Annotated in this window: 45 protein-coding genes, 1 tRNA gene and 1 pseudogene; 28 read left to right on the top strand and 19 right to left on the bottom strand. The window is 61.1% G+C overall.

Annotation, left to right across the window (positions count from 1 at the left end):
* Positions 1-497 (bottom strand): annotated as a pseudogene (locus tag NW808_RS07860) (hypothetical protein); the annotation flags it as partial.
* 169 nt (positions 498-666) lie between these two features.
* Between NW808_RS07860 and NW808_RS07855 the strand changes: the two are divergent.
* The 5 genes from NW808_RS07855 to NW808_RS07835 all read left to right on the top strand — a co-directional run bounded on the left by NW808_RS07855 (position 667) and on the right by NW808_RS07835 (position 5751).
* The gene (locus NW808_RS07855; protein WP_414420832.1) at positions 667-1377 is read left to right on the top strand and encodes a HEAT repeat domain-containing protein; all 711 of its coding nucleotides are present in this window, start codon (positions 667-669) and stop codon (positions 1375-1377) included.
* Positions 1378-1465: 88 nt separating this feature from the next.
* Entirely contained in the window at positions 1466-2569 is a 1104-nt protein-coding gene (gene mnmA, locus NW808_RS07850) for a tRNA 2-thiouridine(34) synthase MnmA (RefSeq protein WP_414420831.1), read from the top strand.
* A 93-nt stretch (positions 2570-2662) separates the two neighbouring features.
* Positions 2663-4189, top strand: coding sequence for a YcjF family protein (locus tag NW808_RS07845; RefSeq protein ID WP_414420830.1), 1527 nt, complete (start codon positions 2663-2665; stop codon positions 4187-4189).
* 549 nt (positions 4190-4738) lie between these two features.
* Complete coding sequence (rpsN, locus tag NW808_RS07840; RefSeq protein ID WP_414406312.1) at positions 4739-5044, top strand: 30S ribosomal protein S14; 306 nt, start codon at positions 4739-4741, stop codon at positions 5042-5044.
* 74 nt (positions 5045-5118) lie between these two features.
* Positions 5119-5751: a ribonuclease D gene (locus NW808_RS07835; protein WP_414420829.1), complete on the top strand. Its 633-nt coding sequence runs from the start codon at positions 5119-5121 to the stop codon at positions 5749-5751.
* 15 nt (positions 5752-5766) lie between these two features.
* On the opposite strand, the gene ald is transcribed toward NW808_RS07835, so the two are convergent.
* Positions 5767-6858, bottom strand: a complete 1092-nt coding sequence (gene ald, locus NW808_RS07830) for an alanine dehydrogenase (protein WP_414420828.1) — start codon at positions 6856-6858, stop codon at positions 5767-5769.
* Positions 6859-6933: 75 nt separating this feature from the next.
* Between ald and NW808_RS07825 the strand changes: the two genes are divergently transcribed.
* Complete coding sequence (locus NW808_RS07825) at positions 6934-8820, top strand: AMP-dependent synthetase/ligase (RefSeq protein WP_414420827.1); 1887 nt, start codon at positions 6934-6936, stop codon at positions 8818-8820.
* A gap of 10 nt (positions 8821-8830) precedes the next feature.
* On the opposite strand, the gene NW808_RS07820 is transcribed toward NW808_RS07825, so the two are convergent.
* Positions 8831-9151 (bottom strand): hypothetical protein, encoded by a 321-nt coding sequence (locus NW808_RS07820; RefSeq protein WP_414420826.1) that lies wholly within the window; start codon positions 9149-9151, stop codon positions 8831-8833.
* A gap of 192 nt (positions 9152-9343) precedes the next feature.
* Between NW808_RS07820 and NW808_RS07815 the strand changes: the two genes are divergently transcribed.
* Positions 9344-10681, top strand: coding sequence for a (Fe-S)-binding protein (locus tag NW808_RS07815; RefSeq protein ID WP_414420825.1), 1338 nt, complete (start codon positions 9344-9346; stop codon positions 10679-10681).
* Here NW808_RS07815 and NW808_RS07810 read toward each other — a convergent pair whose 3' ends face one another.
* Both NW808_RS07810 and dnaK read right to left on the bottom strand, forming a co-directional pair.
* Positions 10682-11626 (bottom strand): DnaJ C-terminal domain-containing protein, encoded by a 945-nt coding sequence (locus tag NW808_RS07810; RefSeq protein WP_414412439.1) that lies wholly within the window; start codon positions 11624-11626, stop codon positions 10682-10684.
* Between the two features lie 140 nt (positions 11627-11766).
* Positions 11767-13659 (bottom strand): molecular chaperone DnaK, encoded by a 1893-nt coding sequence (dnaK, locus tag NW808_RS07805; RefSeq protein WP_414409726.1) that lies wholly within the window; start codon positions 13657-13659, stop codon positions 11767-11769.
* 630 nt (positions 13660-14289) lie between these two features.
* Here dnaK and speA point away from each other — a divergent pair.
* Positions 14290-16215, top strand: coding sequence for a biosynthetic arginine decarboxylase (gene speA, locus NW808_RS07800; protein ID WP_414395009.1), 1926 nt, complete (start codon positions 14290-14292; stop codon positions 16213-16215).
* A gap of 261 nt (positions 16216-16476) precedes the next feature.
* On the opposite strand, the gene NW808_RS07795 is transcribed toward speA, so the two are convergent.
* The 3 genes from NW808_RS07795 to NW808_RS07785 all read right to left on the bottom strand — a co-directional run bounded on the left by NW808_RS07795 (position 16477) and on the right by NW808_RS07785 (position 18733).
* Positions 16477-16722, bottom strand: a complete 246-nt coding sequence (locus NW808_RS07795; RefSeq protein ID WP_414420824.1) for a GlsB/YeaQ/YmgE family stress response membrane protein — start codon at positions 16720-16722, stop codon at positions 16477-16479.
* A gap of 342 nt (positions 16723-17064) precedes the next feature.
* The gene (locus NW808_RS07790) at positions 17065-18369 is read right to left on the bottom strand and encodes a metallophosphoesterase family protein (protein ID WP_414420823.1); all 1305 of its coding nucleotides are present in this window, start codon (positions 18367-18369) and stop codon (positions 17065-17067) included.
* A gap of 40 nt (positions 18370-18409) precedes the next feature.
* Positions 18410-18733: an RNA recognition motif domain-containing protein gene (locus NW808_RS07785; protein ID WP_414420822.1), complete on the bottom strand. Its 324-nt coding sequence runs from the start codon at positions 18731-18733 to the stop codon at positions 18410-18412.
* 295 nt (positions 18734-19028) lie between these two features.
* Between NW808_RS07785 and NW808_RS07780 the strand changes: the two genes are divergently transcribed.
* The 4 genes from NW808_RS07780 (at position 19029) to def (ending at position 20533) form a co-directional block, all read left to right on the top strand.
* Positions 19029-19205, top strand: a complete 177-nt coding sequence (locus tag NW808_RS07780) for an NblA/ycf18 family protein (protein ID WP_414395003.1) — start codon at positions 19029-19031, stop codon at positions 19203-19205.
* 6 nt (positions 19206-19211) lie between these two features.
* Complete coding sequence (locus NW808_RS07775) at positions 19212-19526, top strand: DUF2499 domain-containing protein (protein ID WP_414395001.1); 315 nt, start codon at positions 19212-19214, stop codon at positions 19524-19526.
* A gap of 3 nt (positions 19527-19529) precedes the next feature.
* Positions 19530-19835, top strand: a complete 306-nt coding sequence (locus NW808_RS07770) for a DUF3593 domain-containing protein (RefSeq protein WP_414395000.1) — start codon at positions 19530-19532, stop codon at positions 19833-19835.
* Between the two features lie 101 nt (positions 19836-19936).
* Positions 19937-20533, top strand: coding sequence for a peptide deformylase (gene def / locus NW808_RS07765; RefSeq protein WP_414420821.1), 597 nt, complete (start codon positions 19937-19939; stop codon positions 20531-20533).
* A gap of 1 nt (position 20534) precedes the next feature.
* On the opposite strand, the gene NW808_RS07760 is transcribed toward def, so the two are convergent.
* Entirely contained in the window at positions 20535-20888 is a 354-nt protein-coding gene (locus tag NW808_RS07760; RefSeq protein ID WP_414394997.1) for a hypothetical protein, read from the bottom strand.
* Positions 20889-20982: 94 nt separating this feature from the next.
* On the opposite strand from NW808_RS07760, the gene cbiD reads away from it, so the two are divergent.
* The 3 genes from cbiD to fmt all read left to right on the top strand — a co-directional run bounded on the left by cbiD (position 20983) and on the right by fmt (position 23902).
* The gene (cbiD, locus tag NW808_RS07755) at positions 20983-22110 is read left to right on the top strand and encodes a cobalt-precorrin-5B (C(1))-methyltransferase CbiD (RefSeq protein ID WP_414420820.1); all 1128 of its coding nucleotides are present in this window, start codon (positions 20983-20985) and stop codon (positions 22108-22110) included.
* Between the two features lie 64 nt (positions 22111-22174).
* The gene (locus NW808_RS07750; RefSeq protein WP_414420819.1) at positions 22175-22885 is read left to right on the top strand and encodes a hypothetical protein; all 711 of its coding nucleotides are present in this window, start codon (positions 22175-22177) and stop codon (positions 22883-22885) included.
* A 24-nt stretch (positions 22886-22909) separates the two neighbouring features.
* On the top strand, positions 22910-23902 hold the full coding sequence (gene fmt, locus NW808_RS07745; RefSeq protein WP_414409732.1) for a methionyl-tRNA formyltransferase: 993 nt from the start codon (positions 22910-22912) through the stop codon (positions 23900-23902).
* A 17-nt stretch (positions 23903-23919) separates the two neighbouring features.
* Here fmt and radC read toward each other — a convergent pair whose 3' ends face one another.
* Positions 23920-24651 (bottom strand): RadC family protein, encoded by a 732-nt coding sequence (gene radC, locus NW808_RS07740; RefSeq protein WP_414420818.1) that lies wholly within the window; start codon positions 24649-24651, stop codon positions 23920-23922.
* Between the two features lie 288 nt (positions 24652-24939).
* Positions 24940-25110 (bottom strand): hypothetical protein, encoded by a 171-nt coding sequence (locus NW808_RS07735; RefSeq protein ID WP_414420817.1) that lies wholly within the window; start codon positions 25108-25110, stop codon positions 24940-24942.
* 72 nt (positions 25111-25182) lie between these two features.
* Between NW808_RS07735 and NW808_RS07730 the strand changes: the two genes are divergently transcribed.
* Positions 25183-25728 carry a pentapeptide repeat-containing protein gene (locus NW808_RS07730; protein WP_414420816.1) on the top strand — a complete coding sequence of 182 codons (546 nt, stop codon included), beginning with the start codon at positions 25183-25185 and terminating at the stop codon, positions 25726-25728.
* A 204-nt stretch (positions 25729-25932) separates the two neighbouring features.
* On the opposite strand, the gene NW808_RS07725 is transcribed toward NW808_RS07730, so the two are convergent.
* Positions 25933-26994, bottom strand: coding sequence for a CIA30 family protein (locus tag NW808_RS07725; RefSeq protein WP_414420815.1), 1062 nt, complete (start codon positions 26992-26994; stop codon positions 25933-25935).
* Positions 26995-27113: 119 nt separating this feature from the next.
* Positions 27114-28283, bottom strand: coding sequence for a lipid-A-disaccharide synthase-related protein (locus NW808_RS07720; RefSeq protein WP_414420814.1), 1170 nt, complete (start codon positions 28281-28283; stop codon positions 27114-27116).
* 95 nt (positions 28284-28378) lie between these two features.
* Between NW808_RS07720 and NW808_RS07715 the strand changes: the two genes are divergently transcribed.
* The 7 genes from NW808_RS07715 (at position 28379) to NW808_RS07685 (ending at position 35481) form a co-directional block, all read left to right on the top strand.
* Positions 28379-28684, top strand: coding sequence for a hypothetical protein (locus NW808_RS07715; protein WP_414409735.1), 306 nt, complete (start codon positions 28379-28381; stop codon positions 28682-28684).
* A 63-nt stretch (positions 28685-28747) separates the two neighbouring features.
* Positions 28748-29794: a thiamine phosphate synthase gene (locus tag NW808_RS07710; protein WP_414420813.1), complete on the top strand. Its 1047-nt coding sequence runs from the start codon at positions 28748-28750 to the stop codon at positions 29792-29794.
* Between the two features lie 109 nt (positions 29795-29903).
* On the top strand, positions 29904-31472 hold the full coding sequence (locus tag NW808_RS07705) for an AAA family ATPase (RefSeq protein ID WP_414420837.1): 1569 nt from the start codon (positions 29904-29906) through the stop codon (positions 31470-31472).
* Between the two features lie 131 nt (positions 31473-31603).
* A complete protein-coding gene (locus NW808_RS07700; protein WP_414420812.1) occupies positions 31604-33676 on the top strand; it encodes an NAD(P)/FAD-dependent oxidoreductase in 2073 nt (690 codons plus the stop codon).
* Between the two features lie 69 nt (positions 33677-33745).
* Entirely contained in the window at positions 33746-34087 is a 342-nt protein-coding gene (locus NW808_RS07695; protein ID WP_414394984.1) for a histidine triad nucleotide-binding protein, read from the top strand.
* A 283-nt stretch (positions 34088-34370) separates the two neighbouring features.
* Complete coding sequence (locus tag NW808_RS07690; RefSeq protein ID WP_414409859.1) at positions 34371-35021, top strand: precorrin-8X methylmutase; 651 nt, start codon at positions 34371-34373, stop codon at positions 35019-35021.
* 148 nt (positions 35022-35169) lie between these two features.
* The gene (locus NW808_RS07685) at positions 35170-35481 is read left to right on the top strand and encodes a hypothetical protein (RefSeq protein WP_414420811.1); all 312 of its coding nucleotides are present in this window, start codon (positions 35170-35172) and stop codon (positions 35479-35481) included.
* Between the two features lie 3 nt (positions 35482-35484).
* On the opposite strand, the gene NW808_RS07680 is transcribed toward NW808_RS07685, so the two are convergent.
* Together NW808_RS07680 and hflX are read right to left on the bottom strand one after the other, a co-directional pair.
* Positions 35485-37215 (bottom strand): diflavin flavoprotein, encoded by a 1731-nt coding sequence (locus NW808_RS07680; protein WP_414420810.1) that lies wholly within the window; start codon positions 37213-37215, stop codon positions 35485-35487.
* Positions 37216-37338: 123 nt separating this feature from the next.
* Positions 37339-39069: a GTPase HflX gene (hflX, locus tag NW808_RS07675; protein ID WP_414420809.1), complete on the bottom strand. Its 1731-nt coding sequence runs from the start codon at positions 39067-39069 to the stop codon at positions 37339-37341.
* Positions 39070-39227: 158 nt separating this feature from the next.
* Here hflX and NW808_RS07670 point away from each other — a divergent pair, with 158 nt between their 5' ends.
* On the top strand, positions 39228-40502 hold the full coding sequence (locus NW808_RS07670; protein ID WP_414405245.1) for an amidohydrolase family protein: 1275 nt from the start codon (positions 39228-39230) through the stop codon (positions 40500-40502).
* A gap of 2 nt (positions 40503-40504) precedes the next feature.
* Here the strand turns inward: NW808_RS07670 and NW808_RS07665 are convergent, their stop codons facing one another.
* The 4 genes from NW808_RS07665 to NW808_RS07650 are packed head-to-tail and all read right to left on the bottom strand — an operon-like array spanning position 40505 to position 42789.
* Positions 40505-40963, bottom strand: coding sequence for an FxLYD domain-containing protein (locus NW808_RS07665; RefSeq protein ID WP_414405246.1), 459 nt, complete (start codon positions 40961-40963; stop codon positions 40505-40507).
* Positions 40964-40988: 25 nt separating this feature from the next.
* Positions 40989-41603, bottom strand: coding sequence for a 5-formyltetrahydrofolate cyclo-ligase (locus NW808_RS07660; RefSeq protein ID WP_414420808.1), 615 nt, complete (start codon positions 41601-41603; stop codon positions 40989-40991).
* A gap of 13 nt (positions 41604-41616) precedes the next feature.
* On the bottom strand, positions 41617-42090 hold the full coding sequence (locus NW808_RS07655; protein WP_414409742.1) for an FKBP-type peptidyl-prolyl cis-trans isomerase: 474 nt from the start codon (positions 42088-42090) through the stop codon (positions 41617-41619).
* Between the two features lie 42 nt (positions 42091-42132).
* Complete coding sequence (locus NW808_RS07650) at positions 42133-42789, bottom strand: hypothetical protein (RefSeq protein WP_414420807.1); 657 nt, start codon at positions 42787-42789, stop codon at positions 42133-42135.
* A gap of 56 nt (positions 42790-42845) precedes the next feature.
* Between NW808_RS07650 and cobJ the strand changes: the two genes are divergently transcribed.
* The 4 genes from cobJ to NW808_RS07630 all read left to right on the top strand — a co-directional run bounded on the left by cobJ (position 42846) and on the right by NW808_RS07630 (position 46978).
* Positions 42846-44717, top strand: coding sequence for a precorrin-3B C(17)-methyltransferase (gene cobJ, locus NW808_RS07645; protein WP_414420806.1), 1872 nt, complete (start codon positions 42846-42848; stop codon positions 44715-44717).
* A 187-nt stretch (positions 44718-44904) separates the two neighbouring features.
* A tRNA-Cys gene (locus NW808_RS07640) sits at positions 44905-44976 on the top strand.
* A 30-nt stretch (positions 44977-45006) separates the two neighbouring features.
* Entirely contained in the window at positions 45007-46167 is a 1161-nt protein-coding gene (locus NW808_RS07635; RefSeq protein WP_414405250.1) for a pyridoxal-phosphate-dependent aminotransferase family protein, read from the top strand.
* 142 nt (positions 46168-46309) lie between these two features.
* Entirely contained in the window at positions 46310-46978 is a 669-nt protein-coding gene (locus NW808_RS07630) for a PHP domain-containing protein (protein WP_414420805.1), read from the top strand.
* Positions 46979-47050: the final 72 nt, after the last annotated feature.

Below are 47050 nucleotides of genomic sequence, written 5' to 3'. Positions count from 1 at the left end.
GGTAGAGGGGGCTCGGGAGCGCGCACGTTCTGGGGCACAAAGGGATCCGCCCGTCCCGCCCTACTCAGAGCCCGCTGGGTTTCCTGCTCCCGATCCACAGGTGGGATCAGGATGGAGGCAGGTTGGGTTGGCAAGGGCCGAGGCTGGTCGGGAGCAGTCTGGCCAAAGCCTTCGGGCAGAGCCGCCGTCTGTTGCCGGGCAAGAGCCTGCAGCTGGCTAGCTCCACGGGCCAGGGTAGCATTCATGTCCTGTTCCCAACGGCCTGAGGGGTTGAGCCGCATGATCACGGGGTTGCTGTTGCCGCGAAATTCTACCCAGACTTCCGCTTCCGTGTTGCTGAGCCGGCGGGAGCGGAGGATGCGGGATCCCGGCGGCAAAAGCGGCTGCAGGGCCAGCTCGGCGTCCCGAACTGCCTGGGCGTTGGCCAAAGCGGGAGCCAGAGACATGCCTCCTGCCAACCCCAGCAGGATCCCAAGCAAAAGCAGTGGGCGAACCATAAAAACCCCTGGGAGAGCGTCTCTGGACTAAAATATCCAAAATCCTCGCAATGGGGCTAACCTCGAGCTGCCTTTTTGTCAAGCCTCTCCCACTAGAACAGCAATTCCTGACCCAAGGCAGCAAAGTTTGCCATAATTAAAACTTGTAAACATTCTGGCTCTCCCCACTTTGGATCCCGCCAACCCTAGCCAATTACAGGAGATTGCCGAGCGGCTGCGCAGCCCACGACCAGCGGATCGGATGCTGGCCTTGGCGCAGTTGCGGGACGTGCCAGCAGAGCAGGCAGTGCCGCTGATTCTGCAGGTCGTTGACGATGAAAACCTGCAAGTGCGCTCTTTTGCCGTCTTTGCGCTCGGGGTCAAGCAAACTGACGCCTGTCTGCCTAAGTTGGTGGAGATCCTCACCCAGGACCCGGACTACAGCATTCGCGCCAATGCAGCAGGCGCTCTGGGATACCTAGAAGACCCCCGGGCTTTCGAGGCGCTGGTGCGTGCCTTCTACGAAGATGTGGAGTGGCTGGTGCGCTTTAGTGCTGCCGTAGCGTTGGGCAACCTGAAGGATCCCCGAGCTTATGACGTACTGCTGCGGGCGTTGGAGGGGCCGGAAGAGTTGCTCCAGCAGGCGGCCATCGCTGCCTTGGGGGAACTGGGGGATCTGCGGGCGCTGGATCACCTCTTGCGCTTTGCCCAATCGGAAGATTGGCTGGTGCGGCAGCGGCTGGCCCAGGCCTTGGGAAATCTGCCCTCGCCTAAGAGCGTTTCCGCCCTCAACTATCTGGCCAAGGATCCTAACGATAGCGTTGCCGCAACCGCTCTGGATTCCCTGCGACGGCTGCGCCAAAGGGGTTTTCCGGAAGCAGGATCCCCAACAGCGGATTAGAAGCAAGCTAAGCTGAAGATCGGGGTTCAGCTTGCTGGAGGGCTCCTTTGAGGAGGAGGCAAGCTTTTCTGTTCTTATCCCCTGCTCTATGGTGGCTACCAAACCCCATCCTGAGATAGCCGGACTTCCCTCTCGGCCCCGCATCGTGGCGGCTCTGTCTGGGGGGGTAGACAGCTCCACAGTGGCAGCTCTCCTCCACGAACAGGGCTACGCTGTGGAAGGGGTTACTTTGTGGCTGATGCGGGGGAAAGGCCAGTGCTGCACCGACGGCCTGGTGGATGCTGCTGCTGTTTGTGAGCAACTGGGGATCCCGCACCACATTGTGGATAGCCGCGAGTTGTTCCAAACCCACATTGTCGAGTACCTGCTAGCCGGCTATGCGGACGGGATCACACCGCTGCCCTGCTCCCGCTGCAACAAGCTGGTCAAGTTCGGTCCCCTGCTGGCCTACGCCCAGGAGCAGCTGGGCATCTCGCAGATTGCCACTGGCCACTACGCGCGGGTACGTTTCAACGCCGAGCTAGGGCGCTACCAACTGCTGCGGGCTGTGGATCGCCAAAAGGATCAGTCTTATTTTCTCTACGACCTCAGCCAGGAGCACTTGGCCCACAGCCTCTTCCCTTTGGGCGAGTACACCAAGGCCCAGACCCGCCAGATGGCTAGGCGCTACGGCTTGGCCACCGCCAACAAGCCAGAGAGCCAGGATCTTTGCCTAATTGAAACCTACGGCTCGATGCGCAACTTCCTGGATCAGCACTTGGGGGAAAGGCCAGGGGAAATTGTCGATACTCAGGGGCGGGTCCTGGGGTACCACCAGGGCATTCACCACTACACCATTGGCCAGCGCAAGGGCTTAGGCATTGCTGCCCCTCGTCCGCTCTATGTGGTGCGCATCGATGCAGCCATGAACCGCGTGGTGGTGGGAGAGCGGGAAGAAGCCACCCAAGCAGAAGCCTGGGTGCGGCAGGTCAACTGGGTGTCGATCCCAGCGCCATCAGAGCCCTTGGAGGTAGAAGTGCAGGTGCGCTACCGTACCCCTGCCGTGCCAGCTACCTTGATCCCGGAATCGCCGGAACGCGTGAAGTTGCAATTTGCCGAGCCCCAGTTTGGCGTCACCCCCGGCCAGGCCGCCGTTTGGTACCAGGGGGATCTGCTGCTGGGAGGTGGCATCCTCGAGCGCCCTCTTTCCTAGCTGGAAGTTTGCCAGAACGCAGCGGCAGGACCTCAAGCTGGCGGGATAGGGGCAGCCGCGGCTAGAGTCAATCGGTTGTGGCTATTGAGGCCCATGCGCTTGGCTTTCTACCTGCGCTTGCTGCTGTTGTTGGCGCTGCTGGCCCTGTTTACAGGCCTAATTGTGTGGCTGATTCAGTCCTTTCTCGAGCTCTACTACGCCACCCGCTACCACCCCCTTTTAGGGGGTCTGTTAGTTGGAGTGCTGACGCTGCTGCTAGTGGTGTTTTTGGCCGCCTCGGTCTATTACTTGTTTCTCTTTGGCCGAGCTTCCTCGTCTCCAACCCAGCGCCTCCCTCGGCTAGCTTCCCCGACAACCCCCGCCGAAAAGTGGGAGGCAGCCCGGCGCAACCTGGCCCAACTGGAGGCTCAAGTAGCCCAGATTCAGGATCAGGTGGCCCGAGCAGCGCTGGCAGAACGGTCAGCCCGCTTAGCCCAGCAGTTGGCCCAGCCTCAACTGAAGGTGGTGGTTTTCGGCACAGGCTCGGCGGGCAAAACCTCGCTGGTGAACGCTCTCCTGGGGCGGCCAGTGGGAGCAGTGGGGGCCACCCTGGGCACCACGCAAGCCGTGGCCGTCTACGACTGGAACCTGCCCGGCATCCTCCACCCCGTGAAGATCGTGGACTGTCCAGGCATTTTGGAAATTGGGCCGGCAGGAGCCATGCGGGAAGAAGAGGCCCAGGCTCAGGCCCAGGCTGCCGAGCTGTTACTGGTAGTGGTGGACGGGGATCTGCGCCAGTCGGAGCTGGAGCCCCTGCGCCGCCTTCTGACCTTGGGCAAACGGGCCCTCCTGGTGCTCAACAAAATTGACCTCTACACTCCCGAGGAACAGCAGCTTCTGCTCCAGCGGCTGCGGGAACGGGTTTACCCCCTTATCCAACCGGAAGACGTGCTGCCAGCTGCTGCAAACCCGGCCCCCGTGCGCCTGGGATCCCAAACCTGGCAGCCGCAACCCGAGGTGGCGGCAGTGCGGGATCGGGTGCAGGCGGTGCTCTATGCCGAGGGGAGATCCCTGGCCTTGGACAATGCCCTCCTGCAATCCCAGCAGTTGGGCGAGGAGGCCAAGCGCATTCTCCAGGCGCAGTTGCGTCGCCAGGCGGAGGAAGTGGTCGATCGCTTTCAGTGGATTGTAACCGGTGTGGTCTTTGCCAACCCCATCCCAGCGCTGGATCTCCTGGCCATTGCCGCCATCAACGCCCAGATGGTGGTGGAGCTGGGATCCCTCTACGGCTGCAAGATGAACCTACAGCAGGGGCGGGAGCTGGCTTTGTCCTTGGCTAAGACCTTGGCTGGCTTGGGTCTGGTGGAAGGGGCAATCCAACTGACCACCGGGATCCTAGCTACAGTGGCTGAGGTCAGCGTTGTTGGCTTTTGGCTGACAGCACCCATCCAGGCAGCCAGCGCTGGCTATCTCACCCGCATTGCCGGCAAAAGCTTTATCGAGTACTTCCAGCGCAACCAGAGTTGGGGAGAGGGAGGCATGCAGGCGGTGGTCAAGGCCCAGGTGGAGAGCGCCCAAAAATCCGGCTGGCTCAGGGAGTTTGTCCGCCAGGCCTGGGAACGGGTTTTCCGCTTTCGCTAGGAACCGCTCTGAAAGACTTACACAACCCCAGGCAAAAGCAGACTTTCACTCGGCGTTGAGGCTTCCTTCCTGCTTCCACGACCCGTAGCTAGTAGTAGAGTTCACCTCTACTACCCCGCCAGAGGGATCTCCACAGGCGCGACTTCCCCGCAAGCTGCAGGTAGTTGCTCCTTGCCCACCTAAGGCACACCGGCTAAAGACGGAGCCAACTTTAGCCTAGGCAAAGTGCCTACCAGAAAAGATGTACTCGCAAGCCTACTCGCTCAGCCCATCTACGTCGAGGCAGAAGGTTGGTTATGCCACAAAGTGGCCAATTGTCCGGTGAATCAAGGACTAGAGGAGAACCCCGCCTGCAGTACCAGCTCCATCCCTGCTAGGTAATGGCGTAGCATCCGCCAGCACTTCGCGGCCAGCAGCAGCGGTGGCTTGCAAGCACCACGCAGGCGGCAATACTAGCGTGCCCCTAACCCATAGGCAGGCTCCCCTTGCTGCCAGTTGCCCCTGCTCGTTATCCTAGTAGAGCTGAAAAATTGGGGAAACAGGTGAGCCGTGGCTAAAAAAAGCATGATCGAGCGGGAGAAAAAGCGCCAGCGCTTGGTTGAAAAATATCGCGAAAAGCGCCAGCAATTGAAGGCAGCGCTGGCTGATCCCAACCTCGACCAGGCCACCCGCATGGAGCTGCATGCCCAACTGCAAAAGCTGCCGCGCTCCAGCTCGCCCACCCGCCTGCGTAACCGCTGCTGGAAAACGGGCCGTCCCCGCGGTTACTTCCGGGATTTTGGCCTCTGCCGCAACAGCCTGAGGGAGATGGCTCACCGCGGCCTGCTACCTGGCGTGGTCAAAGCCAGCTGGTAGCCCAGATGGGCTGGAGGCTGCTGGCAACTGCTCTGGAAAAGCAAGCACCTTCTCTGCCCTGAGGGGAGCTCCCCGTGGCCCTGAAGCCCTTCCAGATTTGCGACGACGATCTCACCCCCGACCTGGTCAAAGCCCTGGCCGGAGAAGCCTACCTGGCGGTGGACACAGAGACGATGGGCTTGATCCCGCAGCGGGATCGACTCTGTGTTGTGCAGATTGCCAACGCTGCCGGTGAGGTGGTGCTGCTGCGGTTTAGCCGCGGCGTCAGGCAGGCCCCTCTCTTGGCCAAGCTGCTAACGGATCCCGGCATCGAGAAGATTTTCCACTATGCCCGTTTTGACCTGGCCATGCTGCGCTACCACCTGGGGATCCAAGTCTGGCCAGTCTTCTGCACCAAGATTGCTAGCAAACTGGCTCGCACCTACACCAGCAAGCACAGCCTCAAAGATGTGGTGAGCGAGCTGTGCGGGGTCGAGTTGAACAAGGCAGCCCAGAGCTCCGACTGGGGAGCTGTCCATGCCCTCTCGGCGGAGCAGTTGGAGTACGCAGCCAACGACGTCCGCTACTTGATCCCGGTGCGCCACAAGTTGGCCCAGATGCTGCAGCGAGAGGAGCGCTGGGAACTGGCGCAGCGTTGCTTCCAGCACCTTCCCACCCTTGTCGAGCTGGATCTGCTGGGGTATAGCAACGTCTTCGAGCACCAGTAGTGGCAGCCTCTAAAGCTAGTTGGCCAAGTCGGGGAAAGTAGCCCGCACGGCGGGGTGGATGAGCTTGCCGGAGCGAATGTTAAGCCCTTTGGCCAAAGCTGGATCTTGTTCCAGGGCAGCGGCCAGGCCAAGGTTGGCCAGCTTGAGAATGTAGGGGAGCGTGGCATTGACCAAGGCTTGGGTTGAGGTCCAGGGAACAGCCCCTGGCATGTTGGGAACGCCGTAGTGCAACACGCCGTAGGCTTCGTAAACCGGCTGGGCATGGGTGGTGGCCCTAGTGGTGGCAATGCAGCCTCCCTGATCCACCGCGACGTCCACAATCAGGGATCGGGGCCGCATCTGGGCCACCAACTCCTCCCTCACCAAAATCGGCGCCCGCCTGCCCGGCACCAGCACCGCTCCCACCACGAGATCGGCCTTGCGAACGCACTCCTCGATGGTTTGGGGGGTGCTGTAGAGCAACTCCACTCGCGATCCAAAGATGAGCTCCAGCTCGTTGAGCCGCTGCAGGTTAATGTCCAAAATCTGCACCTGCGCTCCCAGGCCAACGGCCACTTTGGCCGCCTCTGTACCCACGGTTCCTCCGCCCAAAATCACCACTCGTCCCGGTGGCACACCTGGGATCCCGCCCAGCAGTACGCCTCGCCCCCCCTCTTGGCGGGTGAGGTAGTGGGCACCAAATTGCACCGAGAGCCGCCCAGCAATCATGCTCATGGGCATCAAAAGAGGCAGGGAGCCATCGGCCAGCTCCACTGTCTCGTAAGCCAGGCAGGTGGCCCCCGAACGCAGGAGGGCTTGGGTGAGCTCGCGGCTAGCCGCCAAGTGCAAGTAGGTAAATAGGATCAGATCCGGATGGAGCAGCGGATACTCTGCAGGCAGGGGCTCTTTCACCTTCACCACCAACTGCTGCTGGTAGATCTCCTCAGGAGTAGCAGCCAGCCTGGCCCCCGCCTTCTCATAGTCCTCGTCAGTAAAGCCGGCTCCCTGGCCCGCTTGAGTTTCCACCCACACCTGGTGCCCCTGCTCAGTCAAGACCCGCACCGCCGCTGGTGTTAGGCCGACGCGGAATTCCTGCTCTTTAATCTCCCTGGGCACGCCAATGCGCATAGGGATCCCTGGAGGACTGCCTTCGAGTTTGTGCGCGCTCTGTTAAAGTGTAAGCGTGATTTACGGCCCGGATCTGTGACCGTTGTCTCCGCTGCTGCTACACCCGCTGCCCCAGAGACGACTCTACTCAACGTCTGGCAAGTCCTAGCCGAGAAGTTTGCTGACCAGCCTGCCCTCAGGGATCCCCATGCCCAGCCGGTCTTTGAGATTTCCTATGGGGAACTGTTCCGCCGCATTCAGACGCTGGCTGCTGGCTTACAGGCTTTGGGCATTCGCCCTGGGGATCGGGTAGCCATTTTTGCCGACAACTCCCCCCGCTGGCTGATGGCGGATCTGGCCACGCTGTTTACAGGAGCAGTCAATGTGCCGCGCAGCGCCGTAGCGGATCCAGCGGAGCTGGGCTACATTTTGCGCCATTCCGGGAGCACCGCTGTGATTGCCCAGGATGTGAAGACGCTGGCACGGGTTCGGTCAGTTGTGGAGGAGCTGGGTCTAGAGCGGCTGCTGCTGCTTTCGGACGAAGAAGAGCCAGGAGTAGTGAATTTTTCTCAGTGGCTGCAAACAGGGCGAGAACACCGCTACGAGCCCCCCAAGTTGGAGCGATCCCAGTTGGCCACCATCATCTACACTTCCGGCACCTCCGGCCAGCCCAAGGGGGTGATGCTCAGCCACGGCAACCTCATGCACCAGGTGGAGAACTTGGGCGCGGTCGTACAGCCCCAACCGGGGAACAAGGTTTTGAGCATTCTGCCCACTTGGCACTCTTATGAGCGGGCTTGCGAGTATTTTCTCCTTAGTCGCGCCTGCACGCTGGTCTATACCAGCCCCCGCTTTATCAAACAAGATTTTCAACAGGAGCAGCCCCACTATTTGGTGGCAGTGCCGCGCATTTGGGAAACCGTTTATGAAGGGATCCAGCGGCAATTCAAAGAGAAAAGCCCCCTCCTGCAGTGGCTAATCCGTGCTCTGATGGCTGTCAGTGAAAGCCATGTGCTCTCTGGACGGATAGCTCGCAACCAGTCAATTTTGCATTACGGAGTCAGCCCCTGGGTGCGCCTACGGGCTCGCTTGCAACATTGGCTGCTCTGGCCCCTGCATCGGCTGGCCGATTGGCTCATCTACCGCAAGGTGCGACAAGCACTAGGCCCCAATTTTCAACATGCTATTAGCGGCGGCGCATCCCTACCTGCCTATCTGGATCTGTTCTATGAAGTTGTTGGGATTTCCATCTTGAATGGCTACGGCCTCACGGAAACCTCGCCAGTGCTATGCGCGCGGCGTCCTGACAACAACGTGCGCGGTACGGCTGGCCCACCGCTGCCAGGGACGGAGTTTCGCATTGTCGATCCGGAAACCCGGCAGCCCTTGCCCCCTGGCCAAAAGGGGTTGATCCTGGCCCGTGGCCCGCAGGTGATGATGGGCTACTACAACAATCCAGAAGCCACCGCTAAAGTTCTCAGCTCTGATGGCTGGCTTGAAACCGGGGATCTAGGCTGGCTCACTCCCGACGGCCAACTGGTGATCACCGGCAGGGCCAAGGATGTCATTGTCTTGCGCAACGGCGAGAACATTGAGCCACAGCCACTGGAAGATGCCTGCCTGCAATCTCCCTACATCAGCCAGATTGTGATCGTCGGGCAAGACCAAAAAAAATTGGCTGCCCTCATCTACCCCAACCTCGACGCCCTCAAGGCCTGGGCTGCTGAGCAAGGGATCCCTACTGCCGAGACCGAGCTGCTCGTTCACCCGCAGGTGCGCCGCTTCATCTTGCAAGAAGTACGCCGCCGCATCCAAGAGCGCCCTGGCTATCGGCCCGACGAGCAAGTTGCTGACTTTCGCTTCTTGCCAGAGCCCCTGAGTGTGGAAAATGGCCTCATGACCCAGACGCTGAAAATTAAGCGCAACCCCGTGGCGGAGCGCTACGCTCACCTCATCGAGGAAATGTACCGATCTTTGAAGTAGGGCCAGCCTTCTAGGTTTGGGATCCCCGTTGTTGCTCCAGGTAACGCCGGAATTGCTCCGGCGGGATTGCCCCCCGGTAGGCCCCACAGTAGTAGAGCGTCAGCACTGCCTTGTAGGCCCAGTCGGTCGGCACCACGTCTGGGAAAGGGCTGGGCAGCGTATCGGCTTGGTTGGCGGCGCAGGCTTGCAAAATCCGCTCCGTGGTGAGCTGTTCTGCCAAGTCCGGAGGGAGCTCCCGCAGGTTAGCCTGGGCCAGAACCGCTCCCGGCAGGCACAAGCTGGCGAGGGTCGCCGCCCAAAAAGCGCGAGTGAAGAGGTGTTGCCAGTTCATGGCTCTCAAAGGGAAGAGTTGACAAGTGCTTTCTCTAGGGTAGTACGAGCCAGAAGAGCGCCTGGATGGGAGTAAACTCCCTCAGATCCCGCCTCTGGCATTAAGATGCAGGAAAGGGAGAGTGGGATCGCAAGCTGCCAATGGTCTCCCTGCATGGCCATGTAGAGCTGAGAGCGCGATAGGTCGAAGCCAATGAGTTTATCGCAAGGGCCGGGTTTTGATGGGGTGGATCCCCCGGATCCGAAGCTGATCGATGCCTGTGTGCATTGTGGGTTTTGCCTGACCACCTGCCCCAGCTATCGCGTCCTCGGCAAGGAGACGGATTCGCCGCGGGGCCGCATCTACCAGATGGACGCCCTCAATCAGGGCCAAATCTCTCTCTCAGCGGCAGTGGTTTCCCACTTCGACACGTGCCTGGGCTGTTTGGCCTGTGTAACGGCTTGCCCCTCGGGGGTGCGCTACGACCGGCTGATTGCCGCTACCCGACCTCAGATTGAGCGCAACTACCGCCGCAACCTCTGGGATCGACTGTACCGCCAGTTGATTTTTTTCCTCTTCCCCTATCCGGAGCGGCTGCGACCGCTGCTCTGGCCCCTCTGGCTCTACCAAAAGATGGGGATCGGCGCCTGGATCCGCAAGGGGCTGGAAAAAATCTCCCCGCGGCTGGCGGCCATGGAATCGCTGCTGCCCCCTTTGCAGGTGGAGCACCTTTTTCCCAAGCGCTATCCGGAGCGGATCCCGGCGGTGGGCGAGCGCCGCTTTCGCGTGGGGCTGATTCTTGGCTGTGTGCAGCGCCTGTTTGCCCCCCAGGTAAATGAGGCCAGCATGCGCGTCTTAACCCACAATGGCTGTGAGGTGGTGATCCCACCTGCCCAGGGCTGTTGCGGAGCCTTGCCCTACCACCAAGGGCAATTGCAGCAGGCGAAAACTCTGGCCCGCCAGATGGTGGATGCTTTTGCCGGCTACGAGTTGGATGCCATTCTCATCACTGCCTCTGGCTGCGGGCATACGCTGAAGGAGTACGGCCACCTCTTGGGTAAGGATCCCCACTACCAAGAGAAAGCAGCCCAGTTTGCGGCCAAAGTCAAGGACATCCAGGAGTTTCTTGCTCAGGTGGGGTTGACCGCTCCTCTCCATCCGCTGCAGCCGGATCCCTTGGTGCTGGTCTATCAGGATGCCTGTCACATGCTGCACGGGCAGCGCCTTAGCCAGGAGCCGCGCCAACTGCTGCGGCAGATCCCGGGCCTAGAGCTGCGGGATCCCGTCGATGCTGCCCTCTGCTGTGGCAGCTCCGGCGTCTACAACCTGTTGCAACCCGAGGTGGCGGACGAGCTGGGATCCCAAAAGGTGGCCAACCTCCTCAACACCGGCGCCCAGGGGATTGTCTCCGCCAACATCGGCTGCCGCTTGCAAATCCAAAAGCACCTGCGCCTGCAAGGCAAGGCCAGGATCCCCATCTACCACCCCATGGAGCTCTTGGACCGGGCTCTCCAACCGCCCACTCCAGAGCTAGCCAAGGCAACTGCCTAGCTAGAGCTTGAGAGCGGCGCGGGGATCGTAGGACTGGATGCGCTGCAGCTTTTCGTAGAGCTCTCGTTCCTCCTCCGAAAGCCGCGTGGGCAAATAGATCTGAACTACCGCGTAGAAGTCGCCTCGCTCCCCGTTGCCCTTGGGAAAGCCCCGCTCTGCCAAGCGCAGCTTTCGCCCTGGTTGCGTCCCTGGCGGGATGCGCAGCTTCACCAGCCCGTCTAGCGTGGGCACCTCCACCTGGGCACCTAAAACCGCCTCGCTGGGACTAAGCGGCAGGTCACAGTAGACGTCAAACCCCTCTAGGCGGTAGAAGGGATGCTCCTTCAGCTCGATCTTGAGGTAGAGATCGCCAGCGCCCCCGTTGGGTTTGGGGTGGCCCTGGCCGCGCAGGCGAATCCGCTTGCCCGGCGTGATTCCCGGTGGGATGCTCACCTCAAGCACGCGATCCCCGCCCACCCTCAGGCGGCGCTTCCCCCCCTCAAACGCTTCCGGGATGGAAAGGTGGAGGGTGGCCTCCGCGTCGTAGTTGGCATTGGCCGAAGGACTGCTGCGGTCTTTGCCAGAGCTGCGCACTCGCCCTAGCAGTTGATCGATAAAATCCTGAAAGTCTTCAAACTGGTCGAAATCGACGCCCCCTCCCCCCAAGCCAAAGTCCTCGCCAAAGGAGCTTTCGCCAAAGGGGCTGCTGTAGGTCTCTCGCCGGTAGCGAAAGCCACCCTGCTGGTGGTACTGGCTGAATTGGTCGTACTGCCTGCGCTTGCTGGGATCGGAGAGAACCTCGTAGGCTTCGTTGATGTCTTTGAACTTTTCCTCAGCAGTTTTGTCGTTGGGGTTGACGTCTGGGTGGTATTTCCGCGCCAAGCGACGATAGGCCTGCTTGATCTCCTCAGCAGTGGCTGTCTTGCTAACCCCCAGAATTTTGTAGTAGTCCTTGAAGCTTTGCATGGAGGCATCCGCAGGCAGAGGGCTACCAACCCCGAAGAAGGAAGGAGGCGGGCTAGTGACCCTTGCCCATTCCCTCCCTCCTCCTGTTGAAACTGGCACCAGAAGCCGGATCCCTCCTTCCTAGAGGGATCCCGCAGGGGTTACTTGGCCTCAGTGAAATCGGCGTCAATGACGTCATCGCTGCCGCCGGCAGTCTTCCCTGCGCTAGCAGTGGAGCTAGAGGAAGCGCCAGCTTGCTGATAGAGCTCGCTGCTCATGGCGTAGAGAGCCTCCTGCAGCTCCCGCTCCTTGCTTTGGATGGCGCTGTCGTCATCGCGCTGGATGGCCTCCCGCAGCTCCCGCACCAGGGTTTCGATTTGGCTGCGCTTGCTGGAGGAGATCTTGTCTCCCAGCTCCTTCAACTGCCGCTCGGCCTGGTAGGCCAGAGAGTCGGCCTTGTTGCGGCGCTCGATTTTCTCGCGGCGAGCGCGGTCTTCAGCGGCGTATTTTTCCGCTTCGGCAATCATCCGCTCCACCTCTTTGCTATCGAGCGTGGAGGCGCCGGTGATGGAGATGCTCTGCTCCTTGCCGCTTCCTCTGTCTCTAGCCGTTACCTTGAGGATGCCGTTGGCGTCGATATCAAAGGTCACCTCAATTTGGGGCACACCCCGAGGAGCGGGTGGGATCCCTTCCAGCCTAAAGCGGCCCAGCGATTTGTTGTCGCGAGCCAACTCCCGCTCCCCTTGGACCACGTGGATTTCCACCGAGGTCTGCCCATCTTCCGCTGTGGAGAAGATCTCCGACTTGCGGGTGGGAATGGTGGTGTTGCGCGGGATCAGCTTGGTGGCGATACCGCCCAGGGTTTCCACCCCCAGCGACAGGGGAGTGACATCCAAGAGCAGCACGTCTTTGACCTCGCCCGCCAGCACCGCGGCTTGGATGGCAGCGCCGACAGCCACCACCTCGTCGGGGTTGACGGTTTGGTTGGGCTCCTTGCCCAGCAGTTCCCTTACCAACCGCTGTACCGCCGGAATGCGGGTGGAACCGCCCACCAGCACCACTTCGTTGATGTCAGCCTTGGTGAGCTTAGCATCCCGCAGGGCTTGCTCCACCGGACCTTTGCAGCGCTCTAGCAGGTCGGCGCAGAGGTGCTCAAAGTGGGCGCGCGAGAGCTTCAGCTCCAGGTGCTTCGGACCGTCGGCAGTGGCAGTGATGAAGGGCAGGTTGATGGTGGTCTCCAAGACGCTGGACAGCTCAATCTTGGCTTTCTCAGCAGCTTCTGTTAGCCGCTGCAGGGCCTGTCGGTCTTGCCGCAGGTCGATCCCTTCCATGCGCTTGAACTCTTCGGCCATCCAGTCGACGATCTTCTTGTCGAAGTCGTCGCCGCCCAGTTGCGTGTCGCCGCTAGTGGCTTTCACCTCAAAGACCCCATCTCCTACCTCGAGAATGGAGACGTCGAAGGTACCACCGCCCAGGTCAAAGACAAGGATGGTCTCGTTGGTGCGCTTATCCAAGCCGTAGGCCAAGGAAGCCGCTGTCGGCTCGTTGATGATGCGCAGCACCTCCAAGCCAGCAATGCGGCCTGCATCTTTGGTGGCCTGCCGCTGAGAGTCATTAAAGTAGGCAGGCACGGTAATAACGGCTTGGGTGACCTGTTGACCCAGGTAGCGGCTGGCATCTTCGACCAGCTTGCGCAGCACCATGGCCGAGATTTCCTCGGGGGCAAATTCCTTGTTCATGCGGGGTGAGTACAACTTGACATTGCCCCGCTCATCCCGCCGCACCTGGTAGGGAACCCTCCTGGCCTCGGCGCCCACCTCGTCGTACTTGCGCCCGATAAACCGCTTGACGGAGTAAAAGGTGTTCTCGGGGTTGAGCACTGCCTGGCGACGAGCCATCTGACCCACCAGGCGCTCCCCATCCTTGGTAAAGGCAACTACTGAGGGTGTGGTGCGGCTCCCCTCGGCATTAGCAATAACCGTGGGGACACCCCCCTCCATTACGGCGACAACCGAGTTGGTTGTGCCCAGATCAATTCCTACAACTTTTCCCATCGGCTCCTTCTTCTCCTCTTTGTGTGTACAGGACTTCGGTTACCGCCGCCAGCCCATCCGCTTGTGGGGTAGCTTGGGCAGCCAACTTGCGAAAATCTGGCAAAGGCTTAGCCATTTCCTGAGCCGATCTTAACCAGGTGGTTGGCAACGCTAGGGCGAGAATGCCGCCCATTTCTGGGGGTTGAAAAGCCGACCTATTACGGATCTCCGTACCTGCGGGGTTGGGGAGTCGAAGCTTCGGGGGTGGGGAGAAAAACTCATCCAGGGCCGCCACCGCAAGAGTTGCAGGCCCAGACCAACTTCACGTCGCCAATCACCCCTTTGCTGAGGAGCAGCCAGGCGTTCGTGCCCTTCCCCGCAGGGTTACAGCGGGGATCCATCGAGGCAAAAAAGAGCATTAGTGAGAAAGACTAAGAAAAACAGCAAAAGAAAGAGAAAGAGAGAGCTTGCCGCTAGAGCCTTTTTCAAGGAGCTCTCAAGCCCAAAGCCTTATCTGGCAAGGCTTAGGCGGTTTCCGGCACAGCGTCCCTGCTTGAGAAAAATCTTGACGCCTTCTGAAATAGAGCAATATATTGTGGATTCTGTGCGGAAATCCTGCGCTGTTCACATCTCGGTATCTGGGGGACTGCTATGCCGACTTTGACTCGTTCTCCCTGGACACTGCGAGACAGCGAAAAGCTCTATCGCATCTGCTACTGGGGGGAGCCCTACTTCCGTATCAACGCCGCCGGTCATGTGGAGGTAACCCCACAGGGCCTACAGCAGCAGGAACCGGGCATTGACCTGTACCACCTGGTGAAGGATCTGGTGGCGCGGGGTTTGCAGTTGCCGTTGTTAATTCGCTTTCCCGAGATTGTGGCTGACCGCATGCGGCAGCTTTGCCAGAGCTTTCAGCAGGCCATTGAGCGCTTTGGCTACCCCAATGTCTATCGGGGGGTTTACCCGGTCAAGGTGAACCAGCAGCGCCACCTGGTGGAAGAGGTGGTGAAGCACGGCCGCGCCTACCATTTTGGCCTGGAAGCGGGATCGAAGCCGGAGCTGTTGATCGCCCTAGCTCTACTGGACACTCCTGGGGCTTTGCTCATCTGCAATGGCTACAAAGACCGCGACTTTATGGAAACGGCCCTCTTGGCCCAGCGGCTGGGGCGCACGCCCATCATCGTCCTGGAGCGGCTGCAGGAGCTGGAGCTGGTGCTGCAGGCTGCCGAGCACCTGGGCATTGATCCCATGCTGGGGGTGCGGGCCAAGCTTTCTACCCAAGGCAGCGGGCGCTGGGGCACCTCGGCCGGGGATCGGGCCAAGTTTGGCCTTACAGCGACGGAGATTTTGCAGGTGGTGGAACGGCTGCGGGAAGTCGGCAAGCTGCACTGTCTGCGCCTGTTGCACTACCACATCGGCTCGCAGATCTCGATGGCGAGTGTGCACGGGCGGGCTGTGCGGGAGGCCAGCCAGATCTACATTGAACTCGTCAAGCTGGGGGCGCCGATGGGCTACCTGGATATCGGCGGCGGCTTAGGGGTTGACTACGACGGATCCCAGTCCGCCAGTCATTTCTCCCAGAGCTATAGCGTCGAGGACTACGCCGCCACCGTGGTGCAGACAGTGCTGACCACCCTGCAGCCGCACGGGATCCGGCCACCGGTGCTGGTTACCGAAAGCGGGCGGGCCTTGATGTCCCACCAGTCGGTGTTGGTCTTTGACGTGCAGGATGTCAATGTGGCTAGCCCCTACCCCATGCCTACCCAGCTCACCTCCAGTGCAGAGGTGATCCAGAAGCTAAACCAGCTTTACTACGAGATCCGGCCCGATACCCTAGTGGCCGATTATCGCCGCTGCCAGGAGCTAAAAGAAGCTGCCCTGCGCCAGTTCATCGAGGGATCCCTCAGCTTGCAGGAGCGGGCCGAGGTGGAGCGGCTGTTTTGGAACTGCTCCGACAAGATCTGCACCTTGGCCTACGAGCAGTACCAGGCAGGACAGCCCGTGGCTGTAGATCTCCTGGAGCTGGACGAGATGCTGGCCAGCATCTACTACGGCAATTTCTCCCTGTTCCAGTCCCTGCCGGATAGCTGGGCCATCGGCCAGGTCTTTCCCATCATGCCCATCCACCGTCTGGACGAGGAGCCGCGCCAATGGGCTACCTTGGCGGATCTAACCTGCGACAGCGACGGCAAGATCAACCGCTTCTTTGGCGAAGACGGCCAAATCACCTCGGTCTTGCCGCTGCATGATCCCGACGGGCAGCCCTACCTGCTGGGGGTGTTCTTGGGAGGTGCCTACCAGGAGATCCTGGGGGATCTGCACAACCTCTTTGGCGACACCAACGCGGTGCATGTCCGCACCCGTCCTGGCGGCTATCACGTCTCCCAAGTGATCAAGGGAGACACGATTGCTGAGGTGCTGAGCTGGGTGCAATACACCAGCGAAGACCTGGTGGAAGCCCTGCACCACGCCACTGAAGCCGCTCTACAAAGGGGGCAGATCACTCTAGAGCAGGCTAGGGCGCTGCAGCAGCACTTTGAAGACAACCTGCGGGCCTACACTTACCTGCACCGCTAGCTGCCCCTCTGCCATCCCGGCTTTAGCTCGTGGGGGTGGTGGGGGTAGCTGAGCCCTGCGCTGTACTCAGTGCCGGGAGTAGGTCACGGAAGAGGGGTGGGCTCTATGGCCCCCTTTTTTTAATGACAGCTTCCGGCCTGAGCAGAGGTGCTCCTTACCCGGCAATCTGAACCAGACACGGGTTTGATCCACAGCCAACCAAAAAAAGCAGCGTCACGTCAGCCATCCCTGCCCGCTGGCGACGTACCCCCCTTGGAGAAGTTAAGCCCGGCGAAGAAAGTTGAGCAACGCCAACAAAACCAGAGCCCCAACGGTTGCCATCACCAAGTTCCCCAGCAGACCCGTAGTCCATAAGCCGAGCAAGTTGAAAAGGTATTCTCCCACAACTGCTCCGCAAATGCCGACAATGATGTTACCGATCAGGCCAAAACCGTAGCCGCGCTGGATAGACCCTGCCAGCCAACCGGCAATTGCCCCGATCACTAGAGATCTCAGTACGCTTTCCATGCCCTTTGCTCCTTCTTTTCTCGAGACAAATCCACTCCACCTCCAGCTTCTTTCGAAGTCGAGGCGGAGCCTGGCAGTGACATGATAACTGCAGGGATCCCTTGCTTTCCACGGCTCCCCAGCTCTACAAAAGGAAAGACTGGCAGGGTGAGATCTGCCAGCCTAGGTTAGTTCCCTGGAAGTGAGCTGAGAGCGTCGTTGCCAACGACTTCAACCCAGTTCCAGTCTCTGCCGTTTCCCCCCCCCTCCCGAAGTGATCCGGATCACGCGGCAAAGGTTCTTTAGAAGCGGCCCTGCTCCCCACCTCTGACCGACAAAGGTCAAAGCAATGGAGGCAGAGCCCTAGAACAAGGGCAATTGCTGCTCTTCCCAGTCGGCGGGGCTTGGAGGATCCACCTCCTCCTCGTTGGCATTCCCTTCCGGCAAGGGATCTGCTGCTTCCGCCAGCAACTGACGGGCAGCCGCCAGCAACTCGTTGCGCAAAGGGGCCAGATCGCTGCGGTCAGCTAGATACTGCTCCAGAGCCGTCAGGGGCTCTAGATGTCTGGGATCCAAGCCCGGCAAGCGGATGCGGCCAGGGCTGACCACTTCTGGGGCAATGGTGTAGCTGAAGGCAGGGGCAAGGGCTTGGTGCAGAGCCCGCTCGTCAATGCCATCGAGCTGGTCGGGGCGAAGGCGGTAGATGAGGCGTAGGATGGAGCCGGCTACAGGGGCCTTGGCAATGGCCTCCAGGAGTTTGGCTTGCACTTCTTGGGGGGGATAGGGGGTGAGATCGAGGCGGATGGTGTGAAAGGCGCGGGCGGGCAAGGGCAAAAATTCGTAGCTTGCTCCTGTGGCCGTAACCTCTGCCACTACGCAACCTTTTTCCTCTTTTTCCTCCCCGAAGTCCACCCGCTCGATGCTGCCGGGATAGATCACCAAGGGATCCCGACAGAGCACCTGGTGGCAGTGCACGTGCCCCAAAGCTACGTACTGGTAAGCTGGCCGCGCCAGCAACCAGAGGGGCACCGTCAGGCCTTTGCCTACCGAAAGATGCCGCTCGGCCCCGTGGCGGGCTGTATCTACCATTACATGGGCTAGTAAAATTGCCGGGATCCCGGGCCGTAACCTGCGGGCCTCCCCTTCCAGCGCCAGATCCAAGCGCTGTAGCAGCTTCTGGGTCAGCCCTTCAGGGTCAAGGCCCAAGCCCTCTTGGCGGGCCAGTAGGGTGGAGCGGTTTAGCCAAGGCAGGGTGGTCACCTGGACTGGGCCGCCGCGAGTTTCAATCCAATGGGTCTGCAGCCGATCCCCGACGATAAATCCCGCCACCCCTAAGGCCCGGTAGATGGCTAGGCTGTTGCCCTCCTGGCCCTGCCCGTATTGGTCGTGGTTACCCACCAAGAGAACGGTCGGGATCCCGGCATCGGCCAACCGGCGAAACTGCTGGGCAAAGAGTTCTTGGTGCCGAGGGGGCGGCGTCGCATCGGGAAAGGCATCTCCCCCAAACAGAACTAAGTCCACAGCTAGATCGAGGGCAAGGTCAATGCACCGCTGCAAGGAAGCCACAAAATCCTCCAAGCGGGTGTTCAGTCCCGTGGCCGGGTTGATGGAGCCGTAGGCTAGACCACTGCCCAAATGGACATCGGAAAAATGCAACAGCCTCACCATCTCAGCCGCCCTTCTCTAAATTCCAGGCCCAGCCTGGGATCTAAGTCTCTCGGCGCGGCCGGGCCCACTCTAGCCGCAAGGGCCGACCCATAAATTCCTGACCGTTGACAACGTTAATGGCTTCTTCTTCCTCCGCCTTGGTGGCCAACTCCACAAATGCAAAACCCCTTGTCTGGCCGGTTTCTCGGTCTCTCGGGATCGTAACCGACTTAACGTTCCACCGCTGCTGGAAGAAGGCTTTGAGCTCTTCAGTTGAAGCTTTATAGTTTAGGTTTCCCACAAAAATGGTCATAGCAATGTAAGAAGGCAAGGCACAGGTCAGGAGGAGCAGCAGCCCCAGCTCAAGGTACTTCACTTCTACCATGGCGCCTTGCTCGCTTGCCCAAAATAACAAGACGTAAAGGGATCCCTGCTCAAAAAGCTTCGCATCTCCCTATCCGAAATGCGCCCTCGTCAAATCTGTAGAACTGGACTTTTTCTGCTACTTCGTTGAGATCTCCCTCCCCCACCTAGCTACCAGGACTTGGCATCTTATTGCAGCTTGTTAAGGGAGATTGTTAAGATATGTGTTATCCTGACTGCGTCGCGCGTCAGGGGCAGGTTTGGAATAGCCCAAAGCAAGTCTCTGACCTACCCCCAAGCCTCTCGAGGTGACGATAATGGAGGAAACGCCAGGTCTTTCTTTGGAACAAGAATTTCGCCAGCGGGCTTTTGAGATGCTGGTGGCTCGCATGAGCCCCGAGCAAGCCAAGGACATCCTGGTCAAGCTGCACAAGCAAATGCTGCTGCAGGAGGCCACCTACCGCCAGTTGCTGCGCCAGTTCCTCAACGCCTAGGGGTGTATGCATGCCCTTTCATTTCCCACCTGGTGGATTCACGTGGCCAGCGTCTTGGAGTGGCTGGCGGCCATCGTTTGGGTGTGGCAGTTTGGGGAGCGAACGGGGCGCCCCGAATGGCGAAGCCTGAGCTGGGCGATGCTGCCGGCGCTGGTGGGAGCCATGTGTGCCATTACCTGGCACTGGTTTGACAACGACCCCAACTTGGAGGGGCTGGTGACTGCTCAGGCTGGGTTTACCCTGCTGGGCAACTGTACGCTGGCGTGGGCAGCCTACCGCATTTGGCGAGCCGAGCAGGCGGAGGAACGAGATCCCAGCTAAGCAATGAACAGCTTGTTTGCTCTCTCTCTGTTTCCCTACTTGCTCTTTTTGTTCTTCCTGTCGCGGCTGCGCCGGATCCCGCGCTTGGCGGTGGCGGGCTTTTGGCTGCTGCTGCTTTTTGTTGCCGTCAGCATCCCAGCAGGGTTGTATGCCCAGAAGCACTACGGCACTTCTTTAGCCAATGTGGATCCCCTCCATGGAGGGGCAGAGGCTTTTCTCACTCTCTCCAACATTTTGGTGGCCTTGGGCTTCAAGCAAGCCCTTGACCAGAAGGCCCAGGGATCCCCGAACAGCCCTGAGCAGTCGTGAGTCCTCAGGCCTAACTTCCAGGCGTCCCCGGGGTTTGAGCAAGTGTAGAATGAGGGGACCAGCTAGACAAGCTGATGTTTGTTTTGTAAGAGACCTGCCCGATGGTGGCCACGCTTTCTGTCCCCAAAGTTAAACTCAAAAACCCACCGCTGCACATCTATCGCATGGGGGACAAGGTGCTGCGGCAACCGGCCAAGCGGATTAGCCAAGTCAACGACGAGATCCGCCAATTGGCGCGCGATATGCTGCAGACCATGTACAGCGCTGATGGCATTGGTCTGGCAGCGCCACAGGTGGGCGTTCCCAAGCGCTTGATTGTGGTGGACATCTATCCCGACAAGCCAGAAGTGCCGCCGCTGGTACTGATTAATCCGGAGATCCGCGAGTACCTTGGCGAAACGGTGGCTGCTCAGGAGGGTTGCCTAAGCATTCCAGGCGTCTTCTGTGAGGTTCTACGCGCCCAGGGAGTGGTGGTGTCGTTTAAGGACGAAAGCGGACGGCCCCGCACAATCCAAGCCGATGACTTGCTAGCGCGAGTCATCCAACACGAAATCGATCATCTCAACGGTGTGCTGTTTGTTGATTACGTGGAAAACGAACTGCTGCTGGATCAGGAGCTGCGCAAGCATGGCTTCCAGATGCAGGATGTGCAACGCAGAGCTAATCCCCTTGCCGCTCCTGCCCTGAAACCTCGCTAGGTTATTTGCGCAGGCGCTGGGCCAAGAGCTGCTCCTCCAGGGCGGCAATGCGGTTGTAGGCAGCAGTTAGCTGCGCGCTCAAGCGCTGGATCTGAGCCTCAGGGGCAAGATCATAGGTCGGCTGGCGGTTGCCGACTACAGGCGGATCCTCCTCCAGCAAAAAGTTATGGCTCCCATCTCCAACCAAGTCGGCGTTTAGGGTGCTATAGCAGGAGGAGGCGGGCACAGCTTTTTTGGCCTCTTGCCGCGCCAGCAGGGCAGCGGCCACCTGCTCTGGCAGCCGTTCAATGGCAGCTTTTAGCTCCTGAATTTGCCCCTCCAGACGCTCAAAATAGTGCTGCAAGGTTTCGCTCATAGCTGCCCCGCTCTTAACTCTTTACTCCCATTGAAAGAGACAGGTTTCTATCCCTCCCTCCCTTCGCCCAGATCATTTAACGATTGAACAAAAAATGCAGGATTCCCTCCCCTCCTCCCCTCAGCGAGGTTACACCTTGCCCGTGTTTGCAGTGGCTGCTGCCAAGGCAGCCTTTCATCACCTCCTCAAGATTCCCTTGCCCCAGGAGGGTGGTTGTCCCGTCGTGGCAGTGCAGGTGGAGCCTGAGGTGGGATCGGTCAGGATCCCGGTGGAGCAGGTGGCCACGTTGTCGGAGAACACCGCTTTAGCCATCACCCGCTCGGATCCCGGCCCTCACCTGGATCTCACCCGCAACACGCCGGTCTGGGGGTGGGTGGCTCTGGAGGAAAGAGATCCCACCGCTCCCCCTTTGCTTCTAGAAGCTGGCGAGGGGCTAGGGCGACGCGCTGACGGCAGCCCAGCCATCTATGCCTACGCCCGGCATCTGTTTGAGGTCAACCTTTTGGCAGGGATCCCGGAGGGTTATCGCCTGCGGGTGCGCATCATTTTGCCGGAAGGCAAGCTGCTGGCAGAACGCACCTCCAATGCTGCTTTCGGGGTGCTGGAGGGGCTAGCCCTGGTGGGGACACGGGCGGAGGTGGAGCCTTCTGCCAGTGCCGAAAGTCTGGAGCAAGCCCGGCAAGAGCTGCAACAGAAGCTAGAGCAGCACAGGCGGCTGGCCTTTTGCCTAGGCAGCCACGGGCAACAGGTAGCCCTGCGGCAAGGGATCCCGGCAGAGCAAATCCTGCGGGTAGCCAATTGGGTAGGGCCGCTGCTGGTGGAGGCGGCGCTACGGGGGGCGGAGGCCGTTCACTTGATTGGCTATCACGGCAAACTCATCAAGCTAGCAGGCGGCATCTTCACCACCTCCAGCCATGTGGCCGATGCCCGCCTGGAGATTCTGGTGGCAGCCTTGATCCGCTGTGGGGGAGCAGCCGAGCAGGCGCGACGGCTGTTGGAGCTGGGAACGGTGGAAGCAGCAGTGCAGTACCTGGAAAGCCTGGGTTGGGCAGAGCCGGTGCTACAGGCCCTGGCTTGCCGAATCTGCGAGCGGGCAACAGCCTATGTGCAAAAGTACGCCGGCCGATCCCTAGCGTTGGCGGTAACGTTGTTTGATCGACAAGGGCAAGTTTGCGTGCAGGCGGGGCAGGGACTTAAACCTCAGCCTGCTCAAACCCTCTAGTGGTTTTCAGCAACTCTAGGCGCTGAGCTAGGTTGGATCCGAAGCTACCCAGGGATCTCCACCAGTGGCTACTTCTTCTGCAGCTTCTCCCCAGCCTCCTCTGTCGGAGAGGGTGGCGCGCCTGCAGGCAGCCCTGAGTGCCCTAGGGTTGAGCTCTCTCCAAGTCCAGGCGCGTCTTTCCGGCCACCGCCTGTTGCTGCGTTTAGAAGGGGAGCCCCTCCCGGATCCGGACTGGCTGCTGGAGAGCCTCCTGCCAACCCTAGAGGAAATGGCGCTGAGCTACCGGCAGCGCCAGGTGGAGCTGTTCGGCTTTCCCCCCAACGAAGGGATCCCGGAATGGCACCGCGAGTGGCGCTACCAGCCGCCGCCCAACCCCAACAGCCCCTTGTACCGTGCCCGGCAGGGGGATGAAGAGGCCCTCCAGGAGGTGCTCAACTACTTGCTCCACCCAGAAGGAATCCGCGCTCGGGTTCACCTGCATCCCAAGCTGGGCTGGCTGCAGATTAACTTGCAGGCTGCAGAGGCGCCGGATCCGGCCTGGGCCAAGGATTTTGTGCGGCGGGTTCTAACGCGCTTAGAATTGACCTTTGTGCAACGGCTGCGGCTTTCTGGGCAAAAGCTAAGCTCTTTCTTTCCAAGCTGGAGCCAGGAATTCGATCTCAAACAGCCCGCCTTTTGGCAGGCTCCCCCAGCCAGGCTTTCTCCCTTTCCTTCTCCAGCAGCCGACGCTGCCGATGGCGAGCCCCCCCGGCCTTCCCCCGCCGCCCTAGACTAAAGGGCAGGGTTCAGGGGGTCGGCCATGCGGGTTGTCTTCTTTGGCACGCCGGAGTTTGCCCTACCTTCGCTCCAGGCTCTCCTGCAGCCGCCGTCTCCTTTTGAAGTAGTAGGATTGGTCTGCCAGCCGGATCGGCCCCAGGGACGAGGACAAAGGGTGCTTCCTCCGCCCACGAAGGTCCTTGCCCAAGCCCAGGGGATCCCCGTGTGGCAACCTGTCCGTTTGCGGCGGGATGCAGAGGTGCTGGCGGCGCTGGCGGCGCTGGCTGCCGATGTGTTTGTGGTGGTGGCCTACGGCCAAATCCTGCCACCGGCGGTGCTGCAGATGCCCCGGCTGGGCTGCGTCAATGTCCACGCCTCCCTCCTGCCGGCCTACCGCGGCGCTGCCCCCATCCAGTGGGCTATTGCCAACGGCGAGACCGAGACCGGCGTCACCACCATGCTCATGGACGAGGGCCTGGATACAGGAGCCATCTTGCTGCAGGCCAAGCTGCCCATCGGGCCGGAGCAGACCGGCTTGGAGCTGACCTCCCAACTGGCCCAACTGGGGGCAAGTCTGTTGGTGGAGACGCTGCTGAAGTTGGAAAAAGGAGAGCTGACCCCCATTCCTCAGGATGACTCGCGGGCCACCTACGCCCCCCTGCTCAAAAAACAGGACTTCCAGCTTGATTGGCGGCGCTCGGCCCAGGCTTTGCACAATCAAATCCGCGCCTTTTCCCCCAACTGCTTTACCGGCTTGCAGGGGCAGCGGATTAAGATTGTCCGCTCCGCCTCTCCTCAGTTGCACCCGCCACCTAATCCTCTTCCCCAGGGCAGCCCTGGAGAAGTCGTGGGACTGGCCAAGGGAGAAGGGGTGTACGTGGCTACCGGCGAGGGATCCCTCCTAATCCGACGGGCCCAGCTGCCTGGCAGAAAAGAACAATCGGCCTGGGATCTGGTCAACGGCGGCCAGCTCAGGGTGGGCATGCGCTTTGAGCCGCTTTTGGAGACCGATAGTTCCTCTCCCCAGGGAGAGTAGGTCAGGGGGGTGGGGGTTTATTCTGGCTGGGGAAACTCCTGCCAGAGGTTGGTGTGTTGGCGCAGGCTGAGGAACTGACCACCGCCCAGGATGAGGTGATCCAAAACTGGGATCTGCAGCAGTTGTCCCGCCTGCAGCAGTTGCCGCGTGAGAGCCAGATCCTCGGGGCTGGGATCCAAGCTGCCAGAGGGGTGGTTGTGGGCCACCAGGATGCGGCTGGCTCCCTGCTTGATGGCGCTGCGGAAGGTTTCCCGGGGGTGGGTGAGGGTTTCCGTGGCGGTTCCCCGCGTTACGATCTGCTGGCCGATGAGGCGGTGCTTGATATCCAGGTGCAGGACGGCAAAGTGCTCTTGGGTCTCCCACATCAGGTCGGCGCTTAGGGCCATGGCCGCCTGCTCTGGCGATTCGATCACCGTCAGCTCGGGTGGTCGGGCCAAAAAGATCCGCCGCCCCAGCTCGATGGCCGCCAGTACCGTTGCCGCCTTGGCCGGGCCGATGCCCTCAATTTGAAGCAGCTCCCCGGCCTCCACCTGGCGCAGCTGGGCAAGGGGATCTCCTTGTGCTTCCAGTTTTTTGAGGAGCAATTGAGCTAGGCCCAAGGCAGAGAGCTTGCCCGGCCCCTGGCCTGTGTTGAGCAAAATGGCCAACAGCTCGGCGTGGGAGAGGCTTTTGGCCCCTTGGCTGAGCAGTCGCTCGCGCGGGCGGTCCCGAAGGGGAAGGTCGCTAATACGCAGCACATACTGGCCCATATTCTTCAACAGCCAAAAGGGGCTGCTACAGGCTGGGATCCCAGGTTACCAAGCAGTCGGGTATCGCTAGCCAGACAGCTCCCTCAAGGGCACCCAAAAATAGGGTACAAACGAGCGAAGCCTGTGGAGGCCAACCCCTATTCTGGGCCGGCAAGCTGCTGGCAAAAGTGGAGGGCTCTCCCCTGGATATGCTGCAACACCCGCCAGCATCAGGAGCAAAGCAGGGCCACAGGTGAAGAAGGATTAAAAGAGAGCCAAGCTTCTAGGAGAGGAGAAAGGACAGGACCGTCACGAAGAGGAAGCCAACGGGATCCCTTGAATCCACTGCAACGCCGCACGCAGCTTGGCCAGGAGAGCGGTGGCCACCCAATCCACTGCCTGGACACCTGCTGGATCCCTGCCAACAATAAGGACACGGGGCTGCCGCGTCTGGTAAGGAGATAGAAGGTCTACCTCCACACTCCCCCAGCGCGTAGCGCTAACGGGTATCCCGGCGGACTAGCTAATGTCTCACTAGGAGGCAGTGCGGTGATGGAAAACTTCAATCCCGGCTTGGGCGGACAAGGGCCTAGTGGATTCGATCTGGCCATGGGTGGCCTGGTGGCTGTTCGACAAGCCCTGGCCAGGCCGGATCCCCAAGTGAGAATCCGAGCTCTCAAAGATGCTCTCCAACATGGGGAAGAAGGGGCCCAGCTTCTCCTGAAAGCACTGCAGGAGGACAAGGAGTGGGAGGTAAAGTTCGCTGCTTGGGAGACGTTCCTGAAATCCGACAATCTCCACCACGTGCAGGCAGCAAAGGCATATCAGATCCCCCTACGTCAGGTTGGGGATATTCGAGGAAAGTATATAGCTGGCGAGCGAGACTTTCGCTGGGCTGACTTGAGGAAGGCCAACCTGAAGAAGGCTGACCTGAGCGGGGCTAACCTGATCGGGGCTAAGCTAAGCGGGGCCAACCTGGAGGAGGCCAACCTGAGCGGGGCCGAATTGTTCGGGACCGACTTGAGGGGAGCTGAACTGACAGGTCCTCAGCTCAGAGGGGCCAACCTAAAAGGTGCCAAGCTCGATTCTGAGATTTGACGAGCACAATTCTTCCCGATGGGACGCGCCATCCTTGACTTCGTAGCCCCAAGGTCTGTGGGGTCTCGAAGAGGTCGGAAAGCGGGATCCTCCCAGCCAGGGCAATAGCAGCCAGGACGCCCAGAGCCCTCCACCCCTGACCGAGATGCCCGATCCAACGAGCCTCGTCGGCAGCCCAAAGGGATCCCAGCAGTGGGTCAAAGCTTAGCCAGGGAAAGCTTCTAAAGGCACCACCCGGCCCACACTTTCGGGCGAGCGCAAAAGGCGCAGCAGGTGAGCGGCTAAGGTAGATCCCTCGATCCCGGCGGGAATTTCCACCCCACACCAGCGGCTGGAGCTCTCCTGCAGGGCTGTCACCCACGCGGGCGACAGGGATCCCTGGGCCACCCCAATCAGTTGCGGCAGGGGGTCACCGCGGTAAAGCCCAATCCAGCGCAGGCCCAGTTGGAAGGGCCCAGGCCGAAAACGAGGGTTAGGGCTGCCGTCGGCTTCAAACTTGCTCAGCATTAGCTGCAGCGAATAGATCTGGCGGGTATTCAAGGGGGTAGCGGCAACCCGGCGGGCGCGAAAGGTGGGCACCATCTCGGCAAAAGGAACCTGGACGGTCTGCTCCTCCCCAGGGGTGGTGTCGAAGGCGTAGGCGTAGGCTGGGCTGTCCCAGCCGCCTTGATCCCTGAGCAAAACCTTGTAGCGCTGTCCATCGCCCCGCAGCCGCAGCTCCAGGCCAGCAAACCCTGAGGCGTCCAAGGGAGGCTGCCAATTGCGCGTGCGCGTGGAAACAAAGCCGCCGAAGTTGGCCGTGGAAACCTGGCCCGTAAACAGCAGCTCGCCCTCTCCCCAGAGCAGTTGGCTCTGGCTCACCCCACCCATTACCACATCGTCCAAGATGCCCCAGAACTGGTTTAACTGGGGGTTGGGCTGGCGGAAGTCGAAGAGCATCTGTTCCGTTTGGCCGCTGCGGCGCAGCCGTTCCAGGTGGGCCCTGGCCACCTCTGGCGCTCCCAGCCCTAAGATCACCCTGGCTGTCACCCAGTCCTGGCTCTGCCCTACCTCCGCCCCTTGCTGGCGCAACGCCTCTGTCAAACCTTCGGGCAGGCCATCGCCCAAAAGAACCAGAGGAAGGGAAGTGGCTGGCGTCAGAGAAGGAGGCATAAAGGGAACTTCTGGGCTTTGAAAGCCATTCTGAAGCCAGCGCCAGAAGCTGGCAAAGGGTAGCACCTCGTAGTAGGTGAGGGTGTTCCAAAATCGCCCCAAGTCCCAGGTCATCTCTAGCTGCTCCAAAATGCCCTCCAAGTAGGCAGAACCGGCTACCTACCCAAGGGATCCCCTTCTCCAGCGTAGGCAAAGGGGCAAGGGTGCGGCAGCAGTTGGGGAACCGCCACAGATTAGTCCCGGGGACCGGCAAGCAAGGCTGTGATCTGGTCGGCAATGCGCTGGGTGGCCCCAGGGGATCCCATGCGCCGTTGCCCGTGGGCCCGCAGTTGGGCGGCGTAATCGGGATCCCTGGCTAGGCGGTCCAGAATTTGGCAGAGCACGGCGGGGGCCTGCTGGGGAGAAGTGAGGTGGACAGCAGGTCCAAGAAGGCGGGTCTGGGCTTCGGCAAAGCGCGGGGTAAATTGTGGCCCCTCTCCCGGCAGGGTAACCACTGGCTTTCCTAGGCCGACGCATTGTTCCGTGGCCGTCCCCGCCATGGCCAACACCACCGTAGCTCGGTGAGCACAGGTGCCGAAATCTCCCCACACCAGCAGCAGGTCGCGGCGCCGAGACGGGATCTTCTTCTGAAGGGGATCCCGCTCCAGGTTGGGGCTGAGGGCTGCATAGACTTGGATTTCCGGCGGCAGTTGCTCTACCACCTGCATCATCAAGGCCCAGTTGCGGTAGGCTTCCGGAGGACGGGATCCCGGCAGCAACAGCACCGCAGGCCGGCTGGGATCCAAAGGCAATTCCCCCCGCGGCTCTAAGTCGTCCATCATCGGGTTGCCCAGGTAGAAGGCCCTTAGGCCCCGTTGCTGCAGGCCAGTTGCCGTCAGCTCATCCCGCAGAAAAGAACCCAGGCAGCGCCTGTGGGCCATCAGCCAGCGCTCCCAGGGCAAGTAATCGGAAGCCGGCTGGCCCAGCCAAGGGCGGCGGTAGGGCCCCCGCTCATCCCGCCAGTAGTAGTCCGACTTGGCCGTACCCACGAAAACGTAGGGGATCCCGCTCCACCACGCCATGGCCAGGGGCACAATGTCTCCCACGGCTAGCACTAGCTCCACCTGCTTGGCTAGGCAGCGCACCAGAGCCAGTTGCTGCCTCGTCAGGCCCAGCAAGCCAGCGCGCAGATCCCGCCACAGCTGCCGCCAATCCTGGTAGATAAATCCCCCCGAAGGCATTACCTGGGTCAGGGGCAGCAGCGGGATCCCTCGCCGTCGATACGCCACCCCTTCCCCCACAATCGGCAGGGCCTGCACTGGGATCCCTCGTTGGGTGAGGGCTGAGGCAATGCGGCTGGCCACCTCATCTTCTCCGTGGCCATTGCTCAGGCACAGCACCCGCGCCAGATTTTGGGGGTTCATTGCTGGGGGAGGTTGTCGTCTCCAGCCAGACTAAACGAGCCTACCAAAGCCTACCGAATTAAAATAGGGCCAATCTGAGAGAGAAAGCCGGGGCGATGATCCGAAATGAGCGACAGCGAGCCGAGTTTATTGCAGCGGTGGAAGCCTTGCGCCTGGAAGGGCCCTACTTCGTCGAGAGCCGTCTTAGCCGTCAGCGGGGACCTTTTTGGCGGGCGGTGAAGGATGTGGCCGCCGGCCAGCCCTGGTGGGAGATCCGCTACTTTCCTGCCTGTGAGCGCTACGCTTGGGCCTACCTGCCGGAAGGGATCGGCCCCCGTGAGTTTGCCTGGGGACACACGCCCCAGCAGGCTTTCCTCAACGCCCTTTGGCAACAGCCTGCCTCCTCTTCGGACAAGGGCTAGCCCAGGTGCCGGAGAGACTATTCCAGTTTAGAGTAAGGATTGAAACTCCCACGCGCAGGGGACATGAAACCACAAGCCGTCGCCCGGATTCTCGATGCCAACCTTGACCGCGCTCGCGAAGGGCTCCGGGTACTGGAGGAGTGGTTTCGCTTTGGCCTGGAGAACGGCGAGCTGGCTAGCGAGTGCAAAGCTATGCGCCAGGCCCTAGCCCGTTGGCACAGTAACCCACTGCGGTTGGCCCGCGACACCCCTGCTGACCCCGGCACCCAGCTCTCCCACCCCCAGGAGGAGGAGCGGCGGGATCTCAGCCACCTGTTGCAAGCCAATTGCAGCCGCGTGCAGGAGGCGCTGCGGGTGCTGGAAGAATACGGCAAGCTGGCCGAATCCCAGCAGTGGGTGGCCCCTGGCCTGGCCAAGCTGGCCAAAGACATGCGCTACCACCTCTACGTTCTTGAAAGTGAGCTGTTGGGCAGATCCCTGCGCCGACGGCTGTTGGCAGCCCGTCTTTACCTGGTCACCAGCCCGGTGCCCCACTGGCTGGAAGTAGTGGAAAAGGCGCTGCGGGGCGGGGTGACCTTGGTCCAGTACCGCCGCAAGAACCTGGCCGACAGGGAGATGCTCTGGGATCTCAAACAGCTGCGGCAACTGTGCGACCGCTACCAGGCGTTGATGCTCGTCAACGACCGGGTGGACTTGGCCTTGGTCAGCCAGGCGGATGGGGTACACCTGGGCCAGACGGATTTGCCAGTTGCCCAAGCCCGACAACTGCTGGGATCCCAACGCCTGATTGGCCTGTCCACCACCAACGCTGAAGAGTTGGCCCAAGCCCTCGCCAGCGACGTGGATTACATTGGCGTCGGCCCTGTCTACGCTACCCCCACCAAGGCGGAAAAACCGCCTGCGGGCCTGGAGTACGTGCGCCTGGCTGCCGAGAAGGCCTCTCTGCCCTGGTTTGCCATTGGCGGCATCGATCTCCACAACCTGCCGGAGGTGCTGCGGGCAGGCGCCAGTCGCGTAGCCGTGGTGCGGGCCCTGATGGAGGCGGCGGATCCCACCCAGACCGCCCGTGCCATGCTGGCCGAGTTGCAAGGGATCTCTGCTCTATCTTGAAAGAGAAAAAGCCTACTTGTTCATCCCCCTGATGGCAGAGTTGGCAAAAGAACTCAGAGAGCTCACGGATCGCAACCAGAAAAGCGGCGGAGATCCCAGCCTGAGCGGGATGGCCACTGAGGTGCAAGGGGAGCTGATCCAGGAGCTGGATCTGATGATCCGGGCCCGCTACCCCCTGATCTACCTGGTCTCCCCGGAAGAGGAGCCGGCCGATGCCGTGCTCGTGCAGGTAGCCAAAAGAACCGATCCGCCGCGGCGGCTGCTGTTTTGGGACGTGGTACGGGGCTGGCAGGATAGCGGCGAAGACCGGGGTTCCCTCATGGCCGCCCTGGGGCGGGTGTGGCGCTCAGCTCCCCAGGAAGACACCCTGTTTGTGCTGCGGGATCCGCACTTTGTGTTGCGCAACGCCACCAGCGACAAAAACGCCCCCATCCTGCGGGAGCTGAAAAACCTTAGCCGCGAGCTCAAGCGCACCCGCAAGACCTTGATCCTGCTCAGCCATACTCTGGAGGTGCCCAGCGACCTGGCCGAGGAGGTCACCGTTGTCGATATTCCCTTGCCCAACAGCGAAGAGATTAGCCGCCTCATCCAGCTCTATGTAGCTCCCGAAAAACTTAAGCTCAGCCCCTTGGGTCGCGAGCAGCTGGTCAAAGCCTGTCAGGGGCTAAGTCGAGAGCGCATCCGCCGCGTTTTGGCCCGCGCCCTGGCCGCCAAGCAGGAGGTCAACGAGGCCGATATCGACCTGGTGTTGGAGGAGAAGAAGCAGGCCATCCGCCAGACGGGCATTCTGGAGTTTTTCACCGCCCGCGAGACCCTGAAAAATGTGGGTGGGCTGGACAACCTCAAGGCTTGGGTGCGGGTGCGCCAGGAAGCCTTTACCGAAGAGGCGCGGCGCTACGGCCTGCCCAACCCCAAGGGGGTGCTGCTGGTGGGGATCCAGGGCACCGGCAAGTCCCTCTCGGCCAAGACCATCGCCAACGAGTGGCGGCTGCCCCTGTTGCGGCTGGATGTTGGGCGGCTGTTTGCTGGGATTGTTGGCGAGTCGGAAAGCCGCGTGCGCCAGATGATCCAACTGGCGGAGGCCATGGCCCCCTGTGTGCTCTGGATTGACGAAATTGACAAGGCCTTTGGCAACATCACCAGCGGCGCCGACGGAGACTCGGGCACCAGCCGCCGGGTGTTCGGCAGCCTCATTACCTGGATGCAGGAGAAAACCAGCCCGGTCTTCATCGTGGCCACTGCCAACAACGTGCCCCTCTTGCCGCCGGAGCTGTTGCGCAAGGGCCGCTTCGACGAGATCTTTTTCCTTAACCTACCCACCCACGCTGAGCGCAAGGAGATCTTCCGGGTACATCTGCAGCGGCTGCGCCCCAACCGCCTGCGGGAATTCGACCTGGACGCTCTAGCAGCCGCAGCTCAAAATTTCAGCGGCGCCGAGATCGAGCAGGCTATCGTGGACGCCATGTACAACGCCTTTGGGGGCAGTGGCAGTGGCGCTCGGCGAGACTTCACCCAGGAAGACATCCTGCAGGCCATCCGCGAAACCGTGCCCTTGGCCTCCATTGCCCGCGAGCAGATCGAAAGCCTGAAGTGCTGGGCTGCCCAAGCCGGCGCCAGAGTTGCCTCTCAAGATGCTCAGGTGCTGCAGGAGATGAAGCAATGTTTTGCGGCTTCGTAGAGCCCCTAGGCGGGGGTTGAGGCCCTGGAGTCGGCTCCCACCAGGCGGCTTACTGAGGCATGGGGAACCTAAGCGCTCCTCCCCTCGTGTCACAATGGGTAAAGATTGGCTTCTTTTTGTGTCTTGGCCCTGTGCTCAAGCCTCTGTACTACCGCGAGATCCCTTGCCCAGAGACCGCTCAAGTGCTGCGCTGGCTGCAGGAGCACCTGCCTTTGCCTACGGGCAGCCAAAAGGTGCTGACTCCTACCGGCCTGCGCCTACAGGGATCTGGAGCGGAGCTGGCCGTTTTCCTCTGGTCGGGGCTAAACACCACCTATCTCAAGATCTTCCAGTGGTCAGAGCGGCCTTTTCCCCAGCAGGGCCGCTGGCTAAAGGAAGTGGAAAAGGCTATCCAAAGCCAGTTTCCCCACCGCTACCCGCAGCTGCCCCCTATCGATCTCAGCCAGGGATCCATCTTTGAGCAATTGGAGCCCTTTTACCCGCAGACGGTAAAGTATTTCCGCCGCATCCCCAACGGCGAGTTTGACCTGCAGCGGGTTTACTGGTGGGAGAGGCGCTGGCGGGAGGAGGTACAGTCCCCTCCTGCTCAGCGGCCACCGGTGCTGTTGCGTCAGCCTGCCCCCCAACCTGCACCCTTGGAGTGGGACTTGGTGGTGGTGGGCGGAGCCCTGGGAGCCATCTACGGCGCGGCCATGGCCCGCCTGGGCTACCGTGTGGCCTTGGTGGAACGGCTTCCCTTTGGCCGCATGAATCGGGAGTGGAACATCTCGCGGCGGGAGCTGCAGACGCTGGTGGACTTCGGCCTCCTCAGCTCTGAGGAGATGGAGAGCCTGATTCTGCGGGAATACACCGATGGGTTCAACAAGTTTTTTGATGGCAACAGCCCTGTACGCGCGCCCGTCCTGCACACGCCGACGGTGCTCAACCTGGCCATCGATGCCGAAAAACTCCTGCAGCTCTGCGGCCAGATCCTAAAAGCCTGCGGCGGCGCCATCTACGAGCGCAGTGAGTTTCAGCGGGCCTATATCGAGGAGCAAGGCGTCACGGTGGTGGTTAGGGACTTAACCACTCAAGAAGAGTTCTGCCTGGGAGCCCGCCTGTTGGTGGATGCCATGGGGACGGCCTCCCCCATTGCCCAGCAGCTCTACGGCCGCCGCGCCTTTGACAGCGTTTGCCCCACGGTGGGAGCTACCATTGCAGGGGGGTTTGAGCCGGGAGTTTGGGATCCCCAGTTTGGCGACATCCTGGCCAGCCATGGGGACATCAGCCGCGGTCGACAACTGATCTGGGAACTGTTCCCTGGGCCAGGGGAGGATCTCACCTTCTACCTGTTCTACTACCACCAAGTACACCCGGAAAACCCGGGCTCCCTCTTGGAGTTGTATGAAGACTTTTTCACCATCCTGCCTGAGTACCGCCGCTGTGACCCAGAGCGCCTGCAGTGGAAGAAGGCCACCTTTGGCTATATCCCCGGACGCTTTGGCCGGCAGCCAGCTCCCGCAGAGCCCTTCGACCGCGTTCTCTTGATTGGGGATGCGGCAGCCCTACAGTCGCCCTTGAGCTTTACGGGGTTTGGATCCCTGGTGCGCAACTGCCCCCGCCTTTGTGACCTACTGGACACAGCCTTGCGCCATGATCTGCTCAAAGCGGCCGACCTAGCCCAGATCCGCGCCTATCAGGGCAACTCGGCGGTGACCTGGCTGTTTTCTCGCGGCATGATGGTGCCCACCGGTAAGGTACTGCCGCCCGAGCGCATCAACGCCATCCTCAACAGCTTCTTTGGCACTCTCACTACCGAGCCGCCAGAGGTGGTGGACGACTTTATCAAAGACCGGGCTGGCTGGCTGGCCTTTAACCGCATGGCCATCAAGGCAGCTCTGCGGAACCCACGGCTGCTGCTGTGGATTTGGGAGGCGGTGGGGGCGGAAGGCTTTGCCCAGTGGCTACCCACCTATTTCGGCTACACCGGCCTGGCCTTGCTCTCGGCCTTGCTGGGGGGCTGGTTCCCCAAGCTGCTGCGGCGCCTGCAGCTCTGGCTGGAGCCTCGCTACCCGCGCCTCTGGCTGCGCTGCCTAAGCTGGAGCTACACCCTCACTTACGGTGTCGGCCGGCCGCGCCTCGAGTTCCACCTTCCTGCTCCTAGTTCTTCTGCTAAGCCAAGCGTCCAAAATCCGATACCGAGCTGGATAGAAGAAAGAGTCTAGCTCATGCAGCCACGGCAGTTTAGAGTCACAAACAGGTAGGCTAAGGGCAGAACTTGTTTGTCACCACCCATGAGCGACACGGTTTTCAGCAAGATCATCCGTAGGGAGATCCCCGCCCAAATTGTCTACGAAGACGAGAGGGCAATTGCTTTCAAAGACATTGCTCCCCAGGCCCCTGTCCACATCCTGGTGGTGCCCAAGGAGCCCATTCCCCGGATTTCCCAGGCCAAACCTGAGCATGAGGCGCTGTTGGGGCACCTACTGTTGACAGCCCAACGGGTGGCTGCTGCAGCTGGCCTAGACAAAGGCTACCGCTTGGTCATCAACGACGGAGAAGACGGTGGCCAAACTGTCTTTCATCTCCACATTCACGTTCTCGGCGGTCGACCCATGGGCTGGCCTCCCGGCTAGACAACGGTTTTGCCGCCAATGGGGGGCTTTATAGAGCGCTCCGCGCCGCCAGGGCGAGAAGGCAGACGTGTCAACCGGTGTCGAACGCGCTTGGGCAAGCGCTGTAGAGGGCAAGTTGTGCCAACTGCGGGCATCGGCTGGCAGAGACTTTACCCAAGGGCACTTAGCGGGGCTGGAGAGACAAGCACCTCTAGCTCTGTGGAGGCCCCGCCTTTAGGCAGGGGAGGACGTCAAAGATACAATGCTGCTGTTAAGGGCAGCCGACGGACGAGGTCTAAAGCCGATGGAGTGGCATGTCACCGATGCGGAAAGCCTGATGATTATCGACCAAGAGGTGGGCAAGCATGGGCTTTCTCCTGCCGAATACGAGGTGGTGCGTCGGGTAATTTACGCTACCGCAGACTTCGAGTATCTCCACCTCATCCGGTTTGCCAACGAGGCTCTGCAAGCAGGGGCGGCAGCCCTGGCAGCGCGCACCACCATCGTGGTGGACGAGCCAATGGTGCAGGTGGGCATTGCGCGGGCTGTGCAGAACACCTTTTCCAACCCCATCTACTGCGGCAGCGAAGCTGTCACCCGCCCCCAGAAGGACAAGACCCGCTCTGCCTGGGGCCTGCAGACCCTGGCTCAGCGCTACCCGGAGGCCATCTTTGTCATCGGCCAGTCCCAGACTGCCCTCACCACCCTAGTGCAACTGATTACAGCGAAGGAAGTAGCCCCCGCCCTCGTGATCGCGACGCCGGCTGGGTTTGTGAACGTGGTGAAAGCCAAGCAGGAGCTGGCCGATTCGATGGTACCCCACATCCGCACCGAGGGACGTAAAGGCGGTCCCGCTGTAGCAGCGGCGGTGTTGGATGGACTTTTGGATCTGGCCTGGCAGGCCTACACGCAACCTGGCCGTGGGGATCGCCCAGGTAAACCTAGCCCTGGATAAGGCAAGATCACAAACGCCTTGGGATCTTGGTCACACCTTTCTAGGTTTCGTCTTGGCAAGCTGGGAGCTGCCTTCTTGGAGTGCAGCAGGGCGCCTAGTTATGCAACATTTCCGGCATTTCACTGGTTTTTGGAGGATCAGTTGCCTTTTGGCTGTAGCGTTTGGGCTGAGAGGGTGGGCCTATCCCGAGCAGGTGGCCGCTTTGCCCCTGTCTTCCCTCGCCGCCTCCCTAGATCTCAGCTTGGAGGAAGCACAGCTCAACCCCTACCAGCGCTGGCAACAGCAGCACGCACCTTCTGCCGTTCCCTCTGCGGGTAGCAGCTTCTACCGCCTATCCCAACAAGCAGAGCAAGAAGCCCCAAAGCTGCCTTTTCCGCTCAAGGCAGAGGGGATTCCCTTGGGACAAGACAGCTCTTTTGTCTTGCATCCCAGCGGTCTAGGGTATCGGCTGTCTTATTGACGATCAGTAGTGATTCCCCACCTTTCGGTGGTGCACCGCAGTGAGGCCCTCGGGACTGGAGACCCGCCCTGCCTCAAGGATGCTGTAGACCACCCAGTGGTCACTGGTTTCTAGGCGGCTGGCCACGCGGCACTCCAGGTAGGCCAAGGCATCGGCAAGGATAGGGGATCCGTTGGCGGCAGGGTAGGTCTTGACGCCAGCAAAGCGGTCGGCCCCTGGAGGAAACCGCTTGAGAAAGTGGCGCATCAAGGACTGGTGATGGCCCTCCTGCAGCACGTTGAGGACAAAGGTGTCTCCCACTTGCAGGAAAGACTCGATGGCCCGATCCTTGGCCACCGCAACGCTGATCCCCGGCGGATCAGAGCTGGCCTGGGCTACCCAGGAGGCAAGCATGGCGCTAGTGGCCTGCCCTTTGCGGGCGGTGAGGATGTAAAGGCCATTGCTGATGCGACCCAGAGCGCGATCCAGGTCAGCATCTAGAGCTTTCATTTGCTGAATGCTGCGATCCCGGGTCAGCCATTGCCCTAGGTCGGTGCCAGCCTCTTCCGCCAGTTGCAGCAGGGTTTCGTTCACAGGCTGCTTGAGGAGGATGGGCGGAAACACTTCCTTAGCACCCAGCTCCTGCAAAGTGTTGCGGCAGAGGTAGACCGACTCGTCGTCTTCTCCCCCCGACTCAAACAGGCCAAAGCCCTGCTTGCTGTGGGCAGCAGCCAGAAGAGTTTTCAGCAGCATCTGCGTGGTGGCTGCCTCGGGCCCCGATTGGGGGGGCATGCCGATCACCACACCGGCAGCCAAGCTGGTTAGCTCCCGCACCTCATGGGCATCCAGCAGCCGCAGATCCGCCAGCTCTACGGCAACGCCGGTTTTTTGGATCCCGCGGGCAATGGCTTGAGCCAGCGTTTCCGCCTGGCCATATCCCGACAGGTAAAAGACAGCCACCAGCCGTTCGGCTTTGGCCTGCTCTAGACTCCAGCGGCGGTAGTGCTCTACCCAGTTAGACAAGTGATGCCGTAGTAGGGGGCCGTGGCCGGTGGCGATGGCAGCAATGGGAGGTAAGGACTCCATGCGCTTGAGAGCCGAGAGCACGGAGCGGGCGTTGGGCGCCATGAGGCAGTCGTAGTAGAGCTTAAAGTCGGCCTGTAGCAGGTGGGGATGCTCATCCCAAGCCAAGTCGTCGCAGTAGTGCATCCCAAAGACGTCGCAGGTGTAGAGGATCTGGGTGCCGTGGTCGTAGGTGAGGATGGTGTCGGGCCAGTGCAGGTTGGGAGCCGAGATGAACTCCAGGACATGCCCCTTGCCCAGATCCAGGCGATCCCCCTGCTTCACCACCAGGTACCGGAAGGGCCGATGCACCAAGCTTTCCAGAAATTGCACGGCCACTTTAGAGGCCACCACCGTCAGCTGGGGCGCCAGCTCCAACAGGTCCCCCACTAGGCCGCTGTGATCTGGCTCGGTGTGGCTGACCACCAGGTAGTCGATTGTGGCGGGATCCAGGAGGCCTCGCAGCAGATCCAAGTACAACTGCCGAAACTTCTCGTGGGAGGTGTCAATGAGGGCCACCTTCTCGCCGCGGATCAAAAAGGAGTTATAGGTGGTGCCATTTTCCAGGGCAAACTCGATGTCAAACCGATCCCGATCCCAGTCCTGGGAGCGGATGGCAAGGGTATCGGCGCCAATAGGCAGCGTCTGCAGTGTGAGATGCGCCAAGCGCGGTGCAACTGCCATAGCGGCCATGTCCTCCCCCTCTGCCAGACGGCAACTTGGCGTGTAACTGAACCTAATTGCAATGTAACTGAATGTTGAGGCAGGGGGAAGGGAGAGGACAGCCGGCAAGTTTGGATTTTCTAATGGAATGCTTTAGGGATCTGCCGCCAAGGAGCCGGAGCCAAAGGCAGCCGCAAACTGGGCCAAGGTGTGGCGCAACTGATCCAGGTTTTGGCCAGTGGCAGCGGAAACAAACAAAGCCTTGGGGTAGAGCAGGCGGACATCTTCCACCCACTCGGGATCCAGGCGGTCAATTTTGTTGAACACCAATTGTCGGGGACCGGTGGTCAGGGGCATCTGGTCCAGCAATTTTTCCACCGCCTCGATTTGCCCTTCCCAGTTGGGGTGGGAGAGATCCACCACATGCAGCAGGGCATCGGCCTCCGTCACCTCCTCCAGCGTGGCCTGGAATGCCTCTACCAATTGCTCAGGCAGCTCAGTTAAAAATCCCACGGTGTCGGTCAAGAGCACCGCCTGCTGGCCGGGCAGCTCCAGCCGCCGCGTGGTGGGATCCAGGGTGGCAAAGAGTTGGTCAGCCACGTAGACCTGGGCGTGGGTGAGGGCGTTGAGAAGGGTAGATTTACCAGCGTTGGTGTAGCCCACCAGGGCCACCACAGGAATTTGGGATCCCTCCCGCCGTTGGCGCAGCCGCTGGCGGTGGCGGCGCAGCTCTTCCACTTCCTGCCGCAGCTTGCTGATGCGCCGCTGGATGGCCCGCCGCTCCGTTTCCAACTGGGTTTCCCCCGGCCCCCGCGTGCCAATTCCACCCCCTAACCGCGACATGGTGCGACCGCGACCGGCTAAGCGGGGCAGCAGATACTGCAGTTGTGCCAGCTCCACCTGCAACTTCCCGGCCCGGGTTCTGGCCCGCTGGGCAAAGATATCCAGGATCACCTCGCTGCGATCCACCACTCGCACCCCCAGGGTCTCCTCTAGGTTGCGCACCTGGCTGGGGGTGAGCTCGCGGTCGAACACCACCAGGTTGGCCCCCAAATCCTGCACCAGCAAGGCCAACTCCTGGACTTTACCCGAGCCGATGACCGTGGCAGAATCGGGGCTCTCCCGCCGCTGCCAGATAGTTTGGAGCACCTGTCCGCCGGCGCTCTCCACCAAGCGGCCCAGTTCCGCCAAGGCGTCCACGAGATCCTCGTAGCTCTGGCCCGGCCCCTGCAGCCCCACTAGGATGGCCCGCTCTTGCTTGGGATCCACCTGGCGGGCGGTTGCTTGGCGCCGAAAGCCATCTTCTAGCTCCGTCACCAGCTCCTGCAGATCTTGTTCTGCCAGGATCCCTAAGGGCAGAGGCTCAGAAACCTGCCAGCGGCGCCCTTCCTCCGGCACCAGATGGGCCAGGTAGGCGCACTTGACAAAGCCCGTGGCCCCCCCGCCGCGGCGCAGCTTTCCCTCTAGGGGAGAGACCGAGAGGGTAATGAGGGCATCCAGCCGCTGGAGGGCCATAGCTGTCAGCGCTTTTTGGCTAGGACCCCCTGGGCCCACTTGGGTGGTGATGCAGCGGATCCCGGACAGGCGCTCCGCCCCCTGGCGCGGCAGCTCCCAAGCCGGGATCTGCGTTTCAAAAGGGGATCCCAGCCCCACGCGAATCACTTGGCCCCGCCGATTGAGGTAAACACTGATGGGCTGGCTTTCCAGATCTTGAGTGAGGGCTCCCAGCCTTTGGGCAAACTCCACCGTCACCAGCCGATTGGGGGGCAGTCGCAGTTGGTAAAGACGTTGCAGTTGCTTGCGCTGATAGGGTTTTAGCCCCTTGGCCTGGGCAAGGCTCAAACCAAGGTCGGTCTGCTGGCGAGAGGCGCTAACCCTGGGCATAGGGAGGGGGAAGGACCCGAAAACAGGCTTTCCTCTACCATATACGTTAGTGGCTACCAGGAACTTGAGGGCAAACCCTAGGGAATCTCGGAGCAAGGCTGCTTTTGAGAAAGCTGCCGCTAGCAAGAAAAGGGTCAAGCTGGCTTGGGAAGAGGGGGATGGATTTAATCTTGCGCCGGGCCAATTTGCCGGATGGCCGTAAGGGAATCGACATCGGCATCGAGGGGGAGCGCATCGTTGCCCTGGAGGCAAATCTGCAGGCTACTGCTCCCCAGGAGATCGATGTGAGCGGCCGCTTGGTGTCGCCCCCCTTTGTGGATGCCCACTTTCACCTGGATGCCACCCTCACCTACGGGATCCCGCGCGTCAACCAATCGGGCACCTTGCTGGAAGGGATCGCCCTCTGGGGAGAGTTGAAGCCACTGCTAACTCCGGAGGCGGTCATCGAGCGGGCTCTAACCTACTGCGACTGGGCAGTGGCGCGCGGGATCCTAGCCATCCGCGCCCATGTGGACGTGTGCGATCCCAACTTGTTGGCGGTGCGGGCCTTGCTGGAGGTCAAGCAAAAAGTGTCCCCCTACCTGGATTTGCAACTGGTGGCCTTTCCCCAAGATGGCTACTACCGCTCGCCGGGGGCGGTGCAGCTTTTGGAGAAGGCTCTGGATTTGGGGGTGGAGGTGGTGGGTGGGATCCCCCACTTCGAGCGGACAATGGCCGAAGGAGCCGCTTCAGTGCGGGCTCTGTGCGAGATTGCAGCCGCGCGGGGCCTCCGGGTGGATCTGCACTGCGACGAAACAGACGACCCCCTCTCCCGCCACGTCGAGACCTTGGCCTATGAGACGCTGCGGCTAGGCCTGCAGGGGCGGGTGACGGCCTCCCACCTCACCTCGATGCACTCGATGGACAACGCCTACGTGAGCAAACTCATTCCTCTGATGGCCGAGGCAGAGCTGGGAGTGGTCGCCAACCCGCTGGTCAACCTGGTGCTACAGGGCCGCCAGGACACCTACCCCAAGCGGCGGGGGCTGACGCGAGTGCCGGAGCTGATGGCCGCCGGGCTGACGGTGGCTTTTGGCCAGGACTGTGTGATGGATCCCTGGTACCCTCTGGGCAGCGGCAACATGCTGGAAGTGGCCCACATGGCCGTCCACGCCGCCCAGATGACAGGCTATGAGCAGATGCGGCAGTGCTTCCTAGCGGTAACCGAAAACCCAGCCCGCCTGCTGGGCCTGGAGGGCTACGGGCTCCAGCCCGGCTGCCGCGCCGATTTGGTGGTGCTCCAAGCTGCCGATGCCGTCGAAGCCATTCGCCTCAAGCCACCCTGTCTGTATGTTTTCCGCCGGGGCCGCCTCATTGCCCAAACCCCGCCGGTGGTTGCCCAGCTCCATCTCCCAGGGCGCCCAGCCCAGGTGGAGTTTACCCGTCAGCTTTAAGGCTAACGGCGCACGGTGCCGCTGAAGCCGCTGGCCTTAAATTGCTCCAGGGTCAAGGGCAGGGGGCTGGTCACGGGCACGGAGATGCGAATGGAGAAGGGGCTTTCCCCAGGAGGAACTTCGGCAATTGCCCCCAGGCGGGTGCGCTCCGGCAGAACTTCGTTGCCGTTGGCATCATAGAGGCGACCAAAGACGTCGGCATTCAGCACGGTATTCTTGGAGCGGTTGACAACTGTGCCCTCGATAAACAGGCACCTGGCCGGTATGGGGTTGCCGTTGCTGGTTACCAGGTTGGTGTATTCAGGGGTATCGGGGCAGGAGGTGACGTGGAGATCCTTAAGTTGCAGCGGGATCTTCCCAAAACCCGCTAGGAGCGCCGCCAAGACCACCCAAGCCAGACTCCAAGCAAGGGAAGAGAACCTTTGGGCTAGACGCTGCCTGTGCTCCCAAACTTGGCTCATGCTCTCTCCTCCAAGGCCTACCCCCTTAGTCTAGGGGATTCCTTGCTGGGTAAAACCCCTCTTCGGTTTGGATCCCGTCCAGGCGCTGATCCCAGGGATCGCAGGGGAGGGGCTGCTCCAGCAGACAGGCCTGCGGGACAATGCCCCACTTGGGCACGGTGGGATTTGGTAGGGAGGCTAGAAACCGGTCATAGTATCCTCCTCCGTAGCCTAAGCGCCTCCCCCAGCGATCGCAGGCCAGGGCAGGCACGAGGATTAAATCCGCCTCGCCCGGGTCGACAACGGGGCTGGTGGGGGAGGGTTCCAGCAAACCCCAGCGGTTGGGGACTAGCTCAGCCAGGTTGTAGCGGTGCCAGCGCAACTGCCGCTGGGGCAAGCAGCGAGGGATCCCCCACTGCTTCTCTGGAAAAAGGACAAATAGGGATCCCAGATCCACCTCTGAGCCGAAAGCCACATAAGCCAGGATGGTTTTGGCGGCCAGGATTTGGGAACAAGAGGCCAAATGAGCCACGATCTTTTGGCTGATAAGAGCTCGATCCAACCCCTGCCGTAGCTGGCGAAAGTGCTGGCGCAGATAGGCCTTTGCTGAGGCAGGATCTGCTGCAGCCTCAGGAAGCTGAGGGAGAGAAAGTTGCTGCACAGGCCCAACGAGATTACTGGATGGCCAGCAACTCCACCTCAAAGTCTAGGGTGGCGTTGGGAGGGATCACGCCGCCAGCACCGCGGCTGCCGTAGGCCAACTCCGGCGGGATGCGCAAGTACCGCTTACCCCCCACGCGCATCGTGGCCAGACCTTCTTCCCAGCCAGGGATCACCTGCCCTGCCCCGTAGGTAAAGGTAAAGGGTTGATTGCGCTTGTAGGAGCTATCGAAGACCGTACCATCCTGAAGTTTGCCCACGTAGTTCACCACCACCTTTTGCCCTGGCTGTGGGGAAGGCCCTGTCCCTTCCACAATGTCGTAGTACTGCAAGCCCGACTCGGTGGTGATGAAATCCTTGGCTTGGGATGGGGCGGTAACTGCCGGATTGTCTTTGGCTCGGGACAGAGCTGTTGCTGGCAGTCCAATCCCTGCCCACAGGCAAAGCAAGGCCAAGCCCACCAGCAGCACCCGTTGCGTTGCTTTCATCGGCGTTTCCTTAGCTGTTGCTGTTATGGTACCAGGATTGCCTCAGCTCCTCAGCTCGGCAAATTCGATGATTTGGCCTTGCGGATCCCGCACCCAGAAAACCAAGGGCTTCTCGGAGCGGACACTGTTGCGGATCCCTTGTTTGTTAATCCGCCTCAGGAGGGCCTTGAGGGCCTCCCGCTCATAGCTGGCGTGGCGATAGCGAGCGCTGCCGCTGCGGCCTGCCGCCGTCCCGTAGGTTGACAAAGGCCTGGAGGAGCCACTGTAGGGGGTAGCAGCCGCATAGGGATCCGTAGAGCCAGGGATCACGTGCAGCTGCACCGCGTCAGAGAGCTGGTACCAAAGGCCAGCAGCATCGAGGGTTTTCGAGGCGGGCTGGCCCTTGGCGTCAAGGCGGGAGCCAAGGCCAAGATCCCCCGGGAAGTAGACGGAGCCCAGGCTAGAGCTGACGACGCTTTGCTCATAGCCGTAGTAGTACTGCAACGGCAGCTCCGCCTCCGGCAGCTTCAACACCTTCTCGTAGAACCCCCTTGCCTGCTCCAGATCGGGCACGATGATGGTGTAGACCCGCGGTGCGCCGCTCAAAAATGTCCACATCGCCCCGCCATAGGCTGAAAGCAGTAAGAACATTAGCCCCTTTGTGGAAAGCAAAGCCTCCAGCGGAATGAGGGGCAGCAGCAGTCCAAGGGGGCCCAACATCGGCACTGTCCGTGGGTGACTCTATAGTCCAGTATAGGACTCTCCCCTCCCAGGTGATGAAGCTTGCCCTGTTTGCCCCTACTCCCCGCGGTCGCCAGTTGGCCCAGCCTTTGCTGTCGCTGCTGCCGGAGGAGTGGATCTGCTGGAGCAAGGCCAACTCCCAAGGAGAGCCCCTGCATCCGCCCTGGCAAGCTTACGGGGATCCCCTACCCGGATCCCTAGCGGCAGCAGTGGCCCAGAGCTGGCCGCAGGTGCAGGGCTGTATCTTTGTCTTGCCCGTTGGGTCAGTGGTGCGGCTCATTGCTCCCCTCTTGCGGGACAAATACCGGGATCCGGCGGTGGTGGTGGTGGACGAAGCTGGCCGCTGGGCCGTCAGCCTCTGTGGCGGACATGTGGGGGGAGCTGATGCCTTGGCGCGGCGGGTGGCGGCTGCTTTGGGAGCCGAGCCCGTCCTCACCTCCGCCTCGGAGGGTCTGGGGATCCCGCCTGTGGATTTGTTGGGGGATCCCTACGGTTGGCGGCGGGGCGCTGGCGATTGGAACGAGGTGGCTGCTGCTTTGGCGCGAGGAGAGCCAGTGGCTGTTGAGCAAACCTGTGGCACGCAGCTCTGGCGGCGGGCTTGGCCGGCAGATCACCCTCTCTTGGGCACTGCTCCTAGCCAGGCGGTGGCCCAGATCTGGATCAGCGAGTATTCAACTTCTTTGGACAAGAACAAGATCCCCACCGTTCACTGGCATCCGCGGGTGCTGTGGGTGGGGGTGGGCTGCGAGCGGGGCACTAGCCGCGCCTGGCTGGAGGGATCCCTGCGGCGCCTGTTGCAGAGCCAGGGGCTAGCTTTCGAGGCCATTGCCGGCTTGGCGACCCTAGAGCTGAAACGGGATGAGGCGGGACTTGTGGAGCTGGCCCAAGCCTACGGCTGGCCCATTCAGTTTTTCTCGGCCGAGGCCCTGGCGAGGATGCCAGTTCCCCACCCTTCGGAGGCAGTGCAACAGGCGGTGGGCACCCCTTCGGTAGCGGAGGCGGCTGCCCTTTTGGCGGCCCAGCGCTGCTCAGGGGATAGCGATCCAGCCCCAGGGAGAGCTACTCTCCTCTGCCCCAAGCAGGTCTTTGCCTCCGAAAGCGAGGGAGCTTGTACCCTAGCCATTGCCCGCGCTGCCCGAGAGTATTCGCCTCGCGCCGGGCACCTGTGGCTGATTGGCACCGGCCCTGGGGATCCCGCCCAATTGACGCTGGCTGCCCGGCTGGCTTTGGCCCAAGCCGACGCGGTAATCGGCTACCAGCTCTACCTGGACTTGGTGGCGCCCCTCCTGCGCCCCGGCCAGATTTGCGAAGCCTTTCCCATCACGCAGGAGGTGCAGCGAGCGCAGCGAGCCATTGCCCTGGCCCAGCAGGGGCTGCAGGTGGCGGTGATCTCTTCGGGAGATGCGGGGATCTACGGCATGGCTGGGCTGGTGCTGGAGTGCCTGGCCCGTGCCGGCTGGGATGGGATCCGCCCCTCTCTGGAGGTGCTGCCGGGGATCTCTGCGCTTCAGGCTGCTGCTGCCCGGCTAGGGGCACCCCTGATGCAGGACTTTTGCGCCATCTCCCTCTCGGATCGGCTCACTCCCTGGCCGGCCATCGAGCAACGCCTGCAGGCCGCTGCCCAGACTGACTTTGTGGTAGCTCTGTATAACCCTCGCTCGCGGCAGCGCTTGGATCCCTTTCTCAAGGCGCTGCAGATCTTTCGCCGAGCCCGCTCTGCCCATACCCCGGTGGCAGTGGCCCGCAACCTCTACCGCCCCGGCGAGACCCTCCACCTCACCACGCTGGGGGAGGTAGATCCCGAGGCGGTGGATATGTTCACCCTGGTCTTGATCGGCAACTCGCAGACCTTTCGCTACGGCAGGTGGCTAATCACCCCCCGCGGCTACCCCTTGGGTAAGACTTAAAACACCCTGAGATGCCGAGGATTCAACTGCAGCCACCGGGGAAGCTCGAGCCGCCTTTTGGTTTGGCAACGTTTTCGGGCACTTGCTGGCGAAAACTAAGTATGGCCGAACCGAGAGCTGCTACCATTGACGGCGGCAAGTGGAAGAGGGATCCCCTTTTCGGATTACGATAATCTATGAGCAGTAGGGTGGCGTAGCCAAGTGGTAAGGCAGAGGTCTGCAAAACCTCTATGCGCCAGTTCGAATCTGGCCGCCACCTCTTGAAGCTGACCTCCCCAGCGGGACACGCATGAAAGACAAGTTAATGTTGATGATCCCGGGCCCCACTCCCGTTCCCGAGAGTGCGCTGCTGGCCATGGCGCGGGGGCCCATCGAGCACCGCAGCAAAGAGTTCACCGCCATTCTGGAAGAGGTGACGGATGGGCTGCGCTGGCTGCACCAGACTACTTCGGATGTGTTTGTCTTTGCCTCCAGCGGCACCGGGGCGATGGAAGCCGGGATCCTCAACACCCTCAGCCCTGGGGATCGCGTCTTGGTAGGGGTCAACGGCAAGTTTGGCGAGCGCTGGGCCGAGATGTCGGAGCAATTCGGTCTGCAGTGTGAGCGGATAGAAACCCCCTGGGGCGTGCCCTATCCCGTCGAAGTCTTCCAGGAGAAGCTGGCTGCTGACCGGGAGAAGACCATCAAGGCGGTCATCCTCACCCATTCAGAAACCTCTAGCGGCGTGGCCAACGATGTGCAGGCCATTGCGGCTGCCGCCCGCGAGCATGGGGAAGCCTTGGTAATTGTGGATGCCGTCACCAGTTTGGGAGCCATGCCGGTGCCCATGGACGAGTGGGGCTTGGATGTGGTGGCCTCTGGATCACAGAAGGGCTACATGATCCCGCCAGGGCTGGGGTTTGTAGCTGTTAGCCCGCGGGCCATGGCTGCTGCCGAGCGCTCTCGCTTTCCCAAGTACTACTGGAGCTTTAAGCTTGCCCAAAAAGCCCTGCGCCAAGGCACCACTCCCTTTACGCCGGCAGTGAACCTGTTCTACGCCCTACAGGTTACCCTGCGCCTAATGCGGGCCGAAGGATTGGAGGCCATCTACCGCCGCCATGCCCGCTTGGCCCAGGCCACCCGCGCCGGTGTCAAGGCCCTGGGGCTGAAGCTTTTGGTCAACCCCGAGTCAGCAGCCAGCCCCTCGGTAACAGCCGTGCTGGCTCCGGAAGGGATCAACGCCGACACCCTCCGCAGCACCCTGAAGAAACACTTCGACATTGCCCTTGCTGCTGGCCAAGATCACCTCAAGGGCAAGATCTTCCGCATCGGCCACCTGGGCTTCGTGAGCGAGCGCGACATTCTCACAACCCTGGCTGCTCTGGAATCGACCCTGCACACCCTGGGCTACAGCGACTTCTCTCCTGGAGCAGCTCTCAAAGCGGCCGAAGAGATCTTGGCCAACCCCTAGGGATCCCTGCCCCATTCTGTAGCTCTTGACACCTAGCGACCCTCCCTTGCCCTGGCTAGAATGGGTGAACCTGCTTAACAAAAGATAAAACTCCAAAGTTTACTGCTCTGGAGAGATGCCTGGTTGAGACTCAAAGGCTGTCATGCTGATTAGTTTGCAACGGGATCCCTGTCAAACTGCTTCGGCAGCAGAGTTGCGGCGAGTGCTGCAAGGGATCGGCCCCCTTTCTTGTCCTTGGCAGTACAACTTTCACCTGCACACCCGCTGTTCGGATGGGCAAATGGATCCGGTGGAACTGGCGGAGCAGGCGCGCCGGCATGGCCTCCAGGGCCTGGCCATCACCGATCACCACACCCTGAAGGGTTACCAACAGGCCCGTGCCCACCTGGATCGCCCCGATGATCCCATCCTCTGGTCGGGGATCGAGATTACAGCCAACTTGCTGGGCTGCGAGGTGCATATTCTTGGCTACGGGTTTGATCCTGCTGACCCTGTTTTGGAGCCTTACATCCAAGGCGAGCAAGTGCCCGGCCTGGGTGCTGCTGAGGCCATTGGGGCCATTCAAGCGGCGGGAGGGTTGGCGGTGTTGGCCCATCCCTTTCGCTACTGGCTGCCTGCAGAAGTCCTCGTCCCGGCAGCAGCGGCCCTAGGAATCGACGGCCTCGAAGTCTACTACGCCTACAAGAATCCGGAACCTTGGGCTCCCAGCCCAGAAGAGACGGCGATCGGGGAGGAGTTGGCCCAGACCTACGGACTCTTGAAAACCTGTGGCACCGATTCCCACGGTTCCAGCATCCTCAGGCGTATTTAGCCGGCTCCACCTAGGGGCGGGGATAGAGCAACTGGCCCAGGCGGCGCAACTGCTTGGCCGTGCCCATACACT

The organism is Synechococcus sp. W70.1 (genome assembly GCF_047461515.1).
Classification (GTDB): Bacteria; Cyanobacteriota; Cyanobacteriia; order Thermostichales; family Thermostichaceae; genus Thermostichus.
The sequence above is the reverse complement of the archived record's forward strand: the minus strand, read 5'-3'. Positions and strand labels throughout refer to the sequence as shown.

Coding starts and splice junctions, on each gene's coding strand:
- NW808_RS07665 (WP_414405246.1), bottom strand. CDS start 40,963: ATGAGCCAAGTTTGGGAGCACAGGCAGCGTCTAGCCCAAAGGTTCTCT.
- NW808_RS07655 (WP_414409742.1), bottom strand. CDS start 42,090: ATGAAAGCAACGCAACGGGTGCTGCTGGTGGGCTTGGCCTTGCTTTGC.
- NW808_RS07785 (WP_414420822.1), bottom strand. CDS start 18,733: ATGGTAGAAGTGAAGTACCTTGAGCTGGGGCTGCTGCTCCTCCTGACC.
- NW808_RS07810 (WP_414412439.1), bottom strand. CDS start 11,626: ATGCAAAGCTTCAAGGACTACTACAAAATTCTGGGGGTTAGCAAGACA.
- NW808_RS07815 (WP_414420825.1), top strand. CDS start 9,344: ATGAGTTTATCGCAAGGGCCGGGTTTTGATGGGGTGGATCCCCCGGAT.
- NW808_RS07650 (WP_414420807.1), bottom strand. CDS start 42,789: ATGTTGGGCCCCCTTGGACTGCTGCTGCCCCTCATTCCGCTGGAGGCT.
- NW808_RS07715 (WP_414409735.1), top strand. CDS start 28,379: ATGATCCGAAATGAGCGACAGCGAGCCGAGTTTATTGCAGCGGTGGAA.
- NW808_RS07845 (WP_414420830.1), top strand. CDS start 2,663: ATGCGCTTGGCTTTCTACCTGCGCTTGCTGCTGTTGTTGGCGCTGCTG.
- speA (WP_414395009.1), top strand. CDS start 14,290: ATGCCGACTTTGACTCGTTCTCCCTGGACACTGCGAGACAGCGAAAAG.
- ald (WP_414420828.1), bottom strand. CDS start 6,858: ATGCGCATTGGCGTGCCCAGGGAGATTAAAGAGCAGGAATTCCGCGTC.
- fmt (WP_414409732.1), top strand. CDS start 22,910: ATGCGGGTTGTCTTCTTTGGCACGCCGGAGTTTGCCCTACCTTCGCTC.
- cbiD (WP_414420820.1), top strand. CDS start 20,983: ATGCAGGATTCCCTCCCCTCCTCCCCTCAGCGAGGTTACACCTTGCCC.
- NW808_RS07820 (WP_414420826.1), bottom strand. CDS start 9,151: ATGAACTGGCAACACCTCTTCACTCGCGCTTTTTGGGCGGCGACCCTC.
- hflX (WP_414420809.1), bottom strand. CDS start 39,069: ATGCCCAGGGTTAGCGCCTCTCGCCAGCAGACCGACCTTGGTTTGAGC.
- NW808_RS07720 (WP_414420814.1), bottom strand. CDS start 28,283: ATGAACCCCCAAAATCTGGCGCGGGTGCTGTGCCTGAGCAATGGCCAC.
- NW808_RS07690 (WP_414409859.1), top strand. CDS start 34,371: ATGGAGTGGCATGTCACCGATGCGGAAAGCCTGATGATTATCGACCAA.
- NW808_RS07725 (WP_414420815.1), bottom strand. CDS start 26,994: ATGACCTGGGACTTGGGGCGATTTTGGAACACCCTCACCTACTACGAG.
- NW808_RS07670 (WP_414405245.1), top strand. CDS start 39,228: ATGGATTTAATCTTGCGCCGGGCCAATTTGCCGGATGGCCGTAAGGGA.
- NW808_RS07710 (WP_414420813.1), top strand. CDS start 28,748: ATGAAACCACAAGCCGTCGCCCGGATTCTCGATGCCAACCTTGACCGC.
- radC (WP_414420818.1), bottom strand. CDS start 24,651: ATGGGCCAGTATGTGCTGCGTATTAGCGACCTTCCCCTTCGGGACCGC.
- NW808_RS07680 (WP_414420810.1), bottom strand. CDS start 37,215: ATGGCCGCTATGGCAGTTGCACCGCGCTTGGCGCATCTCACACTGCAG.
- NW808_RS07790 (WP_414420823.1), bottom strand. CDS start 18,369: ATGGTGAGGCTGTTGCATTTTTCCGATGTCCATTTGGGCAGTGGTCTA.
- mnmA (WP_414420831.1), top strand. CDS start 1,466: ATGGTGGCTACCAAACCCCATCCTGAGATAGCCGGACTTCCCTCTCGG.
- NW808_RS07775 (WP_414395001.1), top strand. CDS start 19,212: ATGCATGCCCTTTCATTTCCCACCTGGTGGATTCACGTGGCCAGCGTC.
- NW808_RS07730 (WP_414420816.1), top strand. CDS start 25,183: ATGGAAAACTTCAATCCCGGCTTGGGCGGACAAGGGCCTAGTGGATTC.
- NW808_RS07705 (WP_414420837.1), top strand. CDS start 29,904: ATGGCCACTGAGGTGCAAGGGGAGCTGATCCAGGAGCTGGATCTGATG.
- cobJ (WP_414420806.1), top strand. CDS start 42,846: ATGAAGCTTGCCCTGTTTGCCCCTACTCCCCGCGGTCGCCAGTTGGCC.
- NW808_RS07780 (WP_414395003.1), top strand. CDS start 19,029: ATGGAGGAAACGCCAGGTCTTTCTTTGGAACAAGAATTTCGCCAGCGG.
- dnaK (WP_414409726.1), bottom strand. CDS start 13,659: ATGGGAAAAGTTGTAGGAATTGATCTGGGCACAACCAACTCGGTTGTC.
- NW808_RS07795 (WP_414420824.1), bottom strand. CDS start 16,722: ATGGAAAGCGTACTGAGATCTCTAGTGATCGGGGCAATTGCCGGTTGG.
- NW808_RS07760 (WP_414394997.1), bottom strand. CDS start 20,888: ATGAGCGAAACCTTGCAGCACTATTTTGAGCGTCTGGAGGGGCAAATT.
- NW808_RS07630 (WP_414420805.1), top strand. CDS start 46,310: ATGCTGATTAGTTTGCAACGGGATCCCTGTCAAACTGCTTCGGCAGCA.
- NW808_RS07695 (WP_414394984.1), top strand. CDS start 33,746: ATGAGCGACACGGTTTTCAGCAAGATCATCCGTAGGGAGATCCCCGCC.
- NW808_RS07635 (WP_414405250.1), top strand. CDS start 45,007: ATGAAAGACAAGTTAATGTTGATGATCCCGGGCCCCACTCCCGTTCCC.
- NW808_RS07770 (WP_414395000.1), top strand. CDS start 19,530: ATGAACAGCTTGTTTGCTCTCTCTCTGTTTCCCTACTTGCTCTTTTTG.
- def (WP_414420821.1), top strand. CDS start 19,937: ATGGTGGCCACGCTTTCTGTCCCCAAAGTTAAACTCAAAAACCCACCG.